Origin of the sequence: Pseudomonas sp. D47 (genome assembly GCF_045447305.1) — a bacterium.
Classification (GTDB): Bacteria; Pseudomonadota; Gammaproteobacteria; order Pseudomonadales; family Pseudomonadaceae; genus Aquipseudomonas.
On sequence record NZ_JBJGXU010000046.1, the window covers coordinates 1 to 47,116 of the forward strand.

General features: G+C 60.3%; 43 protein-coding genes. 22 read left to right on the forward strand and 21 right to left on the reverse strand.

What is annotated here, in order from left to right:
- Positions 1–63: 63 nt before the first annotated feature.
- A complete protein-coding gene (gene tyrS, locus ACI77I_RS23620) occupies positions 64–1,263 on the reverse strand; it encodes a tyrosine--tRNA ligase (protein WP_069551959.1) in 1,200 nt (399 codons plus the stop codon).
- Positions 1,264–1,473: 210 nt separating this feature from the next.
- Between tyrS and ACI77I_RS23625 the strand changes: the two genes are divergently transcribed.
- Positions 1,474–2,877: a peptidoglycan DD-metalloendopeptidase family protein gene (locus ACI77I_RS23625; protein ID WP_094951430.1), complete on the forward strand. Its 1,404-nt coding sequence runs from the start codon at positions 1,474–1,476 to the stop codon at positions 2,875–2,877.
- Positions 2,878–2,880: 3 nt separating this feature from the next.
- Positions 2,881–3,972, forward strand: a complete 1,092-nt coding sequence (locus tag ACI77I_RS23630; RefSeq protein ID WP_406998538.1) for an anhydro-N-acetylmuramic acid kinase — start codon at positions 2,881–2,883, stop codon at positions 3,970–3,972.
- Between the two features lie 77 nt (positions 3,973–4,049).
- Here ACI77I_RS23630 and erpA read toward each other — a convergent pair whose 3' ends face one another.
- Together erpA and argC are read right to left on the reverse strand one after the other, a co-directional pair.
- Positions 4,050–4,400 carry an iron-sulfur cluster insertion protein ErpA gene (gene erpA, locus ACI77I_RS23635; protein WP_003176443.1) on the reverse strand — a complete coding sequence of 117 codons (351 nt, stop codon included), beginning with the start codon at positions 4,398–4,400 and terminating at the stop codon, positions 4,050–4,052.
- Between the two features lie 164 nt (positions 4,401–4,564).
- Positions 4,565–5,599, reverse strand: coding sequence for an N-acetyl-gamma-glutamyl-phosphate reductase (gene argC / locus ACI77I_RS23640; protein ID WP_064454365.1), 1,035 nt, complete (start codon positions 5,597–5,599; stop codon positions 4,565–4,567).
- A gap of 136 nt (positions 5,600–5,735) precedes the next feature.
- Between argC and hemJ the strand changes: the two genes are divergently transcribed.
- The 6 genes from hemJ to coq7 all read left to right on the forward strand — a co-directional run bounded on the left by hemJ (position 5,736) and on the right by coq7 (position 10,186).
- Positions 5,736–6,164: a protoporphyrinogen oxidase HemJ gene (gene hemJ, locus ACI77I_RS23645; protein WP_094951428.1), complete on the forward strand. Its 429-nt coding sequence runs from the start codon at positions 5,736–5,738 to the stop codon at positions 6,162–6,164.
- A gap of 24 nt (positions 6,165–6,188) precedes the next feature.
- Positions 6,189–7,151, forward strand: a complete 963-nt coding sequence (locus ACI77I_RS23650; protein WP_094951427.1) for a nitronate monooxygenase family protein — start codon at positions 6,189–6,191, stop codon at positions 7,149–7,151.
- Between the two features lie 68 nt (positions 7,152–7,219).
- Positions 7,220–8,185, forward strand: a complete 966-nt coding sequence (locus ACI77I_RS23655; RefSeq protein ID WP_094951426.1) for a DUF805 domain-containing protein — start codon at positions 7,220–7,222, stop codon at positions 8,183–8,185.
- Between the two features lie 63 nt (positions 8,186–8,248).
- On the forward strand, positions 8,249–9,037 hold the full coding sequence (locus tag ACI77I_RS23660) for an SDR family oxidoreductase (RefSeq protein ID WP_094951425.1): 789 nt from the start codon (positions 8,249–8,251) through the stop codon (positions 9,035–9,037).
- 45 nt (positions 9,038–9,082) lie between these two features.
- A complete protein-coding gene (locus tag ACI77I_RS23665; RefSeq protein WP_003210943.1) occupies positions 9,083–9,421 on the forward strand; it encodes a histidine triad nucleotide-binding protein in 339 nt (112 codons plus the stop codon).
- 117 nt (positions 9,422–9,538) lie between these two features.
- Positions 9,539–10,186 (forward strand): 2-polyprenyl-3-methyl-6-methoxy-1,4-benzoquinone monooxygenase, encoded by a 648-nt coding sequence (gene coq7, locus ACI77I_RS23670; RefSeq protein WP_242152985.1) that lies wholly within the window; start codon positions 9,539–9,541, stop codon positions 10,184–10,186.
- 66 nt (positions 10,187–10,252) lie between these two features.
- Here the strand turns inward: coq7 and ACI77I_RS23675 are convergent, their stop codons facing one another.
- Positions 10,253–10,675 carry an OsmC family protein gene (locus ACI77I_RS23675; RefSeq protein ID WP_003194686.1) on the reverse strand — a complete coding sequence of 141 codons (423 nt, stop codon included), beginning with the start codon at positions 10,673–10,675 and terminating at the stop codon, positions 10,253–10,255.
- 247 nt (positions 10,676–10,922) lie between these two features.
- Here ACI77I_RS23675 and crp point away from each other — a divergent pair, with 247 nt between their 5' ends.
- Positions 10,923–11,567 carry a cAMP-activated global transcriptional regulator CRP gene (gene crp / locus ACI77I_RS23680; protein ID WP_094951424.1) on the forward strand — a complete coding sequence of 215 codons (645 nt, stop codon included), beginning with the start codon at positions 10,923–10,925 and terminating at the stop codon, positions 11,565–11,567.
- On the opposite strand, the gene ACI77I_RS23685 is transcribed toward crp, so the two are convergent.
- The 4 genes from ACI77I_RS23685 to ACI77I_RS23700 all read right to left on the reverse strand — a co-directional run bounded on the left by ACI77I_RS23685 (position 11,564) and on the right by ACI77I_RS23700 (position 14,914).
- A complete protein-coding gene (locus ACI77I_RS23685; protein ID WP_094951423.1) occupies positions 11,564–12,259 on the reverse strand; it encodes a lipoyl protein ligase domain-containing protein in 696 nt (231 codons plus the stop codon). The two genes, crp and ACI77I_RS23685, sit on opposite strands and share 4 nt — an antisense overlap.
- A 169-nt stretch (positions 12,260–12,428) precedes the next feature.
- Positions 12,429–13,265: an indole-3-glycerol phosphate synthase TrpC gene (gene trpC / locus ACI77I_RS23690; protein WP_406998539.1), complete on the reverse strand. Its 837-nt coding sequence runs from the start codon at positions 13,263–13,265 to the stop codon at positions 12,429–12,431.
- Positions 13,262–14,311 carry an anthranilate phosphoribosyltransferase gene (trpD, locus tag ACI77I_RS23695; RefSeq protein WP_242152991.1) on the reverse strand — a complete coding sequence of 350 codons (1,050 nt, stop codon included), beginning with the start codon at positions 14,309–14,311 and terminating at the stop codon, positions 13,262–13,264. Before trpD ends, trpC begins: the two co-directional genes overlap by 4 nt.
- A 9-nt stretch (positions 14,312–14,320) precedes the next feature.
- Positions 14,321–14,914, reverse strand: coding sequence for an aminodeoxychorismate/anthranilate synthase component II (locus tag ACI77I_RS23700; protein ID WP_094951420.1), 594 nt, complete (start codon positions 14,912–14,914; stop codon positions 14,321–14,323).
- A 423-nt stretch (positions 14,915–15,337) separates the two neighbouring features.
- Between ACI77I_RS23700 and estP the strand changes: the two genes are divergently transcribed.
- Positions 15,338–17,260 carry an esterase EstP gene (gene estP / locus ACI77I_RS23705; RefSeq protein ID WP_406998540.1) on the forward strand — a complete coding sequence of 641 codons (1,923 nt, stop codon included), beginning with the start codon at positions 15,338–15,340 and terminating at the stop codon, positions 17,258–17,260.
- 134 nt (positions 17,261–17,394) lie between these two features.
- On the opposite strand, the gene trpE is transcribed toward estP, so the two are convergent.
- The 10 genes from trpE to ACI77I_RS23755 form a co-directional block, all read right to left on the reverse strand.
- Positions 17,395–18,876 (reverse strand): anthranilate synthase component I, encoded by a 1,482-nt coding sequence (trpE, locus tag ACI77I_RS23710; protein WP_094951418.1) that lies wholly within the window; start codon positions 18,874–18,876, stop codon positions 17,395–17,397.
- A gap of 68 nt (positions 18,877–18,944) precedes the next feature.
- Positions 18,945–19,763 (reverse strand): phosphoglycolate phosphatase, encoded by an 819-nt coding sequence (locus ACI77I_RS23715; RefSeq protein ID WP_094951417.1) that lies wholly within the window; start codon positions 19,761–19,763, stop codon positions 18,945–18,947.
- Positions 19,760–20,434, reverse strand: a complete 675-nt coding sequence (gene rpe / locus ACI77I_RS23720; RefSeq protein WP_034116070.1) for a ribulose-phosphate 3-epimerase — start codon at positions 20,432–20,434, stop codon at positions 19,760–19,762. The genes ACI77I_RS23715 and rpe overlap by 4 nt, the downstream gene beginning before the upstream one ends.
- 84 nt (positions 20,435–20,518) lie before the next feature.
- A complete protein-coding gene (locus ACI77I_RS23725) occupies positions 20,519–21,667 on the reverse strand; it encodes an iron-containing alcohol dehydrogenase (RefSeq protein WP_242152998.1) in 1,149 nt (382 codons plus the stop codon).
- 211 nt (positions 21,668–21,878) lie between these two features.
- A complete protein-coding gene (locus ACI77I_RS23730; protein ID WP_406998541.1) occupies positions 21,879–22,703 on the reverse strand; it encodes an ABC transporter permease in 825 nt (274 codons plus the stop codon).
- Between the two features lie 12 nt (positions 22,704–22,715).
- Positions 22,716–23,963 (reverse strand): ABC transporter permease, encoded by a 1,248-nt coding sequence (locus ACI77I_RS23735; protein ID WP_094951415.1) that lies wholly within the window; start codon positions 23,961–23,963, stop codon positions 22,716–22,718.
- Positions 23,964–24,069: 106 nt separating this feature from the next.
- Complete coding sequence (locus tag ACI77I_RS23740) at positions 24,070–25,110, reverse strand: ABC transporter substrate-binding protein (RefSeq protein WP_406998542.1); 1,041 nt, start codon at positions 25,108–25,110, stop codon at positions 24,070–24,072.
- 43 nt (positions 25,111–25,153) lie between these two features.
- Positions 25,154–26,266 (reverse strand): ABC transporter ATP-binding protein, encoded by a 1,113-nt coding sequence (locus tag ACI77I_RS23745; protein WP_094951413.1) that lies wholly within the window; start codon positions 26,264–26,266, stop codon positions 25,154–25,156.
- Positions 26,267–26,613: 347 nt separating this feature from the next.
- Complete coding sequence (locus ACI77I_RS23750; RefSeq protein WP_094951412.1) at positions 26,614–27,243, reverse strand: response regulator transcription factor; 630 nt, start codon at positions 27,241–27,243, stop codon at positions 26,614–26,616.
- Between the two features lie 18 nt (positions 27,244–27,261).
- Positions 27,262–29,256 carry a histidine kinase gene (locus tag ACI77I_RS23755; RefSeq protein WP_094951411.1) on the reverse strand — a complete coding sequence of 665 codons (1,995 nt, stop codon included), beginning with the start codon at positions 29,254–29,256 and terminating at the stop codon, positions 27,262–27,264.
- A gap of 77 nt (positions 29,257–29,333) precedes the next feature.
- Here ACI77I_RS23755 and ACI77I_RS23760 point away from each other — a divergent pair, with 77 nt between their 5' ends.
- Complete coding sequence (locus ACI77I_RS23760) at positions 29,334–30,308, forward strand: alpha/beta hydrolase family protein (protein ID WP_406998543.1); 975 nt, start codon at positions 29,334–29,336, stop codon at positions 30,306–30,308.
- Between the two features lie 84 nt (positions 30,309–30,392).
- Here the strand turns inward: ACI77I_RS23760 and ACI77I_RS23765 are convergent, their stop codons facing one another.
- The 3 genes from ACI77I_RS23765 to ACI77I_RS23775 are packed head-to-tail and all read right to left on the reverse strand — an operon-like array spanning position 30,393 to position 32,861.
- Positions 30,393–31,160: a TerB family tellurite resistance protein gene (locus tag ACI77I_RS23765; RefSeq protein WP_094951409.1), complete on the reverse strand. Its 768-nt coding sequence runs from the start codon at positions 31,158–31,160 to the stop codon at positions 30,393–30,395.
- 1 nt (position 31,161) lies between these two features.
- The gene (murU, locus tag ACI77I_RS23770; RefSeq protein ID WP_406998544.1) at positions 31,162–31,839 is read right to left on the reverse strand and encodes an N-acetylmuramate alpha-1-phosphate uridylyltransferase MurU; all 678 of its coding nucleotides are present in this window, start codon (positions 31,837–31,839) and stop codon (positions 31,162–31,164) included.
- The gene (locus tag ACI77I_RS23775; RefSeq protein ID WP_406998545.1) at positions 31,836–32,861 is read right to left on the reverse strand and encodes an aminoglycoside phosphotransferase family protein; all 1,026 of its coding nucleotides are present in this window, start codon (positions 32,859–32,861) and stop codon (positions 31,836–31,838) included. The genes murU and ACI77I_RS23775 overlap by 4 nt, the downstream gene beginning before the upstream one ends.
- A gap of 130 nt (positions 32,862–32,991) precedes the next feature.
- Here ACI77I_RS23775 and ACI77I_RS23780 point away from each other — a divergent pair, with 130 nt between their 5' ends.
- The 11 genes from ACI77I_RS23780 to ACI77I_RS23830 all read left to right on the forward strand — a co-directional run bounded on the left by ACI77I_RS23780 (position 32,992) and on the right by ACI77I_RS23830 (position 47,084).
- Complete coding sequence (locus tag ACI77I_RS23780) at positions 32,992–35,829, forward strand: LPS-assembly protein LptD (RefSeq protein WP_406998546.1); 2,838 nt, start codon at positions 32,992–32,994, stop codon at positions 35,827–35,829.
- The gene (locus ACI77I_RS23785) at positions 35,810–37,144 is read left to right on the forward strand and encodes a peptidylprolyl isomerase (protein ID WP_406998547.1); all 1,335 of its coding nucleotides are present in this window, start codon (positions 35,810–35,812) and stop codon (positions 37,142–37,144) included. The genes ACI77I_RS23780 and ACI77I_RS23785 overlap by 20 nt, the downstream gene beginning before the upstream one ends.
- A complete protein-coding gene (gene pdxA / locus ACI77I_RS23790; protein ID WP_094951405.1) occupies positions 37,141–38,130 on the forward strand; it encodes a 4-hydroxythreonine-4-phosphate dehydrogenase PdxA in 990 nt (329 codons plus the stop codon). The genes ACI77I_RS23785 and pdxA overlap by 4 nt, the downstream gene beginning before the upstream one ends.
- On the forward strand, positions 38,127–38,939 hold the full coding sequence (rsmA, locus tag ACI77I_RS23795; protein ID WP_099585669.1) for a 16S rRNA (adenine(1518)-N(6)/adenine(1519)-N(6))-dimethyltransferase RsmA: 813 nt from the start codon (positions 38,127–38,129) through the stop codon (positions 38,937–38,939). The genes pdxA and rsmA overlap by 4 nt, the downstream gene beginning before the upstream one ends.
- A gap of 106 nt (positions 38,940–39,045) precedes the next feature.
- Positions 39,046–39,426 (forward strand): Co2+/Mg2+ efflux protein ApaG, encoded by a 381-nt coding sequence (gene apaG / locus ACI77I_RS23800; protein ID WP_069551974.1) that lies wholly within the window; start codon positions 39,046–39,048, stop codon positions 39,424–39,426.
- Positions 39,426–40,277 (forward strand): symmetrical bis(5'-nucleosyl)-tetraphosphatase, encoded by an 852-nt coding sequence (locus tag ACI77I_RS23805; protein ID WP_406998548.1) that lies wholly within the window; start codon positions 39,426–39,428, stop codon positions 40,275–40,277. Before apaG ends, ACI77I_RS23805 begins: the two co-directional genes overlap by 1 nt.
- Positions 40,278–40,306: 29 nt before the next feature.
- Complete coding sequence (glpE, locus tag ACI77I_RS23810) at positions 40,307–40,636, forward strand: thiosulfate sulfurtransferase GlpE (RefSeq protein ID WP_406998549.1); 330 nt, start codon at positions 40,307–40,309, stop codon at positions 40,634–40,636.
- Between the two features lie 285 nt (positions 40,637–40,921).
- Positions 40,922–42,844 (forward strand): PrkA family serine protein kinase, encoded by a 1,923-nt coding sequence (locus ACI77I_RS23815; RefSeq protein ID WP_094951401.1) that lies wholly within the window; start codon positions 40,922–40,924, stop codon positions 42,842–42,844.
- Positions 42,845–42,957: 113 nt separating this feature from the next.
- Positions 42,958–44,229 (forward strand): YeaH/YhbH family protein, encoded by a 1,272-nt coding sequence (locus ACI77I_RS23820; RefSeq protein WP_094951400.1) that lies wholly within the window; start codon positions 42,958–42,960, stop codon positions 44,227–44,229.
- On the forward strand, positions 44,226–45,791 hold the full coding sequence (locus ACI77I_RS23825) for a SpoVR family protein (RefSeq protein WP_242153015.1): 1,566 nt from the start codon (positions 44,226–44,228) through the stop codon (positions 45,789–45,791). Before ACI77I_RS23820 ends, ACI77I_RS23825 begins: the two co-directional genes overlap by 4 nt.
- A gap of 63 nt (positions 45,792–45,854) precedes the next feature.
- Complete coding sequence (locus tag ACI77I_RS23830) at positions 45,855–47,084, forward strand: multifunctional CCA addition/repair protein (protein ID WP_406998550.1); 1,230 nt, start codon at positions 45,855–45,857, stop codon at positions 47,082–47,084.
- The last annotated feature ends 32 nt before the right edge of the window (positions 47,085–47,116 follow it).

A 47,116-nucleotide genomic window follows, 5' to 3' on the forward strand; every position in this document is an offset into this window, starting at 1 on the left:
GTGCGCCGGAAGTGGGGCGAATTATAGACAGATACAAAACGCCGTCAACACTTAATTTCAGGTTTATTCGGATTTGAGCGTAATACGCGCAAATGCCTTCTTCCCAGCCTGGCAAACGTGGGTCGCGCCTAGCTCGTATATAAAGGTGCGATCTACAACCTCACCATCTATACGCACACCGCCGGAGCCCAACAGATCGCGAGCAACTGCCGAGTTCTTCACCAGGCCAGCCTTATTAAGGACAGCGGCAATCGGCATCGCCTCAGCAGCGGTCAACTCGATCTCCGGCAGATCATCCGGCAGCTCGCCATCTTTCATGCGATTACCTGCCGCACGATGAGCACTCGCCGCAGCCTCTTCACCATGGAAGCGCGCAACGATTTCTTCCGCCAGCTTGATCTTCACGTCGCGCGGATTGGCGCCCGCCTCGACTTCAGCACGCAGCGCATTGATCTCGTCCATCGAGCGGAAGCTCAACAGCTCGAAGTAACGCCACATCAGCGCATCAGGAATAGAAACCAGCTTGCCGTACATCACACCCGGCGCTTCCTGGATACCGACATAGTTACCCAAAGACTTGGACATCTTCTTGACGCCATCCAACCCTTCCAGCAACGGCATGGTCAGAATGCACTGAGCCTCTTGCCCGTATGCACGCTGCAGTTCACGCCCCATCAGCAGGTTGAACTTCTGATCAGTGCCACCCAGCTCAACGTCCGCGCGCAACGCCACCGAGTCATACCCTTGAACCAACGGGTACAAGAACTCGTGAATCGCAATTGGCTGGTTGGTGGAGTAGCGCTTGTCGAAGTCGTCACGCTCAAGCATGCGCGCCACGGTGTACTGGGATGTCAGGCGAATGAAGTCCGCCGGGCCCATCTGGTCCATCCAGGTGGAGTTGAACGCCACCTCGGTCTTGGCTGGATCGAGAATCTTGAACACTTGGGTCTTATAGGTCTCGGCATTATCGAGAACCTGTTCACGGGTCAACGGCGGACGCGTCGCGCTCTTGCCGCTCGGATCGCCGATCATCCCGGTGAAGTCACCTATAAGGAAGATGACCTGATGCCCCAGCTCCTGGAACTGACGCAGCTTATTAATAAGCACGGTATGACCCAGGTGCAGGTCCGGCGCCGTAGGATCGAAGCCAGCCTTAATACGCAGGGGTTGGCCACGCTTGAGCTTTTCGATCAGCTCGGCCTCGACCAACAGTTCTTCCGCACCACGTTTTATCAGCGCTAGCTGCTCTTCAACCGACTTCATAACAGACCCGCAAGGCTCAGATTCAAAAGGGAACCAACCATACAAGATCAGGGACTAATTACAAGTTTTGCCCTGCGCACGGACACCGTTCAGCAAGCCCAGCGTTCGCGAGCTTGCGCCACAGATGATTTGGTTATATTTTATACAGTTATTTCATCTTCATCATGTCATTCATCTTTTCCATTTCATCTTTAAAGTCAAAAACTACTTATGACCACAGAACCGTCTAAAGCGCCGCCGCTTTACCCGAAGACCCACCTGCTCGCCGCAAGTGGTATCGCCGCCCTTCTCAGCCTGGCACTCCTGGTATTCCCTTCCAGTGACGTAGAAGCCAAACGAACGTCCCTGAGCCTTGACTTGGAAAGTCCAGTTGACCAACTGACACAAGATCAAGACGCTGCCGACGTGCAACAAGCCACAAATGCACCTGTTGAGTCGCCGTTCGCACAGATAGAAAGCACGCCTGGGGACACTCAACAAGCCACCCAAGAGCCGCCCGCGGCCAAGAACCCGCTGCACCGCGAAGTGATCGTGGCCAAAGGCGACACGCTGTCGACCCTGTTCGAGAAGGTCGGCCTGCCAGCTGCCACTGTTAATGAGGTGCTGGCCAGCGATAAACAAGCCAAACAATTCACTCAGCTCAAACACGGCCAGAAACTTGAATTCGAATTGTCGCCCAACGGCCAGCTGAACAACCTGCACAGCAGTGTCAGCGACCTCGAAAGCATCACCCTGACCAAGGGCGCCAAAGGCTTCGCTTTCAACCGCACCACCACCAAACCGGTTATGCGCTCCGCCTACGTACACGGCGTGATCAACAGCTCCCTGTCGCAATCGGCCGCCCGCGCGGGCCTGTCCCACAGCATGACCATGGACATGGCCAGTGTGTTTGGCTACGACATCGACTTCGCCCAGGACATCCGCCAGGGTGACGAATTCGACGTGATCTACGAGCAGAAAGTCGCCAACGGCAAAGTCGTCGGCACTGGCAATATCCTGTCCGCACGCTTCACCAACCGCGGCAAGACCTACACCGCAGTGCGCTACACCAACAAACAAGGCAATAGCAGCTACTACACGGCTGATGGCAACAGCATGCGCAAGGCCTTCATCCGCACGCCAGTGGACTTCGCCCGCATCAGCTCGCGCTTCTCGATGGGGCGCAAGCATCCGATCCTGAACAAGATCCGCGCCCACAAAGGCGTCGACTATGCCGCCCCACGTGGCACGCCAATCAAGGCGGCCGGTGACGGCAAGGTTCTGCTGGCCGGGCGTCGCGGCGGCTACGGCAATACTGTGATCATCCAGCACGGCAACACCTACCGTACGCTGTATGGCCACATGCAAGGGTTCGCCAAGGGCGTGTCGACGGGCGGCAACGTGAAGCAAGGCCAAGTAATCGGTTATATCGGTACCACCGGCCTGTCCACCGGTCCGCACTTGCACTATGAGTTCCAGGTGAATGGCGTCCACGTTGACCCACTGGGCCAGAAGCTGCCGATGGCCGACCCGATCGCCAAAGCCGAGCGGGCCCGCTTCCTGCAGCAAAGCCAGCCGCTGATGGCACGCATGGACCAGGAGCGCTCTACCCTGCTGGCCTCGGCGAAGCGCTAAGGTATGCCGCGCTATATAGGTGTGATGTCCGGGACCAGCCTTGATGGCCTGGATATCGCCCTGATCGAACAAGACCCGGCGATCAAACTGATCGCCACGCACTACATCCCGATGCCCGACAGCCTGCGTGCTGAGTTGCTGAACCTATGCGCCAGCGGCCCGGACGAGATCGCCCGCTCGGCAATCGCCCAGCAGCACTGGGTGACACTTGCCGCCCAGGGCATCCATGCTTTGCTGGAACAACAGAACCTCAAGCCTCAGGACATCCGGGCGATTGGCAGCCACGGCCAGACCATCCGCCATGAACCTGCTCGAGGTTTTACCGTGCAGATTGGCAACCCCGCCCTGCTGACCGAACTGACAGGCATTACCGTCGTCAGCGATTTCCGCAGCCGTGATGTGGCCGCTGGCGGCCAAGGCGCGCCGCTGGTACCCGCCTTTCATGAAGCATTATTTGGTGAACACAGCGGCAACCGTGCCGTATTGAACGTCGGCGGGTTCAGTAACCTCAGCCTGATCGAGACGGGCAAGCCCGTAGCCGGCTTTGACTGCGGGCCGGGCAACGTGCTGCTGGATGCCTGGATTCACCATCAACGTGGTGAGCACTTTGATCGCGACGGCCAATGGGCGGCCAGTGGCAAGGTCGAGGCTCAACTACTCAACACCCTGCTCAGCGATCCCTTCTTCCTGACTAAAGGCCCAAAAAGTACCGGCCGAGAAGTCTTCAACCTGGGATGGCTGCAACTCCACCTCGGTCGATTGCCAGCACTGCAACCCCAGGATGTGCAAGCAACCCTGCTTGAACTGACGGCACTCACCATCGTCGAGTCCCTGCAAGCCGCACAGACCGACACCGAAACCCTGCTGATCTGTGGCGGCGGCGCGCATAACGCCGCACTGATGAGTCGTCTGGCGGCACTGTTGCCTTCCACCCAGGTCAGCAGCACCGCCACTTATGGCGTCGATCCTGACTGGGTCGAAGCCATGGCCTTCGCCTGGCTGGCGCATTGCTGCCTCGAAGGCATCGCCGCCAACCGCCCCAGCGTCACCGGCGCACTCGGGCTGCGGGTACTGGGCGCGATCTACCCGGCCTGACGTCTTCATAATTCGCAGACAGCAAAACGCCGCTTGGCCGATCAAAGCCAAGCGGCGTTCTTGTATCGCGCAGTCGATCAGATCGAGAACGAAGACCCGCAGCCACACGTCGTTGTGGCATTAGGGTTCTTGATCACGAAACGCGAGCCTTCCAGACCTTCCTGGTAATCCACCTCGGCACCTGCCAGGTATTGGAAGCTCATCGGGTCCACGACCAGGCTGACGCCCTCGCGCTCGACGATGGTGTCGTCATCGGCCACATCTTCATCGAAGGTAAAACCGTACTGAAACCCTGAACAACCGCCGCCCGTAACAAATACGCGCAGCTTCAAGCGATCATTACCCTCTTCATCGACCAGGCTCTTCACCTTGTGCGCAGCACCGTGGGTGAATTGCAAAGCCGTGGGGGTGAAGGACTCAACGCTCATGCTGATAATCTCCCGGCGTACCGCCGCCATATGCGTAATGACGGGCATTATCCGCTTCTCCTAGAAAAGCGGTCAACTATTGTTACGGTATATCAATCTGCGCTGCTGCCCTTAAAAACACAAAAGGCCCGATCAACGGGCCTTTTGTAATCAGTCGCCAAGCCTTACGGCAGCATTCCAGCGTGGGACAGGCCCAACTTCTCATCCAGGCCGAAGAGGATGTTCATGTTCTGCACAGCCTGGCCCGAAGCGCCTTTAACCAGATTGTCGATCACCGACAGCACCACCACCAGGTCGCCATCCTGCGGACGATGCACGGCAATCCGGCATACGTTGGCACCGCGCACGCTACGGGTTTCCGGGTGGCTGCCGGCAGGCATTACATCGACGAACGGTTCGTTGGCGTAGCGTTTTTCAAACAAGGCTTGCAGGTCTACCGAGCGATCCACCACGGTGGCGTACAACGTGGAGTGAATGCCACGGATCATCGGCGTCAGGTGCGGCACGAAGGTAAGGCCCACGTCTTTACCGGCGGCGCGACGCAGCCCCTGGCGAATCTCCGGCAAGTGACGATGCCCTTTTACCGCATAGGCCTTCATGCTTTCCGACGTCTCAGAGTACAGCGAACCTACCGCTGCCCCACGACCGGCACCGCTCACACCCGACTTACAGTCGGCGATCAGGCGCGAAGTATCTGCCAAGCCGGCCTCCAGCAATGGCAGGAAACCCAGCTGCGTTGCGGTCGGATAGCAACCCGGCACGGCAATCAGGCGCGCTTGCTTGATCTGCTCGCGATTGACTTCCGGCAGGCCGTACACCGCCTCTTCCAACAACTCAGGCGCGCCATGTGGCTGGCCGTACCACTTGGCCCACTCATCAGCATCCTGCAAGCGGAAGTCGGCAGACAGGTCGATGACCTTGGTGCCCGCCGCCAACAGTTCGCCAGCCAACGCATGCGCAACACCGTGAGGCGTGGCAAAGAACACCACGTCACAGGCACCCAGGGTCTTGATGTCCGGCACGCTGAACGCCAGGCCATCATAGTGGCCTCGCAGGTTCGGGTACATATCGGCCACGGCCAGCCCGGCCTCGGATCGGGAAGTGATGACCACCACCTCTGCTTGCGGATGCTGAGCCAACAGACGCAGCAATTCGACACCGGTGTAACCCGTGCCGCCGACGATACCGACCTTGACCATAAACCTGCCCTCAACGAACCCACTGGAAAGCCGTCGATAATAGGGGCCGTATCGTCCTGCGACAACCGTCAACGTGACGTACGGGCGCATGAGCCACTACTATCTTCAGTTACCGTGAACCTGGGAATAATTAGAAATGCTCTATCTATGGATCAAAGCCTTCCACATCGTCAGCGTCGTCTGCTGGTTTGCCGCGCTGTTCTACCTGCCACGCCTGTTCGTCTACCACGCGCAAAGTGAGGACACCGTCAGCAAAGAACGCTTCTGCATCATGGAGCGCAAGCTCTATCGCGGCATCATGGGCCCGGCGATGATCGCCACCCTGATATTCGGCGGCTGGCTGATCTACCTCAACCCTGCCATCTTTCAATCCGGCGCCTGGCTCCATGCCAAGCTGACCTTGGTCGTACTGCTGATCGGCTACCACCATATGTGCGGCGCGCAGGTAAAACGCTTCGCCCGTGGCGAAAACACCCGCAGCCATGTCTTTTATCGCTGGTTCAATGAAGTGCCGGTTCTGATATTGCTGGCTATCGTAATTTTGGTCGTGGTCAAACCGTTTTAACTTCAATCACTCGGGGTACCTCCAATGTCATTGCCCGCTTTGCTTGAACAACGTCTGCGCCTGCCCGTAGTGGCTGCGCCGATGTTCCTGATTTCCAACCCGCAGCTGGTCCTAGCCTGCTGTCGCAATGGCGTGGTCGGGAGTTTCCCAGCGCTCAACCAGCGCGAAAGCAGTGGTTTCAAAGCCTGGCTGGAAGAAATCGAAGCGGGCCTGGCACAACTGGACAACCCCGCGCCCTATGCCGTTAACCTGATCGTGCACAACAGTAACCCACGCCTGGAAGCCGACCTGGCGATCTGCGTCGAGCACAAGGTGCCGATCGTGATTACCAGCCTGGGCGCGGTGAAGGAACTGGTGGATGCCGTGCACAGTTACGGCGGCTTGGTGTTTCACGATGTCACCACCCGGCGCCATGCCGAAAAAGCCGCGCAAGCAGGTGTTGATGGCCTGATCGCCGTGGCCGCAGGCGCAGGCGGCCATGCCGGCACCTGGAGCCCATTCGCGTTAATTGCAGAGATTCGCCAATTCTTCGACAAAACCCTGCTGTTGGCCGGCTGCCTCAACCATGGGCACGAGATCCTCGCCGCCCAATTGCTGGGCGCAGACCTGGCTTATTTCGGCACACGCTTTATCGGCACCACCGAAAGCCATGCCCCGGATGCGTATAAAGAGATGCTGCTCACATCGCGCGCTGCCGACATCGTGCACACTCCGGCAGTCTCCGGCGTGCCCGCCAGCTTTATGCGCCAGAGCCTGGAAAACGCCGGTTTCGACCTCGCCGCCCTGCAGGGCAAAGGTGAAGTCAATTTTGGTTCCAAGCTCAAGCCGTTGAGCGAGGAGGCCAAGGCCTGGAAAACGGTATGGTCCGCCGGCCAAGGCGTCGGTGAAATTGATGACTTGCCCAGCGTCGATGAACTGATTGCGCGCCTGGATGCCGAATATCGCAAAGCGCGCGAGCAGGCCACCCAGTTACAATGGCCGCGTTGATCACCGCCAGGTCTGCTGATTAAGCCGACCTGCACTCCCCTTCCTGATTAAGTGACAAGGATGCCCGCATGAGCGACAACCGTTTCAAGATTGTGTTTGACGGAGCCTTGCTCCCGGGTGTCGAAAGCACAACCGCCAAATTGAACCTCGCCGAGCTATTCAAAAGCGATGTGGAAGCCATCGAGAAACTCTTCACCGGCCGCTCGGTAGCGCTCAAGCGTGACCTGTCGCGTTCCGACGCCGAAACCTACCTCACCGCGCTGCAAAACGCCGGTGTCGATGCCCGTATCGAGCCTGAACAACCTGTGGCCTTCAGCTTGGCCGAAGCGCACGAGACCGATTCCGGCGCCTCGGACTTCTCACGTCCTGCCGCTTCGCCCTATGCACCGCCGCGTGCCGCTGTGGGTGACAACACTGCTGAGTACTCGACGCTCAAAGTCTTCACCATCCACGGGCGTATCGGCCGCCTGCGCTACCTGGCCTGGACGCTGGTACTGACCATCGCGATGCTGGTCATTGGGGGGATCATCTCCACCGCTAGCTTCGCCGTGGCGACCGCCTCGCCAACAGCGGGCGTCATTCTTGGCTCGCTGCTGGGTTTCGCGTTGTTTGTAGCGATTGTCTGGGTCAGTGTGCAAATCGGTGTGCAGCGCCTGCACGACCTCGGGTGGTCAGGCTGGCTGTACTTCCTGAACCTGGTGCCGTTCGTAAACAGCATTTTCCCACTGCTGTTGCTGGTACTGCCGGGCAATACCGGCGCCAACCAGTACGGCCCGCCGCCGCCGCGCAACTCCACAGCGGTAAAAGTGCTGGCCGCGCTGTGGCTGGCGTTCATTCCGGTGATGCTCGCCATTCTGGTGACGCTGGGCATGAACGGCTACCTGAATCAGCTCGAAGCCAACATAGACAGCAGCTACGAAAGCAGCTCCATCACCTCCGATGACGCCACCGATCAAAGCGTCACCGTTGATGAAGAAGAAGGCGCGCAAAGTGCTGACGACGCGGCCGAACCTGTAGACTCTCCAGAACAGTGAAGAAACGCCCGCCGCCTGTGATGCCTCTGTCACAGGCCCGGCGGCGTTGCGATGGAGAAAGGCATGACCCGTTACGCTCTGATCACCGGTGCCTCCAGCGGCATCGGCCTGGCCTTGGCCGAAGCACTGGCCCGTCGCGGCCGCAGCTTGATTCTGGTAGCCCGCCAGCGTGATCAGTTGGAAAGCATTGCAATCGAACTGACTCAACGCTTCGGCGTCGAGGTGCTGTTTCGAGCCTGCGACTTGGGTGAGCCATTGCGTTTGTCCGGGTTTCTGCTGGAACTTGAAGAGGGTGAGCGCCAGATCGACCTGCTGGTCAACTGCGCCGGCATGGGCACCAGCGGGCCCTTCCTGGCCCAGGACTGGATGACCGAACAAGACCTGATCGAAGTCAACATCCTCGCCCTGACCCGCATGTGCCATGCCCTGGGCAATGCCATGGCGTTGCAGGGCGGCGGGCATATTCTCAATGTTGCCTCGGTTGCAGCCTTCCAGCCCGGCCCCTGGATGAGCAGCTATTACGCCAGCAAGGCGTATGTGCTGCACTTTTCCGAAGGCCTGCGCGAAGAGCTGAAGACCTGCGGCATCCAGGTATCGGTGCTGTGCCCTGGCCCTACGCGCACCGCGTTCTTCGGCACCGCGCAAATGGACACCGCCAAGCTCGACCGCAGCCAACAGTTGATGAGCCCGGAAGAAGTCGCGCTCTACACCGTTCGCGCACTGGAAAAAAACAAAGCCATCATCATTCCCGGCCGACGCAACCGCTGGCTGGCATTCAGCCCGCGTTTTAGCCCACGCTGGCTGACGCGCAAGATTGCCGGCGCGATCAACAAGGCCTATTGCCCACGCTGACTGGCTGGGTACACTCCCCTGCACTTTCACAATGGAGAAACAGCTGTGGATACTCTGTTCACCAAGATCATCAACAGGGAAATACCGGCGAAGATCATCTACGAAGATGACCAGGTCCTCGCCTTCCACGACATTGCCCCAATGGCGCCCGTGCATTTTTTGGTCATTCCAAAAAAGCCGATTCGCACCCTCAATGACCTCACCGAAGAAGACAAAGCCCTGGCCGGCCACATTCTGTTCACCGCTCAGCGGCTGGCGGTGGAGCAAGGCTGCGAGAAAGGCTTTCGCGTAGTCATGAACTGCAATGAGGATGGCGGCCAGACCGTTTACCACATCCACATGCACGTACTGGGTCAGCGCCAGATGAACTGGCCACCGGGCTGATCAGCCTTGCTGCATAGGTCGTGGCCCCAGGCTGCGACCTCATGCCCTTGACTCAGCGCAAACGCTTCGCCCTCTCTTGCGGTAAACTGGCCGCCGAGATTCCTCCCGGAGGTCAGCATGACTACCCAACGTCACTACTCGCCGATTGACCGCCTGTTGCTGCAAGCCGACATGGCCATGCGCACGCTGTTGCCGTTCAGCGGCCAACCGTACCGCCCATCGCCCGCCATCGTGCAGCCTGACGCGCAGATGAGCGAAATCGACACCCGCCACGTCGCCGGCCTGATGCGTATCAACCATACCGGCGAAGTCTGTGCCCAGGCGCTGTACCAGGGCCAGGCGCTGACTGCCAAGCTGCCGCAAGTACGTGCAGCAATGGAACATGCCGCCGAGGAAGAAATCGACCACCTGGCCTGGTGCGAGCAGCGCATTCGCCAGCTGGGTAGCCATCCCAGCGTGTTGAACCCACTGTTTTACGGTTTATCGTTCGGTATCGGTGCGGCTGCCGGCTTGATAAGCGACAAGGTCAGCCTCGGGTTTGTCGCCGCGACCGAACATCAGGTGTGCAAACACCTGGATGAGCACCTTGAGCAACTGCCGGCCGAAGACGAAAAGTCCCGCGCCATCCTTGAGCAGATGCGCATTGATGAAGAACATCACGCCGAAAGCGCACTGGATGCGGGCGGTTTCCGCTTCCCGGCGCCAGTCAGGTTTGGCATGAGCCTTTTGGCCAAGGTCATGACCAAAAGCACCTATCGAATTTAGGTGCATCGAATCTGATCCACAAAAAAGGGCGCCATCGAGGCGCCCTTCTTTTTTGCCGACTGGCGATCAACCCAACTCGATGATCTCGTAATCATGAGTGATGACCACACCAGCTGCGCCGAGCATGATCGACGCCGAGCAATACTTCTCAGCTGACAGCTCAATGGCACGCTTGACCTGAGCTTCTTTCAGCGCCCTGCCCTTCACCACAAAATGCATATGGATCTTGGTAAACACCTTGGGATCTTCAGTGGCGCGCTCGGCTTCCAGAAAAGCTTCGCAGCTTTCCACAGCCTGTCGGGATTTCTTCAGGATGCTGACCACATCGAAATTGCTGCAACCGCCAACACCCAGCAGGAGCATTTCCATCGGGCGTACGCCTAGGTTACGGCCACCGGCTTCCGGCGGGCCGTCCATGACCACTACATGGCCACTGCCCGATTCACCGAGGAACATGGCTTCGCCCGCCCATTGGATGCGTGCCTTCATCGCCCAGACTCCACTGCTAAAAAAGGGTCGCCAGCTTAGCACAGGGCCTCGAAGCAGCAGCTTTCTTCCTGAAAACGATCAATGACAACGTTTGCCGGGTAAATTCCTTAATCGAGGCAGAATGTGTCTGGTAAGCTGGCGCCAATTCAATGGCGCATTGCCATCCTTTGTACAGCGTGTATCAATGCCCACCCCGCTGGATAAAAATAAATCCAACCACACCGTGCAGTCTTTTCGGGATACAACCATGGTTGCTCTTACTCCCACACCCAAGATCAAGAACCTCGACAAGCTGCTGATGCACTGCCAACGCCGACGTTATCCGGCCAAGCACAACATCATCTGCGCGGGTGAACGCTCCGAAACACTGTTCTTCATCATCAAGGGCTCGGTCACCATCCTGATCGAGGACGAAGACGGCCGCGAGATGATCATCGCCTACCTCAATACCGGGGATTTCTTCGGCGAGCTAGGGCTATTCGAACAAGCCGGCAAAGAGCAGGAGCGCAGCGCCTGGGTGCGCGCCAAGATTGAGTGCGAAGTCGCCGAAATCAGTTACGCGAAATTTCGCGAATTGGCCCAGCATGATCCCGACATTCTCTACGCGCTGAGCGGTCAGATTGCCCAACGTCTGCGCGACACCACGCGCAAAGTCGGCGACCTGGCGTTCTTTGACGTCACCGGGCGCGTGGCGCGTTGCCTGCTGGAACTGTGCAAACAGCCTGACGCAATGACCCACCCGGACGGCATGCAGATCAAAGTCACACGCCAGGAAATCGGGCGTATTGTCGGCTGCTCACGGGAAATGGTCGGGCGCGTGCTCAAAGACTTGGAAGAACGCAACCTGGTGCACGTCAAAGGCAAGACAATGGTGGTGTTCGGGACGCGTTAACCCGGCACAAAACCGGCCAGCATCTGCCGGTACAAGGTATCCAGCCGGCTGATCGCATCCGGCGCGGGGAATGCTTCGTGCAGTGCGATATGGCTGTCGGCACGCACTCGCTGGTCGAGGCCACACGCTTCATTGAAGCGATTGACTGCCGCAATCAACGCCTCGCGGTCGTTATCCAGCAACAACGCGCCGTGCACCAACCCCACCGGGCGGCCACCGCTCTGCCGCCAGCGCTGGGCAGTGCCCACCATTTTTCGGCCATTGAGGTTGACGTTGTAGCGACCGTCGCAGAACGCACCGTCGATTTCACCGACGGACGCATCGCCGCCCAACTCGATCAGCAAGTCACAAATCGGCTGGCACAAACGCTGGTAGCCGGTTTCGATGCGGCCCTGATCGCCTTCGCTGCGCGGCGGCGCGTACACCAAGGCGATATTGACGGTCGCGGCAGATTGCGGCACCGGCTCACCGCCGGTTTCCCGTAGCAATACCGGCCAGCCGGCTTCGTCTGATACTTGGCTGGCGGCGTCGAACGCCGGCAACCGGCTCAAGCGGCGCGGCATCACCAATGCTTGATCACTGGGCTGCCAGAACAACAGTCCAAATGCCTGCTCACCGGCGCAAACAGCTGCCAGCAGTTCTTGCTCGGCGGCGAGGCCTGCTTCAACGGTCATCGCGACTGGCTTAATCATTGCGCCATCCTCACTGCGCAAACCCATTCCAAATGTGGGAGCCGGCAAGTGTGGGAGCCGGGCTTGCCCGCGATGCAGACACCTGGGTGTATCAGTTACACCCAGGTGATGCTATCGCAGGCAAGCCAGCTCCCACACAAGCCAGCTGCCACATTGACTGTGTTTCAAATTAATCCAGGGTGGAGCCGCTAACCGCCACACCGCGCTCCGGGAAGAACAAACGCTGCAGTTCCGCCCCCGGGTTCTCGGCGCGCATAAAGGTCTCACCCACCAGGAACGAATACACACCGCTGATTTCCATCAGTTCCACATCAGCGCGGTTGACGATGCCGCTCTCGGTAATCACCAGGCGGTCACGTGGAATACGCGGCAGCAGGTCCAGCGTGTTTTCCAGGCTGACTTCAAACGTGTGCAGGTTACGGTTATTGACCCCCACCAACGGTGTGTCGAGGGTTTTCAGTGCACGCTCCAGCTCATCGCCGTCGTGCACTTCCACCAGCACATCCAGGCCGACGCTTTTGGCCACGGCCGCAAGCTCAGCCATCTTCACGTCATCCAGTGCGGAGACGATCAGCAGCACGCAATCGGCGCCCAGGGCACGGGCTTCGACGATTTGATAGGGGTCGACCATGAAGTCCTTGCGGATTACCGGCAACTTGCACGCAGCGCGGGCCTGTTGCAGGAACAGGTCGGAACCCAGGAAGAAGTCGATGTCGGTCAGTACCGACAGACAGGTTGCGCCGCCCCTCTCATAGCTGACGGCAATGTCAGCCGGCACAAAGTGCTCACGGATCACACCTTTGCTCGGCGAGGCCTTCTTGACCTCGGCGATCACGGCCGGCTGCTTGAGCTTGGCCTGGGCAATCAGAGCATTGGCAAAACCGCGCGGGGCATCGGCACTTTTCGCCAGGCCTTCCAACTCAGCCAGGCTGACGCGCGCGCGGCGCTCAGCGACTTCTTCAGCCTTGCGGGCCAGGATCTTTTCCAGAACGGTCGGCACACTCATCCTTCATTCTCCATCTTGAATACTGCGGTGAATGCCCCGAGTTCTTCGAGCTTCTCGCGAGCCAGGCCGGTGTGCAGCGCATCATGAGCCAACGCGACACCTTCTTTAAGACTATAGGCATGGTCTGCCGCATAGAGTGCCGCACCGGCATTCAGTACGATCATTTCGGCAGCTTTCTGGCCGTTTTCTGTTTTGCGACGCCCCAAGGCATCACGAATCAGCTCCAGCGAGGCCGCCGGGCTTTCCACCGACAGGCCATGCAAACTCTGGCTTCTCATGCCGAGGTCTTCGGGCTCAACCCAATATTCGGTGACTTGGTCGTTCTTCAGCTCCGCCACAAAGGTCGGGGCCGCCAGGCTGAATTCGTCCAGGCCGTCTTTGGAATGCACCACCAGCACATGCTTGCTGCCCAGGCGTTGCAACACTTCGGCCAGCGGGCGGCACAGCGCCTGGCTGAACACGCCGACCACCTGATGTTTCACACCGGCCGGATTCGTAAGCGGGCCGAGCATGTTGAACAGGGTGCGCAAGCCAAGGTCCTTGCGCGGGCCGGCGGCGTGTTTCATCGCGCCGTGGTGGGACTGGGCAAACATGAAGCCAATGCCGACGCTGTCGATGCAGCGCGCCACTTGTACCGGCGTCAGGTTCAGGTAGATGCCGGCCGCCTCCAGCAAGTCGGCGCTGCCGCTCTTGCCGGAGACCGCACGGTTACCGTGCTTGGCCACGGTGCAGCCGGCGGCCGCGACCACAAAGGAGGACGCCGTCGACACGTTGAAAATATTCGCACCGTCACCGCCGGTGCCGACCACATCGACCACACCGTCGAGGGTCTTGAGTTCGACCTTGTCAGCCAGCTCACGCATCACCGACACGGCGCCGACGATTTCGTCGATGCTTTCGCTCTTCATGCGCATCGCCATCATGAACGCGCCGATCTGCGCGTCCGTGCATTGGCCGGTCATGATCTCGCGCATCACATCGCTCATTTCAGCGGTGCTCAGGTCCAGGTGGCCGACGATACGGCTCAGGGCAGTCTTGATATCCATGGAAAGTCCTTAGCGCGTGCCGCCGCTCTGCTTGAGAAAGTTAGCGAACAGCTCGTAGCCCTGCTCGGTCAGGATTGACTCGGGGTGAAATTGCACCCCTTCGATATTCAGTGTTTTGTGGCGCAGGCCCATGATCTCATCGACCGAGCCGTCTTCCAGTTGGGTCCAGGCGGTGAGTTCCAGGCACTCCGGCAGGGTCTCACGCTTGACCACCAGCGAGTGGTAGCGGGTTACCGTCACCGGCAGGTTAAGGCCGTGGAATACACCGAGGTCCTTATGGAACACCGGGCTGGTCTTGCCATGCATCACCTGACGCGCGCGCACCACATCACCGCCAAAGGCTTGGCCGATGGATTGGTGGCCCAGGCACACGCCCAGGATCGGCAACTTGCCGGCGAAATATTTGATCGCTTCCAGGGACACACCGGCTTCAGTCGGCGTGCAAGGGCCAGGCGAAACCACGATGCGCTCCGGGTTCAGGGCGGCGATTTCGGCGACCGTCAGTTCATCGTTGCGCACCACCTTGACCTCGGCACCGAGTTCACCCAGGTACTGCACGACGTTGTAGGTAAAGGAGTCGTAGTTATCAATCATCAGCAACATGTGGGTTCAAACCTCTTGAATTCACTGATTTCAAATGACCGCCTTCCAAGAGAGTGACCCGCTGCCAGACGCACGTTCCGGTTGCCAGGGTTAGCCGACAAGGGGCGTCAAACAACGGGTGAAGAAGGCAAATCGGTACAGGTCCGGCCGGGCCGGCAGAGAAAAATGTCAGGCGCGCCAACGCCAACGGGCGTGTGCCTTGACTACTCGCATCAAGAGTTTGCTGATGATCAACACGGGGAGGGTCTCATTCATACGTTCAGGCACAGTAACGTAGCCTCGCCAGCGGTGCAATATGGAGCAGCGAATACGGGGAAATCACGACGGAATCTTTATAGGAAAAAACGGTTTTCTTCGTCGAATTCTCGCAATACATTGCTAGTGTTTTGCTTTCGATACAAAAACAACTAAATGGAATTTCGCATGCTCAGACCACCGTTTTTCGCGCCCCTGGCCGGCTGTCTCCTGTCACTGGCCTGCGCGCAGGCATTGGCAGCCCCTTCGCCGTACTCAACCATGATCGTCTTTGGCGACAGCCTGGCTGACGCCGGCCAGTTCCCGGATGGTTCGAACGGCGCCACCCTGCGCTTTACCAACCGCACCGGCCCCACGTTTCAGGGCGACTACGGCCTGGTTTCATCGACCTTACTGGGTTCGAAACTGGGCGTAGCGCCAAACGACCTGAACGCCTCCACCTCGCCGGTTCGCGCAGCCCAAGGCTTGCCTGACGGCAACAACTGGGCAGTGGGCGGCTACCGCACCGACAACATTCTGGACTCCATCACCTCAGTCTCCAACGCGGCGATTCCGCCGGGCAACCCAGGTGGCGGCACTGTTTTGCGCAGCCGCCAGGGTTATCTGCCAGCAAACGGCGGGCGGGCCGACCCGAACGCGCTGTACTTCCTCTCCGGTGGCGGTAACGACTTCCTGCAAGGGCGCGTTCTCAGCCCGGGCCAGGCTGTTGCCGCCGGCGGCCGGCTGGCAGACAGCGCCCAAGCCCTGCAACAAGCCGGCGCGCGCTACATCATGGTGTGGATGCTGCCTGACCTGGGCCTGACCCCAGCCATCAATGGCACGCCGTCGCAGGCAGCAAGCTCGGCCCTGAGTAACATCTTCAACCAGTCACTGGTGCAGCGCCTGTCACAGATCGACGCGCAGATCATCCCGCTGAATATTCCGCTGCTGCTGAAGGAAACCTTCGCCGACCCTGCCCGCTTCGGCCTGGCCACCGGGCAAAACCTCACCGGCACCTGCTTCAGCGGTAACAGCTGCACCGCCAACCCGACCTACGGCATTGGCGGCACCCACCCGGACCCAACCAAGCTGATCTACAACGACTCGGTCCACCCCACCATCGCCGGGCAACGCTTGATCGCCGACTACGCCTATTCACTGCTGGCAGCGCCATGGGAACTGACCTTGCTGCCGGAGATGGCCCAAGGCACCTTGCGCGCCCACCAAGATGAACTGCGAAACCAGTGGCAGGCCGACAACGGTAGCTGGCAAGCGGTCGGCCAATGGCGCGCGATTGTGGCCGGCGGCGGCCAGCACCTGGACTTCGATGATCAAAGCAGCTCGGCCAGCGGTGACGGCAGTGGCTATAACCTGAACGTCGGCGGCAGCTACCGGCTCGACGAAAACTGGCGCGTCGGCGTGGCCGCCGGCCTGTATCGGCAGACACTCGAAGCCGGCGCCAGCGATTCAAACTACAAGCTCAACAGCTACATGGGCACCGCGTTCGCGCAATATCAGCAAAATCACTGGTGGGCCGATGCCGCACTGACCGGCGGCAAGCTGGACTTCGACAGCCTTAAGCGCAAGTTCGCCCTGGGCGTCGGCGAAGGCTCGGAAAAAGGCGACACCGACGGCTGGCTCTGGGCCTTGAGCGGCCGCGTGGGCTATGACATCGCCGGGGCCGGCAGCGACTGGCACTTGTCACCGTTCGTCAGCGCCGACTATGCGCGGGTCGAAGTGAACGGCTATTCGGAAAAAGACAACCGCTCTACCGCGCTGACCTTCGATGATCAACAACGCGACTCCAAGCGCCTGGGCGTAGGCCTGCAGGGCAGCTACCGCGTCACCCCGCAAACCCAGGTGTTTGGCGAAGTGGCTCACGAGCATGAATTCGAAAACGACACCCAAAAGGTGAAGATGTCGCTCAACAGCGTGCAAGGGATCGATTTCAAACTGGATGGCTACACGCCACGCAGCAATTCGGATCGCTTGAGTGTGGGTGTCAGCCATAAGCTGACTCAGGAGCTGGCGTTACGGGCGGCGTATAACGTGAGGAAGGATGACAGCCTGACCCAGCAAGGGGTGAGTGTGGGGGTGAGTCTGGATTTCTGATGCGGTCTTGAAACCAGCGCAAACCCAATGTGGGAGCTGGCTTGCCTGCGATGCAGACACCTCGGTGTATCAGGTAGACCGAGGTGATGCTATCGCAGGCAAGCCAGCTCCCACATTTTGATCTACATCTGATCTCAGTTTTGCGGAGTTTGCTCGGCCAACGCCACCGCACGGAACATCGCGCGGCGCTTGTTCAGGGTTTCTTCCCATTCCAGCGCTGGCACCGAGTCAGCCACAATCCCGCCGCCGGCCTGCACATGCAGTTCGCCGTCCTTGATCACGGCGGTGCGTATCGCAATCGCGGTATCCATGTTGCCGTTCCAGGCGAAATAGCCCACGGCGCCGCCATACACACCGCGCTTGACCGGCTCCAGTTCGTCGATGATCTCCATCGCGCGAATCTTCGGCGCGCCCGACAAGGTGCCCGCGGGCAGAATCGCCCGCAGCGCGTCCATGGCGGTCAACCCTTCTTTCAGCTCGCCGGTGACGTTGGACACAATGTGCATCACGTTGGAATACCGCTCGATGACCATCTTCTCGGTCAGCTTCACCGAGCCGATTTCCGAAACGCGGCCGGTGTCATTGCGGCCCAGGTCGATCAGCATCAAGTGCTCGGCGATTTCCTTGTCGTCGCTCAGCAGGTCTTCTTCCAGCGCAAGGTCAGCTTCTTCGGTGGCGCCACGCGGGCGCGTCCCGGCGATCGGGCGCACGGTGATCAGGTTGTCTTCGACCCGCACCAGCACTTCCGGCGAACTGCCCACCACGTGGAAGTCGCCGAAGTTGAAGAAGTACATGTATGGCGTCGGGTTGAAGCAACGCAGCGCGCGGTACAGGTCAATCGGCGCGGCCTTGAAGTCGATGGACATGCGTTGCGACGGCACCACCTGCATGCAGTCACCGGCGAGGATGTATTCCTTGATGGTGTCGACGGCGCGTTCGTAGTCGTTTTGGGTAAAGCTGGAGCGGAATATCGGGTCGGCGGCCGGAGGGCGGCTGAGGTCCAGGCCACGACGTGGGGTGATTGGCTGGCGCAGTTTTTCCAGCAGCGCTTCGAGGCTGGCCTGGCCTTGCTCGAAGGCGCCCGCCTGGGAAGGGTCAGCGAGGACAATCGCGTGCATCTTGCCGGCAAGGTTGTCGAACACCACCACCGCGTCAGAGACCATCAACAGAATGTCCGGCACGCCCAGCGGGTCCGGGTTCGGGCATTTGCCCAAGCGTTTTTCCACGTAGCGCACGCAGTCGTAGCCGAAATACCCCACCAGGCCACCGTTGAAGCGCGGCAGGCCAGCGATGGTCGGCACGTTGTAACGCGCTTTGAATGCCTCGACGAAGGCCAGAGGGTCTTCAACGTCGTGGCTTTCGATCTCGACGCCATCCAGCGTGATGCTCACGTGGTGATCATGCACCCGCAGCACGGTGCGGCACGGCAAGCCGATGATCGAGTAACGGCCCCACTTCTCGCCGCCTTGTACCGATTCCAGCAGGTAGGAGTTGGGCTCGTCGGCCAGCTTCAAATAGATCGACAGCGGCGTATCGAAGTCGGCCAGGGTTTCGCAGGCCAAGGGGATACGGTTATAGCCGGCAGCGGCCAAACGCAGGAATTCTTCGCGGATCATGAGGTGCCTCGTGGCATGAGGGTCAAACGGTCAGGTGTGCAAACGTGCCGCAGCGCGGCCAGGATCAGTCAGGCGCGCCAACGCCAGCGGGCCAGGGCCTTGATGACTTTCATCCAGAGTTTGCGAGTGACCACCACGATGGCGTTTCCAGAAGGGGTTGGTTCGATGTCGGCCAACGTTATCTCAGCGCCCGCTCCCAAGCAACCGGGGATTAGCCGTCGCAGGTCATCAATCACCAGTGCCGGTGATTCTTCGGCGATCGGCCGGCCATGGTTATAGCCGTAACTGAGCGCCACACACTGCACGCCTGCGGCTTTGGCGGCCAGCACATCACTGCGCGAATCACCGACAAACAACGACTGGGAAGCCGGGATATTGGCCATTTTCATCACAAAGAACAGCGCCGCCGGGTCGGGTTTCTTCTGCGGCAAGGTATCGCCGCCGATGATCCAGCGGAAATACCGGCCGATTTTCATATGATCCAACAGCGGCGCGACAAAACGCTCCGGCTTGTTGGTGATCAGGGCCATTTCCACGCCTTGCTTGTGCAGCCATTTGAGGGTGTCGCGCACACCGGGGTAAACCACGGTCAGCTCGTGGCCGTCCTCATAGGCGGCGTTGAACAATTCCAGGGCGTGTTCGGCCTCCACCTCATCGACACCTTCGGCATCGATGTGATTGGCCAAGGCCCGGCGCACCAGCATCTGCACGCCGTTGCCGACCCACTCACGCACCGACTCAACACCCGCAGGCTTGCGCCCCAGCTTGAGCAGCATCTGGTCCACCGCTGCCGCCAGGTCCGGCACCGAGTCGATCAAGGTACCGTCCAGATCGAACATCACCAGCCGTGGCAGTTTGCCGGGGAACAGCTGCTCAAAGCCGCTCATGGACGCGCCAGCGCCAGTTCGGCACGCATCTTGTCGATGACTTCCTGGTAGTCCGGGGCGTTGAAGATCGCCGAGCCGGCCACGAAGGTGTCAGCGCCAGCGGCGGCGATTTCGCGGATATTGTTGACGTTGACCCCACCGTCGATTTCCAGTCGGATATCCCGGCCGGACGCGTCGATCAGCGCGCGGGCTTCGCGCAGCTTGTTGAGGGTGCCAGGGATGAATTTCTGCCCGCCGAAGCCTGGGTTGACGCTCATCAGCAAGACCATGTCGACCTTGTCCATCACATACTCAAGCACGCTCAGCGGGGTGGCCGGGTTGAACACCAGGCCCGCCTTGCAGCCGCCTTCGCGGATCAGTTGCAAGGTGCGGTCGACGTGCAGCGTGGCTTCCGGGTGGAAGGTGATGTAGGTCGCGCCGGCCTCGATGAAGTCACCGACGATACGGTCCACCGGGCTGACCATCAGGTGCGCATCGATCGGCGCAGTGATGCCGTACTTGCGCAGCGCCGCGCAGACCATCGGGCCGATGGTCAGGTTGGGCACGTAGTGGTTGTCCATGACATCGAAGTGCACGAAGTCGGCGCCGGCGGCCAACACCTTGTCCACTTCTTCACCCAGACGGGCGAAATCGGCGGAGAGAATCGATGGAGCGATAACGAAGGGCTGCATGACGCACCTTTTTTGAGCTAAATCACGATGGCGCGCATTGTATACCTCATGCTTTGCTGCGCGCACCGTGACCTAACTCAACGGTTAGTAAGCCGCCCGGTAGATTTTCTCGATATCCGCCGCGCTGAGCTTGCGCGGGTTGTTGCGCATTAAGCGTTCAATGCCCGCCGCTTCAGTGGCCATGGCCGGGATCGCGTCCTCGGGAATACCGAAGCTGCGCAGGCCTGACGGGATCTCCACTGCGGCACACAGTCGCGTCATCGCTTCGACGGCCTGGTCGGCGGCATCATTAACGCTTAAACCACTGACATTCACGCCCATGGCCTCGCCAATGTCGCGCATGCGCTCCACACACGCCAGCTTGTTCCAGTGCATCACGTAGGGCAGCAGCAGCGCATTGCTCACGCCGTGGGCGATATTGAAACGCCCGCCCAGCGGGTACGCCAACGCATGCACCGCGCCCACCCCGGCATTGCCAAACGCCATGCCGGCCATCAGGCTGGCGGTGGCCATGTCATCGCGGGCCTGCAGGTTGGCCGGGTTGGCGTAAGCCTTGGGCAGCGCCTTGGCGATCAGCTTGATCGCGCCGATGGCCAGGGCATCGGTGATCGGCGAGGCATTCAGCGACAGGTAGGATTCGATGGCATGCACCATGGCATCCACGCCACTGGCGGCGGTCACACTGCGCGGGCACGTGAGGGTCATTTGCGGGCTGATCAACGCGACGTCCGGCAGCAGGTAATCGCTGACGATGCCTTTTTTCAGTTGTGCGGCCTTGTCGGAGAGGATCGCCACATTGGTCACTTCCGAGCCGGTACCGGCGGTAGTGGGGATGGCGATCAACGGTGGCCCTTTGCGCGGCACTTGGTCGACGCCGAACAAGTCCGCCAGCGCGCCGTGGTAACCGGCATAGGCCGCAACGCTCTTGGCGATGTCGATGGCACTGCCACCGCCCACGCCGATCAGGCCGTCATGCCCACCTTCGCGGTACGCGCGCATGCAGTCCTCGACGATGGCGATTTCCGGGTCGGGCAGCACGCGGTCGAATATTTCATAGGACCGTTCGCCCAAGTGTTCCAGCGCAAGCGCCACGGTGCCGGACTTGACCAGCGCGGCGTCGGTGACGATCAGCGGGTTATCCACATCCAGGCGGGTGAGCTCAAAGGCGAGCTGCTCGATGGCGCCAGCGCCGGTCAGCAGCTTGTGGGCGATCTTGAATGAGGAGGTACTCATGTGCGCGGCCTCTTATTAATGATGGGCTGGCACAAGGATAGCTGGGTATTTTGGGTTGCCTAGCATTCAGGGGCTGAATGGCTCGGTCAATGTGGGAGCTGGCTTGCCTGCGATGAGGGCGACTCGGTGTTACAGGCAAACCGAGGTGATGCTATCGCAGCGGTGCAGCGATCCGACAAGCCAGCTCCCACATTTGATCGGGTTTCCACAGTTAGACCTGAGCAGTACGCAGTTTCTCGCTGCGGCCTCGTAGCCATTCAAGGGTCAGCAACAACAGCACCGAGAAGGCAATCAGCAACGTGGCCGCCGCCGCAATCGTCGGGCTTAAGTTTTCACGGATGCCGCTGAACATCTGCCGAGGCAGGGTCGCTTGCTCCGGGCCGGCGAGGAACAGCGTCACCACCACTTCATCGAAGGACGTTGAGAAGGCAAACAGTGCCCCGCTGATCACCCCCGGCGCGATCAGCGGCAAGGTCACCCGGCGAAACGCGGTCAACGGCGAAGCGCCCAGGCTGGCCGCCGCCCGCACCAGGTTATGGTTAAAGCCCTGCAACGTCGCCGACACGGTGATGATCACAAACGGCACGCCCAGCACCGCGTGCACCACGATCAGCGAAAAGAAGCTGTTGCCCAAGCCCAACGGCGCAAAGAACAAGTAGCTGGCCACGCCAATAATCACCACCGGCACCACCATCGGCGAAATCACCAAGGCCATCACCAGCGCTTTGCCGGGGAAGTTGCTGCGCGTCAGGCCAATTGCCGCCAAGGTGCCGAAGACCATGGCCAGCACGGTGGCCGCCGGGGCGACGATGACGCTGTTCTTCAGCGCACGCATCCACTCGGCCGAGGCGAAAAAGTCCTGATACCAATGCAGCGAGAAGCCTTGCAGCGGGTACACCAGGAAACTGCCGCTGTTGAACGACAGCGGGATAATCACCAGCACCGGCAGGATCAGGAACAGCAGGATCAAGCCGCACAGGATCCGCAAGCTGTAGAACCACACCCGTTCCACCGGTGACATATAAGGGCTCAGCATCGCTAGGTCTCCTCAGCTCAGGCGCAGGCGACTGGCGCCCACCAGCCGGTTATAAATCAAGTACAACACCACCGTCGCCAGCAGCAACAAGCCGCCCAACGCCGTGGCCATGCCCCAGTTAATGCTGGTGTTGGTGTAGAACGCCACGAAGTAGCTGACCATTTGGTCATTCGGGCTGCCGAGCAGCGCCGGGGTGATGTAGTAACCAATCGCCAGGATGAACACCAGCAGGCAACCGGCGCCGACACCGGCATAGGTCTGCGGGAAATACACGCGCCAGAAGCTGGCGAACGGGTGGCAACCCAGGGAAATCGCCGCGCGCATATACGTGGGCGAGATACCTTTCATCACGCTGTAGATCGGCAAAATCATGAACGGCAACAGGATGTGCACCATCGAGATGTAGACCCCGGTGCGGTTGAACACCAGCTCCATGGGTTTATCGATCAGGCCCATGCCCATCAACGCGCTGTTGATCAGCCCGCCGGACTGCAGCAGCACGATCCATGCCGCCACTCGCACCAGAATCGAGGTCCAGAACGGCAACAACACCAGAATCATCAGCAGGTTGCTTTTGCGTGCCGGCAGGTTAGCCAGCAGGTAGGCCAAGGGATACGCCAGCAGCAGGCAGACGAAGGTGATCACCAAGCCCATCCAGAACGTGCGGGCGAAGATGTCCAGGTAGATCGCCTGATCGGGCGTGGCCGGGGCCACTTCGCCCAGGTCATCGATGCGGTGATCGACCGCTGCCAGCAGGTAGTACGGCGTGAGGCTGCTGGTATTGCGCCGGATCGCCTGCCAGTACGCCGGGTCGCCCCAGCGTTCGTCGAGGCTTTCCAACGCTTCTTTATAAGAGGCCGGCGCTTGAGTGAACGGCAGCGCCCGCGCAGTTTTGGTCAGCAGGCTACGGTAGCCGGCCAGTTCCATGTTCAAGCGTTTGGACAGGTCGCCCAAGGTCTGGTTTTTACGCGCCTCGCCCAGGTCTTCGCTCAGCGCCTGGTACACCGGCTCAGCCGGCAGGCCACGGCCGTCCCAGGTTTTGACCGCCACCACGGTGCGCGGCAAGCCGCCCACCACTTCCGGGTTGCCGACGCTTTTGTAGAGCAGCGCAACAATCGGCACCAAGAACACCAGCAGCAAAAACAGCACCAGCGGCGCAATCAAGGCCTGGGCCTTCCAGCGGTTGAGCCGCTCGGCACGCGCCAGGCGCTGCTTGAGGGTGGGGCTGTTGACCTCGTTGGAGGGAACGGCGATGGCCATGGCTAACTCCGAAAATCTTCTAAGGATCCCCTGTGGGCCGGGCTTTTTGTGGGCGCTGGCTTGCCTGCTCCCACACAAGCCTGCTTACACAGGGGGTTATGCGGGGTTACTTGGCCGCCCAGGAATTGAAGCGCTGCTCGAGCTGCTCGCCGTTATCCGCCCAGAAGCTCACGTCGATCTGCACCTGATTGGCGATGTTCTCCGGCGTGGTCGGCATATCCTTCAGTACATCTTTGGCCAGCAACGGCACGGCCTGGGTATTCGCCGGACCGTAGGCGATGTTTTCCGAGTAGATCTTCTGTTGCTGTGGCTGCACCGAGAAGGCGATGAACTTCTTCGCCGCTTCGGCGCGGTCCTTGGCCAGGCCTTTTGGAATGGCCCAGGCATCAAAGTCATAAATGCCGCCGTTCCACACCACTTTCAGGTTGCTTTCTTTTTGCACGGCCGCGATACGGCCGTTATAGGCCGAACTCATGACCACGTCGCCAGAGGCCAGGTACTGCGGCGGTTGGGCGCCGGCTTCCCACCACTGGATCGACGGCTTGAGTTCGTCGAGTTTCTTAAACGCGCGGTCCTGGCCGTCTTTACCGGCCAGCACTTTGTACACGTCTTTGGGTGCCACACCGTCCGCCATCAAGGCGAATTCCAGGGTGTACTTGGCGCCCTTGCGCAGGCCGCGCTTGCCTGGGAATTTCTTGGTATCCCAGAAGTCCGCCCAACTGGTCGGTGCAGAGGTCAGCTTGTCGGCGTTGTACGCCAGCACGGTGGACCACACAAAGAAGCCCACGCCGCAGGGCTGGATTGCGCCCTTCACGTAGTCAGCGCTATTGCCGAACAGTTTCGGGTCGAGCGGCTCGAACATGTCTTCGTCACAGCCACGAGACAGTTCCGGCGACTCCACTTCCACCAAGTCCCAGGACACGCTCTTGGTGTCGACCATGGCTTTGACCTTGGCCATTTCACCGTTGTACTCACCGGCGACGATCTTGCCGTTGCCCGCGCTTTCCCACGGTGCATAGAAGGCCTTAACCTGGGCCGCCTTGTTCGCGCCACCAAAGGACACGACCGTCAGGTCCGGGCCTGCCATGGCCTGTGTCGCGCCCATCAAACCGATGGCCAGCGTTGAATATTTCAGGGATCTCAACATTGTTGTTCTCTCCACGTGCAGGGTTGGTGAAGCCAGGGGGCGATCAATTCGCCTCTAGAAGTGGGTCGAGTGCGCGAACGTGCTCGACTTGCCAGCCAATCGGTACCACGTCGCCGACCGCCAGGGCTGGGTCCAGCTCGGCAATCGGTTGTTTCACAAAAAAATCGGCCTTGCCGCAGACTTCCAGGCGCACACGCACGTGGTCGCCCAGGTAGATAAATTCGGCCACGCGCCCGGAGAAACGGTTCACACACGATTCGCTGGAGCCATTGAGGCTGACGCGCTCCGGGCGTACCGACAACGTCACCGGGCCACCGATCTGGCCGACATTCACCGCCAGCGCCTCGACCTTCTCACCGCGCGCCAGCTCCACCACGCAGCGCTCGCCAGTGTGGCTGTGCAGGCGGCCGTTGAGGCGGTTGTTCTCGCCGATGAAGTTGGCAACGAAGGTGTTCTTGGGTTCTTCGTACAAGGTGCGCGGCGCGGCAATCTGCTGGATCTCGCCCTGGTGGAACACCGCCACGCGGTCGGACATGGTCAAGGCTTCGCCCTGGTCGTGGGTCACGTACACCACGGTCACGCCGAGGCGCTGGTGCAGGTGCTTGATCTCCATCTGCATGTGTTCGCGCAGTTGCTTGTCGAGCGCGCCGAGGGGCTCGTCCATCAGCACCAGTTGCGGTTCGAACACCAAAGCCCGGGCCAGGGCCACGCGCTGTTGCTGGCCGCCGGAGAGTTGCGCCGGGTAGCGCTGGGCGAAGGCATCCAGCTGGACCATGCTCAGCACGCGTTTGACCCGCTCGCTGACATCGGTCTTGCTCAAGCCGCGCACCGACAGCGGGAATGCCAGGTTCTCGGCCACGGTCATGTGCGGGAACAGCGCATAGTTCTGGAACACCATGCCGATGTCGCGCTTGTGCGGCGGCACGTTATTGATGGCACGCCCGGCCAGCAAGATTTCACCGGCGGTCGGCGTCTCGAAGCCGGCGAGCATCATCAGGCTGGTGGTCTTGCCCGAACCGGAGGGCCCGAGCAGGGTGAGGAACTCGCCCTTGCGAATCTCCAGGTTGAGGTCTTTGACGATCAGGTTCTCGCCGTCGTAGCTTTTCTGCACGCCACGAAAGCTGACCAGCACATCATTTGAATCCGCCTCGCTCATACCCGCACCTTTTTGTTTTGGACTGCTGTGGCACAAGCGTAGTCCAGGCGCGAGGCCCCGGAAATCGGGGGCCAGGAGAGAATCGCATCAGCAGGATGGAAGGTTCGGGGTAGGGATTGCCCTACACGGATGGCGGGGATGGGACAGGGCAGCGACAAGGGGCGAGCTACAAGCAGCAGGAATGGGCTCGACGGTATTTTCGAGGTGTCGTTATTGGGCATGCCGCCTGCCACTGATCGTTCCCACGCTCCGCGTGGGAACACCTCTTGTGACGCGCGGCGTCACGCTTTGGGACGCAGAGCGTCCTTGGCTGCATTCCCATGCAGAGCGCGGGAACGATCACGGGGTCACAACAGCTTGTGTTCCATGGCGTACTTCACCAATTCAGCCAATGAAGTGATATTGAGCTTTTGCATCAACCGCGCCTTATGGGTGCTGATGGTCTTGCTGCTCAGCGCCAGTTGCTGGGCGATGTCATTGACGTTGGCACCCTGGGCCAGGCGCTCGAACACCGAGAACTCGCGCTCCGACAGCAATGAATGCAGCGGTCGCGTATCGGTGAGGCCGACTTCAAAGACCATGCGGTCGGCCAGGTCCGGGTCGATATAGCGCCCGCCTGCCGCGACCTTGCGAATCGCCGTCAGCAGCAGCGCCGGGTCGCTGTCCTTGGTGGCATACCCTGCCGCCCCGACCTTCAGGGCGCGGGCGGCCATTTGCGCTTCATCGTGCATCGACAACACCAGAATCGCCGGCGGATGGCTCAGTGCACGGATACGCGCGATGGCTTCCAGGCCATTCACACCGGGCATCGAGATATCCAGCAACACCACCTCGCACTGCACATGGCGCAAGGTCTCGAGCAGTTGCTCGCCATTACAGGCCTCGCCGACCACCAGCAGGTCTTTGGCCAGGCCGATCAATTGCTTGATGCCTTCACGGACGATGGTGTGGTCTTCGGCTACCAGTACACGAATCACAGGGGCTTCCTCTTAGGGTTATGCATCCAACGGCACCGTGACACTCAAGGTCGTGCCCTCCCCCAGTTCGCTGTGCAGGCTCAGTTGCCCACCCATCATCAATACGCGCTCGCGCATACCGACTACGCCAAAGGACACCGGGCGGCCCTGGGTTTCGACGAAACCGATGCCGTCATCGCTGATGGTCAGCCGCAGGTCGGCGCCTTCCACGCTCAAGGTCAGCTCGACAGTATGCGCCTGGGCATGGCGCATCACATTGGTCAGCGCCTCCTGCAGGATGCGGAACAGGCCAATGGCCTTGGCATCGCTCAGGGCCGGCAGGTTATCCGGGACTTGGACCAGGCAAGGGATGTGTGTGCGCGCTTCGAAGCGGCGTGCCTGCCATTCGATGGCCGAGGCAATGCCCGCGTCGAGAATCGGTGGGCGCAGTGCGGTCGCCACGTCCCGGACAAGCTGGAACAGCTGGGCGATCAGGCGCTTCATGCTGTTCAAGCGCTCGTTCAGGCCTGGGTCCAGTTGTGCATAGGCCAGCTCGCACATCGAGGTTTCCAGCTTGAGCACCGTGAGCATCTGGCCCAACTCGTCGTGCACTTCACGGGCGATGCGCGCCTTTTCTTCTTCGCGCACGGTTTCCAGGTGGGCCGAGAGTTCGCGTAATTGTGTTTCGCTTTGCTGCAACGCGGCCACGTAACGGCGGCGTTCGGTGACATCGTTGAGGTAGACCACCAAATATTCGCCTTCGGCAAAGCGCAAAAAGCTCAACGACACATCGGCCGGCAGGATGCTGCCGTCGGCGCGCACGCAATCGGCGGCGAAGGTTTGCGCGCCTTCTTCGCTGGCACGCGCACGCTTCCACATGTTGAGCCAGCGGTCCATGTTCAAGGTCGGGTCGAAATCGATCAGCGGTCGCTCGATCAACGCGCCAGGGCCGTAGCCCAGCATGGTCTCGGCGGCGCGGTTGGCGTATCGCACATGGCTGTCCCAATTGACCCACAGGATGCCCACGGTGCTTTGATCAATGGAGAACTGCGTCAAGCGCAAGGCTTCGGCGCCGGCGGCGCGGGCGGCGCTTTCTTCCCGGGCGGCCAGCAGGCTGTGTTCCAGCACGCGCTGGTGACGGCGCTGCCAGAACACCACCGCCAGGCTGGCGAGCAAGAACATCGCCAAGAGCAGGCTAAGGTTTTGCCACAGTCCCGGCGATTCGGTCAGCCGTGGGTATTTGGGTTGCAGCCAGCGGCTGTGCAATTGATCGAGGTCGCGAGCGGGTATAGCGCGCAAAGCGCTTTGCATGATGCCGGCAAGCGCAGGCCATTCGCGGCGGGTGGCCACGCGCAGCAGTTGCGGCAGGCCGATATCGCCGACCACTGCTAGCCCGGCAAACTCCGCCTCGCCGGACAACCGACTCAACTGTGCCTCATCCACCACGGCATAACGCGCTTGCTGGCTGACCAGCAATTGCAGCGCCTGGCGCTCCATGGGCACGCCTTGCAGGTTGAGGTTGGGATAGTTGCTGCGCAGGTAATCGGCCACGGCGCTGGGCATGCGCACGGCAACGCGGGACAGTTCGTCGAGTTTCTCCAGCTCCACCGCGCCGCTGCCCTCGCGGATACCGACGATATGCTGGGGCACGCGCATATAAGGGTCGCTGAATAACCACAGGCGCAAGCCGGCCGGGGTTTGCTGCAGGCCGGGGGCAATATCCACCTCGCCGTCGCGCACAGCGGTTTCCAGTTGTTCCTGGCTGGGGAAGTTACGCCACGTCAGCTCAATGTTCAGCGCCTTGGCCAGCCACTGCATCAACTCGACATTGGCCCCGGACAAACGCTGCAGGCGCCGATCGTATTGCGCGTACGGCGCCTGCAATACCACGCCCACGCGCAGCTCCGGGTGCTCGGCCAGCCATTCACGCTGCGGTGCATTGAGCTGCGCCTGTGGTGCAACAGGCGCAGGCGCGGCATTCGCCATCAAGGCAAAGCACAAACCGCCGATAACCAGCAGACAGCGAAAACCCATGATCCACGTCTCACATCACTGACAAATACTGACCAACCCATTAGGCTGCTGGAATCACTTCTGGCCGGGAATTAACGATGCCCTTTATCCACCGTTCGGCACTGCCAGCATTGTGCCTGTCGCTGCTATTTACCAGCGCCTTTTCTGTTCAGGCCGCCGACGCGCCGGCACCCGCTGCCGACAAACCGGCTGAACGCCAACCCCTGCCCGAGCGCAGCCAGGAAGAAGCCAACGCCCTGGAGCGCCAGGTTCCGCAACAGGAACAGCAACAATTGCAGGCCGGCAGCGATTCATTTCTGGCCTTGTGGAAACCGGCCAACAGCGCCGAGCCCGAAGGCGTGGTGATTATCGTGCCGGGCGCCGGCGAAAGTGCTGACTGGCCGCAAGCAATCGCACCGTTGCGACGCAAATTGCCCGATGCCAACTGGGGCACAGTCAGCCTGTCGCTGCCGGACGTGAACGTCGACACCTTGCCGCCACGCGTGATGGAATCGCCCAAGGCCGCCGTCGACACCAGCAGCAAAGACGGCAGCACCGCCGCCAAACCTATCGAACAGGCCGCCAGCGCCGAAGCCGAGGGCACCGATCCAGCGGTAGTGCCGGGCGCAGATGAACAGGACAAGACCGACGCCAAGCGCATCTTCGACCGCATCGACGCTGCCGTCGCCTTTGCCCAGACCCAGAGCGCGCGCAGCGTGGTGCTGCTCGGCCATGGCACGGGCGCCTGGTGGGCCGCGCGTTACCTGAGCGAGAAACAACCGGCCCAAGTGCAAAAGTTGGTGATGGTGGCCGGCAAGACGCCTGCCGGTCGACAGCCAGACCTGCAACAACTGGCTCCCGCGTTGAAAGTGCCGACGGCGGATGTCTTCTACCAAGACGGCGCCCTGGAGCGCAAAAACGCACTCGCGCGCGCCCACGCCGCCAAGCGTGGGAAGAATGAAGGGTATAAGCAGGTGTCACTCAAGACCCTGCCCGGCAACAGTGCTGCCGAGCAGGAGCAGTTGTATCGACGGATTCGCGGGTGGTTGAGCCCGCAAGCTGCCGCCGAATGATCTTGGCTTGATACCCCAATTAGTGTGGGAGCTGGCAAGCCTGCTCCCACACTAATTGGGTTAGCAACTCAGGATTTGTGGCGGCTAGCGAAAATCTCGGCGCTCGCGAATCAATGCATAGGCGTTATGCAACTCTCGGGTTCGCTCGGTCGCTTCGCGCACCTGCGCTGGGCTGGCGCCAGTGCCTGCAATCTTGTCCGGGTGGTGGCGGCTGAGCAGGCGGCGATAGGCGCGTTTGATCACGGTCGGCTCGGTGGTGGACGTTACTCCCAGTACCCGCATCGCGTCCTGATAAGCTCCGGCACGATTGGCCAACGGCTTGCGCTCGCGCACGTAATCGGCCGCCAGTGCCTGAAGCTGTTGCGGCGTCCAGCCGAGCCACTTGCCCCACAGGTCGATCAAGTCGCGCTCGGCGTTATCCGCCTTGCCGTCCGCCCAGGCCATGCGCCAACACGCGCGCAACACACCTTCGGCGGCATGGGGCTGAGCCTTGAGCACACGCAGATAATTACGCACCCGGTCGGAACCGGACTTGCCGCGATTGAACGCGCTGATCGCCCGGCGCTGGGCGTGCTCAGTCATGTCCAGCGCGCGCATTTCCTGGCGCGCCTGCTGGATATGCCCATCCACCACGCGGCCATTACTCTTGGCCAGACGCCCTAACAGCACGAACAACAGTTCGTCATTGCGCAACGCCGGGCGCCCGCCCAGGCGCTCGCGCAGTTGCGCCCAACTTTGCAACTGGAGGCGGCGATCCAGCGCCTGCCCCAGCAATGCCCCCAATAAGGCCCCCGGAATACTGGCAATGGCAAAGCCAGCCCCGGCACCGATCAGTGTCCCTGGCCACAACATCTTATTGCCCCGCAGTCAGCAAGGTTTCAACCTGCGCCAGACGCTCCAGCGTGCCGACATCAATCCAGCGTCCTGTCATGTGTTCCCCCGTTACCACACCTTTGGCCATGGCCACCCGTAACAGCGGCGCCAGCTTGAAGGCACCGGCACTGCAACCCGCGAACAATTGAGGGTCGAGCACTGAGATGCCACTGAAGGTCAGGTTATCGGCACCGGGCGCCGCATCATGAAGCAAGCCGCCGCTCAAATAGAAGTCGCCACCAGTAGGCGCATGGCCAGGCATGTCGACCATGACCAGGTGGGCAAGCCCTTCCAACGGTTTGTTGAGCAGGCTGGCAAAGTCGAAGTCCGTCCAGACATCACCATTAACCAGCAGGAAGGGTTCATCTCCCAACAGCGGCAACGCCTTGAAAATCCCGCCGCCGGTTTCCAGCGGCTCGCCTTCGGCGGAATACTGGATGCGCAGGCCAAACTGCGCACCGTCGCCCAGGTAGCTTTCGATCTGCTGGCCGAGCCAGGCATGGTTGATCACAATTTCGCTGAAACCGGCCTTGGCCAGCGCTTCCAGGTGATATTCGATCAACCGCTTGCCGCCCGCCTGCACCAGCGGCTTGGGCGTGTGCAAGGTGAGCGGGCGCATGCGCTCGCCCTTGCCGGCCGCCAGGATCATGGCCTTCATACGCCCGCCTCGACAGGTTGGCGCAGGCTGGCGAGCAGTTCGCCCAGCTCGTCCAGCTCCGGCCGGTCTGCCAGCACCGCCTCTATATAAGCAAAGAAGCGCGGTACGTCGGCCAGGTAGCTTGGCTTACCGTCGCGATGGCAGATACGCGCAAAGATGCCGATCACCTTGAGGTGGCGCTGCACGCCCATCAGGTCGCTGGCCCGCAGGAACGCTGCAAAGTCGGCCTGCACCGGAATGCCCAGTTGCCCGGCACGCTCCCAGTAGCCACGCTGCCATTCACGTACACGTGCCTTGGGCCAGCTGAGGAATGCATCCTTGAACAGGCAGGTGATGTCGTAGGTGACCGGGCCGTAGACCGCGTCCTGGAAATCCAGCACGCCCGGGTTCGGCTCGCTGATCATCAGGTTGCGCGGCATATAGTCGCGATGCACCAGCACTTTGGGCTGAGCCAGGGCGCTGTCGATCAAGTGGTCGCTGACGCGCTGCCAGAGAGCCTGCTGCTGGGCGTCGAAATCGATGCCCAGGTGCCGGCGCACGTACCATTCCGGAAACAATTCCAGCTCACGGCGCAACAAGGCGACGTCATAGCTGGGCAGCGGCGTGTCCATCGGCAATTGCTGAAAAGCCAGCAACGCGTCGATGGCATCGGCAAACAATTGATCGGCGTTTTGCTCGTCAATCACGTCCAGATAGGTTTTTTTGCCCAGGTCATTGAGCAAAAGAAAGCCGCGGGGCAAATCTTCTGCATAAATTTTTGGAACATTTATTCCTGATTTCGCCAGTAAATCAGCGATATCGACGAAAGGTTTGCAGTTTTCCTGGGGCGGCGGCGCGTCCATGACGACGAAACTTCGCCCACCGCCTTCCCACCGGAAGTAACGCCTGAAACTCGCGTCACTGCTGGCCGCGGTCAACGTGGCCGGAGGTACGACACCCCAGTCCTGAGCGTTGAAAAGGATTGGCAACTGCTCATCCAGCCAGACTTTCAGCTGTTGTAAACGTAGATCTTGCTCGGGCATTACAAGGGTCTCCGACGGCGCTAGCCGTCAAGCGGGTCATGCTTTATTATCACGCATCTTTTTCAGACCATCGAGAGGCGTGCGGCCCAAACCGCGGGCAGATGGCACGCAGGAAGCCCGGACTAATAAGATGGCATTGAAATCCCCCGCGTTTCGTAGAAAATTTCCGTTGCTGGTAACCGGCAGTCTGCTGGCCATGCAACCTTTCGCCACCTCATTCGTGGTCGCCGCGGAACAGTATGACTGCTCAGTCTCTGCTTCGGGTGCCTGGGATTGCGCGCCAAAAACCGCCGCAGCCCCGTTGCCACCACGCCCGGTGCATGACGGCGCAGCCGTCAGCTCCGCCGGCAGCACGGCGCAAGCCGATGCTGGTGGCAGCGCCGAGGCCGAACCGAAGACCGCACTGGTCACCGAAGCCAAGGGCCGAGGCCTGCGTGCGCGCAGCGCCGACTACAGCCACTTGGACTGGGTACCGCGCGAGAAGCTGACTGCAGCCCAGCTGGCCGAAACCGGTCCTTATTGCGCCGGCGCGTACATCGAGCCGATGCGTCCTGGCATGAACGACAAGACGGACAAGAGCGATGCGCCGACCTTCATCGGTGCCAAGGCCTCTCGTTACGAGCAAGAACAACAGATCGCAACCCTGGCCGGTGACGTCGTCATGCGCCAGGGCAGCATGCAGCTGGAGGCTCAGGAAGCCAGCCTGTATCAGGCCGAGAACCGTGGCGAGCTGAACGGCAACGTTCGTCTGCGCGACAACGGCGCTCTGATCGTCGGTGACCACGCTGAGGTCCAGCTCGATACTGGCGCCGCCCAGATCGACAACGCCGAATACGTGCTGCACAAATCGCGTATCCGCGGTAACGCGCTGTACGCCAAGCGTGCCGAGAACGCGATCATCCGCCTCAAGGACGGTACGTACACCACCTGCGAGCCGGACAGTAACGCCTGGCAGCTCAAAGGCAACAACATCACGTTGAACCCGGCCACCGGTTTCGGTACGGCGACCAACGCGACGTTGCGGATCAAGAACATTCCGATCCTGTACACCCCGTATATCTATTTCCCGATCGACGATCGTCGTCAATCCGGCTTCCTGCCGCCGAGCTTCAGCACCGGCAGCGAAACCGGCTTCACGCTCATCACGCCGTACTACTTCAACCTGGCGCCAAACTACGACGCCACGTTGTACCCGCAATACATGACCAAGCGCGGTTTGTTGATGGAAGGCGAATTCCGCTACCTCACCAAATCCAGCGAAGGTCAGTTCGGCGGCGCGTACCTGAACGACGACAGCGACGAGCGGAAGAAACAGACTGATTACGAAAAAACTCGCTATATGCTCAATTGGCAGCATAAGGGCGGGCTGGATTCGCGTCTGTCGACCCAGGTCGACTACACCAAGATCAGCGATCCGTTCTACTACCAGGACTTGAAGTCCTACCAGGAGGGCATCCAGACCCAGGACTTCGTCAACCAGCAGGGTTCCCTGACCTATCGCGGTGACAGCTACCAGGCGCGCCTGAACGTTCAGGCCTACCAACTGGCGACGATTTCCCAGATCACCCCGTATGACCGGCTGCCGCAGATCACCTTCAATGGGATGCTGCCGTACCACCCGGGTGGCGTGAACTTTACCTATGAGACTGAGGCTGTTCGGTTTGACCGGGACCTCAGGAGCGGCACCATTTTCGACAAGGACGGTGGCCCGTTCGGTGCGAACGGTGTTGCTGTAGGTGATAAGCGTCTGGATGACTACGTAACAGGTCTGACCCGTGCAAACGGTACTCGCCTGAACGTAGCACCAGCCGTCGAATACCCGATGAACTGGACCTACGGTTTTATTACGCCGAAGCTCAAGTACGTCTACACCAAGTACGATCTGGACCTTGATACCAAGGGCAAGAACGACATTATTGCTGCGCAAGCAGCCGCCACTGCGGCAAACCCTTATGCCGGTGGCACCTTCAAGAGCAACCAAGACCGCGCAATCCCAATCGCCAGCGTAGACAGCGGCCTGTACTTCGACCGCAATACCAACTGGTTCGGCAAAGACTATCGCCAGACATTGGAACCGCGCGCGTTCTACCTCTATGTCCCGAACAAGGACCAGAGCGATATCCCGGTGTTCGACACCAGCGAGTACTCGTTCAGCTACGCCTCGCTGTTCCGCGACAACCGCTTCAGCGGCAACGACCGGATCGGCGACGAGAACAAGCTGTCCCTGGGCTTGACCAGCCGTTGGATCGAAGAGAATGGCTTCGAACGTCAACGCGCGTCCATAGGCCAGGCGGTGTACTTCAAGGATCGCCAGGTTCAACTGCCGGGCATCCTCGCCTCCGACCGTGCCGACGCACAGTCTGACGTATCGCCAGTTGCCCTGGAATACGAGTTCCGCTTCAACCGCGACTGGCGCGCCACTGCCGACTACAACTGGGACACCGAGGAACACAGCCCTCGTTCCGGCAGCGCAATGCTCCACTACCAGCCGGAAGACAACCCGAACAAGATTATCAACGTCGGCTATCGCTATCGTAACGACCAAGTGGTCTACAACCAGCTGACTGGCAAATGGCAGTTCGGTGGTGACTATGGTCAACCTGGTGATGCGAACTTCGTGAAGGATTACTACAAAATCCAGCAACACGACTTCTCGATGATGTGGCCGATCATTCCTCAGTGGAACCTGATCACCCGCTGGCAGTATGACTATGCCCGCAACCGTACCCTGGAAGCCTTTGGTGGTTTCGAGTACGACAACTGCTGCTGGAAACTGCGCGTCATCAACCGTTACTGGGTTTCCAACGACGAATACAGCCAGATCGCCCCGCTGAACGAAAAGGGTGACCACGGGCTCTTCTTCCAGATCGTCCTTAAAGGACTCGGCGGCCTGACTGGCGCCAAGGTAGAGAGCTTCCTCGACAAAGGCATTCAAGGTTATCGTGAACGTGAAGATCAAGCTTTCTGATTGTCTGCGCCCGCTAGTGCTGGGCGCACTGTTCCTGGGGACCGCATCGGCACACGCTGCGGTTCAACAGCTGGACAAGGTTGTGGCCATTGTCGATAACGACGTGATCATGCAGAGCCAACTGGACCAACGGGTCAAGGAAGTTCAGCAAACCATCGCCAAGCGTGGCGGCGGTGTACCGCCTACCAGCGTGCTGGACCCACAGGTTCTGGAGCGCCTGATCGTCGAAAACCTGCAACTGCAGATCGGCGATCGTTCCGGCATCCGTATTTCGGACGAAGAACTGAACCAGGCCGTCGGCACGATCTCTCAACGCAACAACATGAGCATTGACCAGTTCCGCGCAGCCCTGGCCCGCGACGGTTTGTCCTATGAGGACGCCCGTGACCAGATCCGCCGCGAAATGATCATCAGCCGTGTGCGTCAGCGCCGTGTGGCCGAGCGGGTTCAGGTTTCCGAGCAGGAAGTGAAGAACTTCCTGGCCTCTGACCTTGGCAAGATGCAGCTCTCCGAAGAACTGCACCTGGCCAATATCCTGATTCCAACCCCGGACAGCGCCAACGCCGAGCAGCTCAATGCAGCCGCCGCCAAAACCCAGGCAGTTTATGACCGCCTGAAGGCTGGCGCTGACTTCGCCCAAACAGCTATCGCGGTATCGGGCAGCGACAACGCCCTGGACGGCGGTGACATGGGCTGGCGTAAAGCCGCTCAATTGCCACCTCCGTTCGACCGCGAGCTGAGCGCCATGCAGCCGGGTGAAATCACCCAGCCAGCACGCACACCGGGTGGCTTCATCATCCTCAAGCTGCTGGCAAAACGCGGTGGCGAGACTTCGCTGAAAGACGAAGTACATGTTCGTCACATCCTGGTCAAACCAAGCGAAATTCGCACCGAAGCACAAACCAAGGAACTGGCCCAGAAGATCTATGACCGCATCGAAGGCGGTGAAGATTTCGCCACCTTGGCCAAGAGCTTCTCGGAAGACCCAGGTTCGGCCCTCAACGGTGGCGACCTGAACTGGATCGACCCGAAAGCCTTGGTGCCTGAGTTCCAGCAAGTAATGGCCGATACGCCGCAAGGCGTGCTGTCCAAGCCGTTCAAGACCCAATATGGTTGGCACGTCCTGGAAGTCCTTGGCCGTCGCGCCACCGACAACACCACCCAGGCCCGCGAGCAACAAGCACTGTCCGTATTGCGTAACCGCAAGTACGACGAAGAGCTGCAAACCTGGTTGCGTCAGATCCGTGACGAAGCCTACGTAGAAAACAAGCTGCCAGGCGCCGAGCAAACAGGCACCGACCAGGCAGCGCAGTGAAACCCCAGCGTTTCGCGGTAACACCCGGCGAGCCGGCCGGCATTGGTCCAGACCTGTGCCTGCTGCTCGCCTCGCAACCTCAGCCACACCCCCTGATTGCCATTACCAGCCGCGACCTGCTCCTTGAGCGGGCCGCGCAGTTGGGCGTGGTTGTCAACCTGCTGGACGTGGCGCCAGGCAACTGGCCCGACCTGCCGGCACCTGCGGGCAGCCTGTACGTATGGGACACCCCACTTGCGACCAAGGTGATTGCCGGGCAACTGAACAAAGCCAATGCGGCATTTGTGCTGGAAACCCTGACGCGTGCAGGCCAGGGCTGCATCGACGGCGACTTCGCCGGCATGATCACTGCCCCGGTGCACAAGGGTGTGATCAACGAATCCGGCATCGCCTTTTCCGGCCATACCGAATTCCTCGCCGAGCTGACCAATACCGCCCAAGTTGTGATGATGCTGGCCACTCACGGCCTGCGCGTGGCCCTGGTGACCACGCATTTGCCGTTGCGTGATATCGCCGACGCCATCACTGCCGAGCGTTTGGAGCGCGTCACGCGCATCCTGCACGCCGACCTGCAACACAAATTCGGCATTGCCCAACCGCGCATCCTGGTCTGCGGGCTCAACCCCCACGCCGGTGAAGGCGGCCACTTGGGCCATGAAGAAATCGACATCATTGAACCGACATTAGAGCGTCTGCGCCAAGAAGGCATGGACCTGCGTGGCCCACTGCCTGCTGACACTCTGTTTACCCCCAAATATCTGGAGCACTGCGACGCAGTGCTGGCGATGTACCATGACCAAGGGCTGCCCGTGCTGAAATACAAAGGCTTCGGCGCCGCAGTCAACGTGACACTGGGCCTGCCGATCATCCGCACCTCCGTCGACCATGGCACTGCCCTGGACCTGGCGGGCAGCGGCAAGATCGATACCGGCAGCCTGCACGTGGCCCTGGAAACCGCCTATCAGATGGCCGAGACCCGTATATGACTGAGCATTACCAACACCGGGCGCGCAAGCGCTTCGGGCAAAACTTCCTGCACGACGCCGGCGTGATCGACCGTATCCTGCGCTCCATCCATGCCAAGCCCGAAGACCGCTTGCTGGAAATTGGCCCGGGCCAGGGCGCATTGACCCAAGGCCTGCTGGCCAGTGGCGGCCAACTGGACGTCGTGGAGCTGGACAAGGACCTGATCCCGATCCTCAACCAGCAGTTCGCCGGCAAATCCAACTTCAACCTGCACCAGGGCGATGCACTGAAGTTCGACTTCAACAGCCTCAACGCTGCGCCCAACAGCCTGCGGGTAGTGGGCAACCTGCCGTACAACATCTCCACGCCGCTGATTTTCCACCTGCTGAACAACGCAGGGATCATCCGCGACATGCACTTCATGCTGCAAAAAGAAGTGGTTGAGCGTTTAGCCGCAGGTCCCGGCGGTGGTGATTGGGGTCGCTTGTCGATCATGGTTCAGTACCATTGCCGCGTGGAACACCTGTTCAACGTCGGCCCGGGTGCGTTCAACCCGCCGCCGAAGGTCGATTCGGCCATCGTGCGCCTGGTGCCTCACGCCGTGCTGCCCCACCCAGCCAAGGATCACAAGCTGCTGGAGCGCGTGGTACGCGAGGCGTTCAACCAACGCCGCAAGACCCTGCGCAACACGCTCAAGGCGCTGCTCAGCAACGCCGAAATCGAAGCCGCCGGCGTCGATGGCAGCTTGCGCCCCGAGCAACTGGACCTGGCCGCGTTCGTGCGCCTGGCCGACCAGCTTGCCATCCAGCCTGCGCCAGCCGCGGACTAAAGCCTGCCAAGCATGGGCCAGACAGCATGTCTGGCCTAGTGCCCTCCTCATGGCCTAGACTGATCCGCATCTGCTGTCCTCCGCTTTTGCTTTTAAGGCCTCTTGCATGTCCGATCCTCGCTACCAGATCGACGTCAGCGTCGTCACCCGCTTCCTCGCGGACCAATCGCAACCCGAACACAACCGTTTCGCCTTTGCCTACACCATCACGGTGAAGAACAACGGGCAGGTGCCGGCCAAGCTGCTGTCGCGCCACTGGGTGATCACCGACGGTGACGGCCAGGTCGAAGAGGTGCGCGGCGCCGGTGTGGTTGGCCAGCAACCGTTGATCGACATTGGCGCCAGCCATACCTACAGCAGCGGCACGGTCATGACCTCCAAGGTCGGCACCATGCAGGGCTCGTATCAGATGAAGGCCACCGACGGTAAGTTGTTCGACGCCATCATCGCGCCGTTCCGCCTCGCAGTGCCTGGAGCCCTGCACTGATGGCGACATACGCGGTCGGCGACCTGCAAGGCTGCCTGGAGCCTCTCAAGTGCTTGCTGGAGCGGGTGGCCTTCAACCCGGCAAGCGACCGCCTGTGGTTGGTGGGGGATCTGGTCAATCGCGGCCCCGAGTCTCTGGAGACTTTGCGCTACTTATATAGCCTGCGCGAATCGCTGGTGTGCGTACTGGGCAACCATGACCTGCACCTGCTGGCCGCCGGCAATAACATCGAGCGCCTGAAAAAGGGCGACACCCTGCGTGAGATCCTTGAAGCGCCGGATCGCACCGAGCTGCTGGAGTGGCTGCGTGGGCTGAAACTCATGCATTACGACGAAGGCCGCAACATGGCGCTGGTCCATGCCGGCATCCCGCCGCAGTGGACGCTGAAAAAAGCCCTCAAGTGCGCCGCCGAAGTCGAGAGCGCCCTGACCGATGACAGCCTGTACACCGCCTACCTCGACGGCATGTACGGCAACGAGCCGGTCAAGTGGGACAACGACCTCACTGGCGTGGCCCGCCTGCGCGTGATCACCAACTATTTCACACGCATGCGCTTCTGCACTGCCGAGGGCAAGCTCGACCTCAAGAGCAAGGAAGGCGCCGACACCGCACTGCCCGGCTATAAGCCGTGGTTCGCGCACAAGGAACGCAAGACCCGTGACACGAAGATCATCTTCGGCCACTGGGCAGCCCTTGAGGGCAAGTGCAATGAACCCGGCGTATTCGCACTCGACACCGGCTGCGTGTGGGGCGGTAGCATGACCCTGATGAACATCGACACCGGCGAGCGCCTGAGCTGCCAGTGCGAATCTCCCCTTCCCGTTACACTGCCGGCTGCCACCAAGCGCTAAACGCCGCAGCCATGTCCAAGGAGCCCGCCATGAGCGAATTCAAACGTATCCCTCCCGAACAAGCCCAGGCCCTGCGCGAGCAAGGTGCCGTGGTGGTCGACATCCGCGCCCCTCAGGCTCACGCCGCTGGCCATATCACCGGCGCGCAGCATCTGGACAACCACAGCATTGCCGACTTCATCCGTGCCGCCGACCTTGACGCGCCGGTGATCGTGGCCTGCTACCACGGCAACTCCAGCCAGAGCGCAGCGGCCTATCTGATCAGCCAGGGCTTCTCCGACGTCTATAGCCTGGACGGCGGCTTTGAGCTGTGGCGTGCGACCTATCCTGCGGAAATTGCCTCCAGCGATTCGCAATAATTTTTTTCACACCCCGCTACCCCGCGTGACGCTTGGGCTCGCGCCGTTTCTGACGAACGGCGCAGCCAAACTAATTACGTATCCCGCCTTGACCTCCCGGATTCCGAACTATCCTTAAGCGCAGGCCATCCGAATCAGGGGAGAGCCGGTACACCGGCGTACGGGTCATCGGTAGCGTTTCAGGGTGTTTGGGGGGAAAACGGCCATTGGTTGATCACCAATGACTGCCAGCATCGACTGATTGACCCGGCGTCGGCTCCACGTATCGAGCGAGGTGACGACGTCATGAGTATCTTTAGCCACTTCCAACAACGCTTCGCGTCCACCCAGCAGGAAGAACTCACGCTGCAAGAGTATCTCGAGCTGTGCAAACAGGACCGCAGCACCTACGCGTCTGCCGCCGAACGCCTGCTATTGGCAATTGGTGAGCCGGAGCTGGTGGAAACCGCCAACAATTCGCGCCTGTCGCGAATATTCTCCAACAAGGTGATCCGCCGCTACCCGGCCTTTGAAGACTTCCATGGCATGGAAGAATGCATCGACCAGATCGTCTCCTACTTCCGCCATGCCGCCCAAGGCCTGGAAGAGAAGAAGCAAATCCTCTACCTGCTCGGCCCCGTCGGCGGCGGCAAGTCGTCCCTGGCGGAAAAACTCAAACAACTGATCGAGAAAGTGCCCTTCTACGCGATCAAGGGCTCGCCGGTCTTCGAGTCGCCTCTGGGGCTGTTCAACGCCACGGAAGATGGCGCGATCCTCGAAGAAGACTTCGGCATCCCACGGCGCTACCTCAATACCATCATGTCGCCTTGGGCCACCAAGCGCCTGGCTGAGTTTGGCGGCGATATCAGCCAGTTCCGCGTGGTGAAACTCTACCCGTCGGTCCTCAACCAGATCGGCGTAGCCAAGACCGAACCGGGCGATGAGAACAACCAAGACATCTCGGCACTGGTGGGTAAGGTCGATATCCGCAAACTCGAAGAATTCCCCCAGAACGACGCCGACGCCTACAGCTACTCGGGCGCGCTGTGCCGGGCCAACCAGGGCCTGATGGAGTTCGTGGAGATGTTCAAGGCGCCAATCAAGGTGCTGCACCCACTGCTGACCGCCACCCAGGAAGGTAACTACAACAGTACCGAAGGCCTGGGCGCAATTCCTTTCACCGGGATCCTGCTGGCCCACTCCAACGAATCGGAATGGCACACCTTCCGTAACAACAAGAACAACGAAGCCTTCATCGACCGGATCTACATCGTCAAGGTGCCGTACTGCCTGCGCGTCAGCGATGAGATCAAGATCTACGACAAGTTGTTGTTCAACAGCTCCCTGGCCAAGGCCCATTGCGCGCCTGACACCTTGAAGATGCTCGCCCAGTTCACCGTGCTGTCGCGCCTCAAGGAGCCGGAGAACTCGAACATCTATTCGAAGATGCGCGTCTACGACGGCGAAAACCTCAAGGACACCGATCCCAAGGCCAAGTCGATCCAGGAATACCGCGACACTGCGGGCGTGGATGAGGGCATGAATGGCCTTTCCACACGTTTCGCGTTCAAGATCCTCTCCAAGGTATTCAACTTCGACCCACACGAAATCGCCGCCAACCCCGTGCACCTGCTGTATGTGCTGGAGCAGCAGATCGAACAGGAACAGTTCCAGGCCGAAACCCGCGAACGCTACCTGCGCTTCCTCAAGGAATACCTGGCGCCGCGCTACATCGAGTTTATCGGCAAGGAAATTCAGACCGCGTACCTGGAGTCCTACAGCGAGTACGGCCAGAACATCTTCGACCGCTACGTGCTGTACGCCGACTTCTGGATCCAGGACCAGGAGTACCGCGACCCGGAAACCGGCGAGATCCTCAACCGCGTGGCCCTCAACGAGGAGCTGGAGAAGATCGAGAAACCGGCCGGCATCAGCAATCCGAAGGATTTCCGCAACGAAATCGTCAACTTCGTGCTGCGCGCCCGCGCCAACAACAACGGCAAGAACCCTACCTGGCTCAGCTACGAGAAGCTGCGGGTAGTCATCGAGAAGAAAATGTTCTCCAACACCGAGGATCTGCTGCCGGTCATCAGCTTCAACGCCAAGGCCAGCAAGGAGGATCAGCAAAAACACAACGACTTCGTTACACGAATGGTCGAGCGTGGCTACACCGACAAACAGGTACGGCTGCTCTCCGAGTGGTACCTGCGGGTTCGTAAATCACAGTAAGGCAGCGACAGGCGCGCGCTGCCGGGCCTTTGGCCTGGCAGCTGACCGCTTGTCTCTAAGCTTCCAGCTCGCGGCTTGAAGCTTGTAACGTGAAGCTGCCCGGAGGGCTCCCCATGAGCTATGTGATCGACCGACGCCTCAATGGCAAGAACAAGAGCACGGTAAACCGTCAGCGTTTCCTGCGGCGTTACCGTGACCACATCAAAAAGGCCGTTGAAGAGGCCGTCAGCCGCCGCTCCATTACGGACATGGAGCATGGCGAGCAAATCAGCATTCCCGGACGCGACATCGACGAACCGGTGCTGCACCACGGGCGCGGCGGCAAACAAACCGTCGTGCACCCCGGCAACAAGGAATTCACCACCGGCGAACATATCCAACGCCCGCAAGGCGGTGGCGGCGGTAAAGGCCCAGGCAAGGCCGGTAACTCTGGCGAAGGCATGGATGAGTTCGTGTTCCAGATCACCCAGGAAGAATTCCTGGAGTTCATGTTCGAAGACTTGGAACTGCCCAACCTGGTCAAACGCAACCTGACCGGCACCGACACCTTCAAGACCGTGCGCGCGGGGATCAGCAATGAGGGCAACCCGTCGCGGATCAACATCATCCGCACCCTGCGCTCGGCCCACGCCCGGCGTATCGCCCTGTCAGGCAGCAGCCGCGCCAAACTAAAGCAGGCCAAGGAAGAGTTGGCGCGTTTAAAACGCGAAGAGCCCGACAACTTCGGCGATATCCAGGAAGTCGAAGTGGAAATCGAGAAGCTCAGCGCGCGGATTCACCGCGTGCCGTTCCTCGACACCTTCGACCTGAAATACAACCTGCTGGTCAAACAACCCAACCCGAGCTCCAAGGCCGTGATGTTCTGCCTGATGGACGTGTCCGGCTCGATGACCCAAGCAACCAAGGATATTGCCAAGCGCTTCTTCATCCTGCTGTACCTGTTCCTGAAGCGAAACTACGACAAGATCGATGTGGTGTTTATCCGCCATCACACCAGCGCCCGGGAAGTCGACGAAGAAGAGTTCTTCTATTCGCGGGAAACCGGCGGCACCATCGTCTCCAGCGCGTTGAAGCTGATGCAGGAAATCATGGCCGAACGCTACCCGGCTAATGAGTGGAATATCTACGCAGCCCAAGCTTCCGACGGCGACAACTGGAATGATGATTCGCCGATCTGCCGCGACATTCTGATCAACCAGATCATGCCGTTTGTGCAGTACTACACCTACGTCGAAATTACCCCTCGTGAGCACCAGGCCCTGTGGTTCGAATATGAACGCATCGGCGAAGCCTTTGCCGACACGTTCGCCCAGCAGCAACTGGTCTCGGCCGGCGATATCTACCCGGTCTTCCGTGAACTCTTCCAGCGCAGGTTAGTGACATGACCGCCAAAAAAGAGCATAAGCGCCAACCCATTTCCACCGGGTCCGAGTGGACCTTTGAACTGATCCAGGCCTATGACCGGGAAATCAGCCGTATCGCGGCCGGTTATGCTCTGGACACTTACCCCAACCAGATCGAAGTGATCACCGCCGAACAGATGATGGATGCCTATGCCTCGGTGGGTATGCCTTTGGGCTATCACCATTGGTCCTATGGCAAACACTTCCTCAGCACTGAGAAGTCCTACACGCGTGGCCAGATGGGTTTGGCCTACGAGATCGTGATCAACTCCGACCCGTGCATCGCCTACCTGATGGAAGAAAACACCATCTGCATGCAGGCACTGGTGGTGGCGCACGCGTGCTACGGGCACAACAGCTTCTTCAAGGGTAACTACCTGTTCCGCACCTGGACCGATGCCAGCTCGATCATCGATTACCTGGTGTTCGCCAAGCAGTACATCATGCAGTGCGAGGAACGCCACGGCATCGATGCAGTGGAGGATTTGCTCGATTCCTGCCACGCCCTGATGAATTACGGGGTCGACCGCTACAAACGCCCATACCCGATTTCCGCCGAGGAAGAACGCCTGCGCCAGAAGGAGCGCGAGGAGCACCTGCAGAAGCAGATCAACGATTTGTGGCGCACCATTCCAAAGCGCGCCGGCAAGAACAGCGACAAAGACAATGCACGCTTCCCCGCCGAACCTCAGGAAAACATCCTGTACTTCCTGGAAAAACACGCGCCCCTGCTGGAGCCCTGGCAGCGCGAAATCGTGCGTATCGTGCGCAAGATCGCCCAGTACTTTTATCCACAGCGCCAGACCCAGGTAATGAACGAAGGCTGGGCGACGTTCTGGCACTACACCTTGATGAATGACCTGTACGACGAGGGCCTGGTCACGGACGGTTTCATGATGGAGTTCCTCACCTCTCATACCAGTGTGGTGTTCCAACCCGGCTTCGACAGCCCCTATTACAGCGGCATCAACCCCTATGCGCTGGGCTTTGCCATGTACCGCGACATCCGGCGCATGTGCGAACACCCCACCGAAGAAGACCGCCGCTGGTTCCCGGAAATCGCCGGCAGCGATTGGCTGTCGACCATCAAGTTCGCCATGAGCAGCTTCAAGGACGAGAGTTTCATCCTGCAGTACCTGTCACCCCAGGTGATTCGCGACCTCAAGCTGTTCAGCATCATGGACGACGACCTCAAGGATGATCTGGTGGTGCCGGCCATCCACGACGAACCCGGCTACCGCACCATCCGTGAAACCCTGGCGGCGCAGTACAACCTGGGCAACCGCGAACCCAACGTGCAGATTTACAGCATCGATGTACGCGGCGACCGCTCGCTGACCTTGCGTCACCAGCAGCACGACCGCAAACCCTTGGGCGAATCCACCGAGGAAGTGCTCAAGCACCTGCACCGGTTGTGGGGCTTCGACATTCACCTGGAAACCCTGCAGGGCGACCAAGTGATGAAGACTCACCACGTGCCACCGCGCAGCGATCACAACGACAACGACTACGGCCGCCTGGACTTGGCCGTCGTCCATCTCTGAAACACCAAAGCCTCCATTGGTCAGGCACAGGCGTTATCCTGTGCCGCTAATGGAGGCTTTTTCATGAAAATCTACACAGTCGGCGGCGCGGTGCGTGATCGCCTGCTCGGCATCAAGGTCACTGACATCGACCGCGTTGTGGTCGGCGCGACCACTGAAGAAATGCTCGCCAAGGGCTACAAGCCGGTGGGCGCTGACTTCCCGGTATTCCTCGACCCGAAAAACGGCGATGAGTACGCCCTCGCCCGCACCGAACGCAAGAGTGGCCGGGGTTACGGCGGCTTTGTGTTTCATGCCAGCCCCGAGGTCACGCTGGAAGAAGACTTGATTCGTCGCGACCTGACCATCAACGCCATAGCTGAGGACGATGACGGCAACTTGACCGACCCGTACCACGGCCAGAGCGATTTGGAGGCGCGCATTTTGCGTCACGTTTCCCCGGCGTTCGCCGAAGATCCTCTGCGCGTATTGCGTGTTGCCCGCTTTGCGGCGCGTTATGCGCACCTGGGTTTCACGGTCGCTCTTGAGACGCTGGAATTGATGCGCCAGCTCAGCGAATCCGGCGAACTGGAAGCCCTGACACCGGAACGCAGTTGGAAGGAAATTTCCCGGGCACTGATGGAAGATCAGCCACAGGTGTTTATTCAGGTGCTACGTGACTGCGATGCGCTGAAAACCCTGATGCCGGAAGTGAACGCGCTATTCGGCGTGCCACAGCCCGAGGCCCATCACCCCGAAATCGACACCGGCCTGCACACCTTGAGCGTGTTGGAACAGGCCGCCTTGCACAAACAACCGCTTACGGTGCGTTGGGCCTGCTTGCTGCATGACGTGGGCAAGGGCCTGACACCTGTGGATAAGTTGCCGCAGCATATTGCTCATGAGCATACGGGCTTGAAGCTGATCAAGGCGGTCAATGAGCGCTTCAAAGTGCCGAAGGACTGCCAGGAACTGGCACTGCTGGTGGGCCAATATCACACTCATGGCCATCGAGCGCTGGAGCTAAAAGCTTCGACATTGCTGGAGTTGCTGCAGAGTTTCGACGTGTATCGCCGGCCGCAGCGCTTTGAGGAATTCGTGGTGAGCTGTGAAATGGATGCGCGTGGCCGCAAGGGGCTTGAGCAACGAAGTTATCCACAGGCGGATTATTTACGTGGTGCGGCCAAGGTTGCGCGCGAAGTGGCGGTCGCGCCCCTGCTGGAGAAAGGCTTCAAAGGCCCGGAACTGGGCGAGGCGCTCAAGCGCGAACGGCTCAAAGCGCTGAAAACCTACAAGGAACAACACAACGCGTAGCGGGCGAGCTTTTGTGGCGAGCGGGCTTGCCA

What these genes read in the sequence shown, in the direction of transcription:
- tyrS (WP_069551959.1), bottom strand. Translation starts at nt 1,263, where the DNA reads ATGAAGTCGGTTGAAGAGCAGCTAGCGCTGATAAAACGTGGTGCGGAA.
- ACI77I_RS23625 (WP_094951430.1), top strand. Translation starts at nt 1,474, where the DNA reads ATGACCACAGAACCGTCTAAAGCGCCGCCGCTTTACCCGAAGACCCAC.
- ACI77I_RS23630 (WP_406998538.1), top strand. Translation starts at nt 2,881, where the DNA reads ATGCCGCGCTATATAGGTGTGATGTCCGGGACCAGCCTTGATGGCCTG.
- erpA (WP_003176443.1), bottom strand. Translation starts at nt 4,400, where the DNA reads ATGAGCGTTGAGTCCTTCACCCCCACGGCTTTGCAATTCACCCACGGT.
- argC (WP_064454365.1), bottom strand. Translation starts at nt 5,599, where the DNA reads ATGGTCAAGGTCGGTATCGTCGGCGGCACGGGTTACACCGGTGTCGAA.
- hemJ (WP_094951428.1), top strand. Translation starts at nt 5,736, where the DNA reads ATGCTCTATCTATGGATCAAAGCCTTCCACATCGTCAGCGTCGTCTGC.
- ACI77I_RS23650 (WP_094951427.1), top strand. Translation starts at nt 6,189, where the DNA reads ATGTCATTGCCCGCTTTGCTTGAACAACGTCTGCGCCTGCCCGTAGTG.
- ACI77I_RS23655 (WP_094951426.1), top strand. Translation starts at nt 7,220, where the DNA reads ATGAGCGACAACCGTTTCAAGATTGTGTTTGACGGAGCCTTGCTCCCG.
- ACI77I_RS23660 (WP_094951425.1), top strand. Translation starts at nt 8,249, where the DNA reads ATGACCCGTTACGCTCTGATCACCGGTGCCTCCAGCGGCATCGGCCTG.
- coq7 (WP_242152985.1), top strand. Translation starts at nt 9,539, where the DNA reads ATGACTACCCAACGTCACTACTCGCCGATTGACCGCCTGTTGCTGCAA.
- ACI77I_RS23675 (WP_003194686.1), bottom strand. Translation starts at nt 10,675, where the DNA reads ATGAAGGCACGCATCCAATGGGCGGGCGAAGCCATGTTCCTCGGTGAA.
- crp (WP_094951424.1), top strand. Translation starts at nt 10,923, where the DNA reads ATGGTTGCTCTTACTCCCACACCCAAGATCAAGAACCTCGACAAGCTG.
- ACI77I_RS23685 (WP_094951423.1), bottom strand. Translation starts at nt 12,259, where the DNA reads ATGATTAAGCCAGTCGCGATGACCGTTGAAGCAGGCCTCGCCGCCGAG.
- trpC (WP_406998539.1), bottom strand. Translation starts at nt 13,265, where the DNA reads ATGAGTGTGCCGACCGTTCTGGAAAAGATCCTGGCCCGCAAGGCTGAA.
- trpD (WP_242152991.1), bottom strand. Translation starts at nt 14,311, where the DNA reads ATGGATATCAAGACTGCCCTGAGCCGTATCGTCGGCCACCTGGACCTG.
- ACI77I_RS23700 (WP_094951420.1), bottom strand. Translation starts at nt 14,914, where the DNA reads ATGTTGCTGATGATTGATAACTACGACTCCTTTACCTACAACGTCGTG.
- estP (WP_406998540.1), top strand. Translation starts at nt 15,338, where the DNA reads ATGCTCAGACCACCGTTTTTCGCGCCCCTGGCCGGCTGTCTCCTGTCA.
- trpE (WP_094951418.1), bottom strand. Translation starts at nt 18,876, where the DNA reads ATGATCCGCGAAGAATTCCTGCGTTTGGCCGCTGCCGGCTATAACCGT.
- ACI77I_RS23715 (WP_094951417.1), bottom strand. Translation starts at nt 19,763, where the DNA reads ATGAGCGGCTTTGAGCAGCTGTTCCCCGGCAAACTGCCACGGCTGGTG.
- rpe (WP_034116070.1), bottom strand. Translation starts at nt 20,434, where the DNA reads ATGCAGCCCTTCGTTATCGCTCCATCGATTCTCTCCGCCGATTTCGCC.
- ACI77I_RS23725 (WP_242152998.1), bottom strand. Translation starts at nt 21,667, where the DNA reads ATGAGTACCTCCTCATTCAAGATCGCCCACAAGCTGCTGACCGGCGCT.
- ACI77I_RS23730 (WP_406998541.1), bottom strand. Translation starts at nt 22,703, where the DNA reads ATGCTGAGCCCTTATATGTCACCGGTGGAACGGGTGTGGTTCTACAGC.
- ACI77I_RS23735 (WP_094951415.1), bottom strand. Translation starts at nt 23,963, where the DNA reads ATGGCCATCGCCGTTCCCTCCAACGAGGTCAACAGCCCCACCCTCAAG.
- ACI77I_RS23740 (WP_406998542.1), bottom strand. Translation starts at nt 25,110, where the DNA reads ATGTTGAGATCCCTGAAATATTCAACGCTGGCCATCGGTTTGATGGGC.
- ACI77I_RS23745 (WP_094951413.1), bottom strand. Translation starts at nt 26,266, where the DNA reads ATGAGCGAGGCGGATTCAAATGATGTGCTGGTCAGCTTTCGTGGCGTG.
- ACI77I_RS23755 (WP_094951411.1), bottom strand. Translation starts at nt 29,256, where the DNA reads ATGGGTTTTCGCTGTCTGCTGGTTATCGGCGGTTTGTGCTTTGCCTTG.
- ACI77I_RS23760 (WP_406998543.1), top strand. Translation starts at nt 29,334, where the DNA reads ATGCCCTTTATCCACCGTTCGGCACTGCCAGCATTGTGCCTGTCGCTG.
- ACI77I_RS23765 (WP_094951409.1), bottom strand. Translation starts at nt 31,160, where the DNA reads ATGTTGTGGCCAGGGACACTGATCGGTGCCGGGGCTGGCTTTGCCATT.
- murU (WP_406998544.1), bottom strand. Translation starts at nt 31,839, where the DNA reads ATGAAGGCCATGATCCTGGCGGCCGGCAAGGGCGAGCGCATGCGCCCG.
- ACI77I_RS23775 (WP_406998545.1), bottom strand. Translation starts at nt 32,861, where the DNA reads ATGCCCGAGCAAGATCTACGTTTACAACAGCTGAAAGTCTGGCTGGAT.
- ACI77I_RS23780 (WP_406998546.1), top strand. Translation starts at nt 32,992, where the DNA reads ATGGCATTGAAATCCCCCGCGTTTCGTAGAAAATTTCCGTTGCTGGTA.
- rsmA (WP_099585669.1), top strand. Translation starts at nt 38,127, where the DNA reads ATGACTGAGCATTACCAACACCGGGCGCGCAAGCGCTTCGGGCAAAAC.
- apaG (WP_069551974.1), top strand. Translation starts at nt 39,046, where the DNA reads ATGTCCGATCCTCGCTACCAGATCGACGTCAGCGTCGTCACCCGCTTC.
- ACI77I_RS23805 (WP_406998548.1), top strand. Translation starts at nt 39,426, where the DNA reads ATGGCGACATACGCGGTCGGCGACCTGCAAGGCTGCCTGGAGCCTCTC.
- glpE (WP_406998549.1), top strand. Translation starts at nt 40,307, where the DNA reads ATGAGCGAATTCAAACGTATCCCTCCCGAACAAGCCCAGGCCCTGCGC.
- ACI77I_RS23815 (WP_094951401.1), top strand. Translation starts at nt 40,922, where the DNA reads ATGAGTATCTTTAGCCACTTCCAACAACGCTTCGCGTCCACCCAGCAG.
- ACI77I_RS23820 (WP_094951400.1), top strand. Translation starts at nt 42,958, where the DNA reads ATGAGCTATGTGATCGACCGACGCCTCAATGGCAAGAACAAGAGCACG.
- ACI77I_RS23825 (WP_242153015.1), top strand. Translation starts at nt 44,226, where the DNA reads ATGACCGCCAAAAAAGAGCATAAGCGCCAACCCATTTCCACCGGGTCC.
- ACI77I_RS23830 (WP_406998550.1), top strand. Translation starts at nt 45,855, where the DNA reads ATGAAAATCTACACAGTCGGCGGCGCGGTGCGTGATCGCCTGCTCGGC.